Origin of the sequence: Sinorhizobium mexicanum (assembly GCF_013488225.1) — a bacterium.
GTDB classification, from domain to species: domain Bacteria; phylum Pseudomonadota; class Alphaproteobacteria; order Rhizobiales; family Rhizobiaceae; genus Sinorhizobium; species Sinorhizobium mexicanum.
In genome coordinates, this window is the sequence record NZ_CP041238.1 from 1 (window position 1) to 57671 (window position 57671).

The 57671-nt window shown below is 62.4% G+C and carries 51 protein-coding genes; 33 read left to right on the forward strand and 18 right to left on the reverse strand.

Going from position 1 to position 57671, the window contains the following annotated elements; genetic code table 11:
- Positions 1-125: 125 nt before the first annotated feature.
- The 6 genes from FKV68_RS00005 (at position 126) to dnaQ (ending at position 4103) form a co-directional block, all read left to right on the forward strand.
- Positions 126-266: a hypothetical protein gene (locus FKV68_RS00005; protein ID WP_180939531.1), complete on the forward strand. Its 141-nt coding sequence runs from the start codon at positions 126-128 to the stop codon at positions 264-266.
- Positions 267-405: 139 nt separating this feature from the next.
- Complete coding sequence (locus FKV68_RS00010) at positions 406-1227, forward strand: pyruvate, water dikinase regulatory protein (RefSeq protein ID WP_180939532.1); 822 nt, start codon at positions 406-408, stop codon at positions 1225-1227.
- Between the two features lie 28 nt (positions 1228-1255).
- On the forward strand, positions 1256-1855 hold the full coding sequence (locus tag FKV68_RS00015) for a Maf-like protein (RefSeq protein WP_180939533.1): 600 nt from the start codon (positions 1256-1258) through the stop codon (positions 1853-1855).
- Entirely contained in the window at positions 1848-2708 is an 861-nt protein-coding gene (locus FKV68_RS00020) for a shikimate dehydrogenase (protein ID WP_180939534.1), read from the forward strand. Before FKV68_RS00015 ends, FKV68_RS00020 begins: the two co-directional genes overlap by 8 nt.
- Entirely contained in the window at positions 2705-3289 is a 585-nt protein-coding gene (gene coaE / locus FKV68_RS00025) for a dephospho-CoA kinase (RefSeq protein WP_180939535.1), read from the forward strand. Before FKV68_RS00020 ends, coaE begins: the two co-directional genes overlap by 4 nt.
- Positions 3290-3404: 115 nt before the next feature.
- Complete coding sequence (dnaQ, locus tag FKV68_RS00030; protein WP_180939536.1) at positions 3405-4103, forward strand: DNA polymerase III subunit epsilon; 699 nt, start codon at positions 3405-3407, stop codon at positions 4101-4103.
- Between the two features lie 116 nt (positions 4104-4219).
- On the opposite strand, the gene secB is transcribed toward dnaQ, so the two are convergent.
- Positions 4220-4723, reverse strand: a complete 504-nt coding sequence (secB, locus tag FKV68_RS00035; protein WP_180939537.1) for a protein-export chaperone SecB — start codon at positions 4721-4723, stop codon at positions 4220-4222.
- Between the two features lie 206 nt (positions 4724-4929).
- On the reverse strand, positions 4930-5436 hold the full coding sequence (locus FKV68_RS00040) for an FxsA family protein (RefSeq protein ID WP_180939538.1): 507 nt from the start codon (positions 5434-5436) through the stop codon (positions 4930-4932).
- Positions 5437-5570: 134 nt separating this feature from the next.
- On the opposite strand from FKV68_RS00040, the gene FKV68_RS00045 reads away from it, so the two are divergent.
- The 5 genes from FKV68_RS00045 to gyrB all read left to right on the forward strand — a co-directional run bounded on the left by FKV68_RS00045 (position 5571) and on the right by gyrB (position 10888).
- The gene (locus FKV68_RS00045) at positions 5571-6275 is read left to right on the forward strand and encodes a Tim44/TimA family putative adaptor protein (protein ID WP_180939539.1); all 705 of its coding nucleotides are present in this window, start codon (positions 5571-5573) and stop codon (positions 6273-6275) included.
- 7 nt (positions 6276-6282) lie between these two features.
- Positions 6283-7389, forward strand: a complete 1107-nt coding sequence (gene mltA / locus FKV68_RS00050) for a murein transglycosylase A (protein WP_180939540.1) — start codon at positions 6283-6285, stop codon at positions 7387-7389.
- A complete protein-coding gene (locus FKV68_RS00055) occupies positions 7382-7945 on the forward strand; it encodes a Smr/MutS family protein (protein ID WP_180939541.1) in 564 nt (187 codons plus the stop codon). The genes mltA and FKV68_RS00055 overlap by 8 nt, the downstream gene beginning before the upstream one ends.
- Positions 7942-8319 (forward strand): helix-turn-helix domain-containing protein, encoded by a 378-nt coding sequence (locus tag FKV68_RS00060; protein ID WP_180939542.1) that lies wholly within the window; start codon positions 7942-7944, stop codon positions 8317-8319. Before FKV68_RS00055 ends, FKV68_RS00060 begins: the two co-directional genes overlap by 4 nt.
- Positions 8320-8452: 133 nt before the next feature.
- On the forward strand, positions 8453-10888 hold the full coding sequence (gene gyrB, locus FKV68_RS00065) for a DNA topoisomerase (ATP-hydrolyzing) subunit B (RefSeq protein ID WP_180939543.1): 2436 nt from the start codon (positions 8453-8455) through the stop codon (positions 10886-10888).
- Between the two features lie 63 nt (positions 10889-10951).
- Here gyrB and FKV68_RS00070 read toward each other — a convergent pair whose 3' ends face one another.
- Entirely contained in the window at positions 10952-11548 is a 597-nt protein-coding gene (locus FKV68_RS00070) for a nitroreductase family protein (RefSeq protein WP_180939544.1), read from the reverse strand.
- 136 nt (positions 11549-11684) lie between these two features.
- On the opposite strand from FKV68_RS00070, the gene FKV68_RS00075 reads away from it, so the two are divergent.
- From FKV68_RS00075 to FKV68_RS00085, 3 genes are all read left to right on the forward strand, one after another.
- A complete protein-coding gene (locus FKV68_RS00075; protein WP_180939545.1) occupies positions 11685-13091 on the forward strand; it encodes a pyridoxal phosphate-dependent decarboxylase family protein in 1407 nt (468 codons plus the stop codon).
- Between the two features lie 33 nt (positions 13092-13124).
- Positions 13125-14579: an NADP-dependent succinate-semialdehyde dehydrogenase gene (gene gabD, locus FKV68_RS00080; protein WP_180939546.1), complete on the forward strand. Its 1455-nt coding sequence runs from the start codon at positions 13125-13127 to the stop codon at positions 14577-14579.
- A 270-nt stretch (positions 14580-14849) separates the two neighbouring features.
- Positions 14850-15650 carry an aldolase/citrate lyase family protein gene (locus tag FKV68_RS00085; protein WP_180939547.1) on the forward strand — a complete coding sequence of 267 codons (801 nt, stop codon included), beginning with the start codon at positions 14850-14852 and terminating at the stop codon, positions 15648-15650.
- Between the two features lie 33 nt (positions 15651-15683).
- Here FKV68_RS00085 and FKV68_RS00090 read toward each other — a convergent pair whose 3' ends face one another.
- Entirely contained in the window at positions 15684-16562 is an 879-nt protein-coding gene (locus FKV68_RS00090) for a GntR family transcriptional regulator (RefSeq protein ID WP_180939548.1), read from the reverse strand.
- Positions 16563-16919: 357 nt separating this feature from the next.
- Between FKV68_RS00090 and FKV68_RS00095 the strand changes: the two genes are divergently transcribed.
- The 15 genes from FKV68_RS00095 to FKV68_RS00165 all read left to right on the forward strand — a co-directional run bounded on the left by FKV68_RS00095 (position 16920) and on the right by FKV68_RS00165 (position 33949).
- The gene (locus FKV68_RS00095; protein ID WP_180939549.1) at positions 16920-18425 is read left to right on the forward strand and encodes a UxaA family hydrolase; all 1506 of its coding nucleotides are present in this window, start codon (positions 16920-16922) and stop codon (positions 18423-18425) included.
- A 41-nt stretch (positions 18426-18466) separates the two neighbouring features.
- Positions 18467-19486, forward strand: a complete 1020-nt coding sequence (locus FKV68_RS00100; RefSeq protein ID WP_180939550.1) for an aldo/keto reductase — start codon at positions 18467-18469, stop codon at positions 19484-19486.
- A 268-nt stretch (positions 19487-19754) separates the two neighbouring features.
- Positions 19755-20744 carry an ABC transporter substrate-binding protein gene (locus FKV68_RS00105; RefSeq protein ID WP_180939551.1) on the forward strand — a complete coding sequence of 330 codons (990 nt, stop codon included), beginning with the start codon at positions 19755-19757 and terminating at the stop codon, positions 20742-20744.
- 201 nt (positions 20745-20945) lie between these two features.
- The gene (locus tag FKV68_RS00110) at positions 20946-22493 is read left to right on the forward strand and encodes a sugar ABC transporter ATP-binding protein (RefSeq protein WP_180939552.1); all 1548 of its coding nucleotides are present in this window, start codon (positions 20946-20948) and stop codon (positions 22491-22493) included.
- A gap of 40 nt (positions 22494-22533) precedes the next feature.
- Complete coding sequence (locus tag FKV68_RS00115; protein ID WP_180939553.1) at positions 22534-23511, forward strand: ABC transporter permease; 978 nt, start codon at positions 22534-22536, stop codon at positions 23509-23511.
- Between the two features lie 14 nt (positions 23512-23525).
- Positions 23526-24548 carry a zinc-binding alcohol dehydrogenase family protein gene (locus tag FKV68_RS00120; protein WP_180941359.1) on the forward strand — a complete coding sequence of 341 codons (1023 nt, stop codon included), beginning with the start codon at positions 23526-23528 and terminating at the stop codon, positions 24546-24548.
- Positions 24545-25378, forward strand: coding sequence for an amidohydrolase family protein (locus FKV68_RS00125; protein WP_180939554.1), 834 nt, complete (start codon positions 24545-24547; stop codon positions 25376-25378). Before FKV68_RS00120 ends, FKV68_RS00125 begins: the two co-directional genes overlap by 4 nt.
- A gap of 326 nt (positions 25379-25704) precedes the next feature.
- Entirely contained in the window at positions 25705-26979 is a 1275-nt protein-coding gene (gene phaZ, locus FKV68_RS00130) for a polyhydroxyalkanoate depolymerase (RefSeq protein WP_180939555.1), read from the forward strand.
- A 169-nt stretch (positions 26980-27148) separates the two neighbouring features.
- Positions 27149-27571 carry a DUF2852 domain-containing protein gene (locus tag FKV68_RS00135; protein WP_180939556.1) on the forward strand — a complete coding sequence of 141 codons (423 nt, stop codon included), beginning with the start codon at positions 27149-27151 and terminating at the stop codon, positions 27569-27571.
- 193 nt (positions 27572-27764) lie between these two features.
- A complete protein-coding gene (locus tag FKV68_RS00140) occupies positions 27765-28520 on the forward strand; it encodes a M48 family metallopeptidase (protein WP_180939557.1) in 756 nt (251 codons plus the stop codon).
- Positions 28521-28801: 281 nt separating this feature from the next.
- Entirely contained in the window at positions 28802-29476 is a 675-nt protein-coding gene (locus FKV68_RS00145; RefSeq protein WP_180939558.1) for a phosphoribosylanthranilate isomerase, read from the forward strand.
- A complete protein-coding gene (gene trpB / locus FKV68_RS00150; RefSeq protein WP_180939559.1) occupies positions 29473-30693 on the forward strand; it encodes a tryptophan synthase subunit beta in 1221 nt (406 codons plus the stop codon). The genes FKV68_RS00145 and trpB overlap by 4 nt, the downstream gene beginning before the upstream one ends.
- Before the next feature lie 5 nt (positions 30694-30698).
- Positions 30699-31538: a tryptophan synthase subunit alpha gene (gene trpA, locus FKV68_RS00155; protein ID WP_180939560.1), complete on the forward strand. Its 840-nt coding sequence runs from the start codon at positions 30699-30701 to the stop codon at positions 31536-31538.
- 50 nt (positions 31539-31588) lie between these two features.
- Positions 31589-32503: an acetyl-CoA carboxylase, carboxyltransferase subunit beta gene (accD, locus tag FKV68_RS00160; RefSeq protein ID WP_180939561.1), complete on the forward strand. Its 915-nt coding sequence runs from the start codon at positions 31589-31591 to the stop codon at positions 32501-32503.
- Between the two features lie 102 nt (positions 32504-32605).
- Complete coding sequence (locus tag FKV68_RS00165; protein ID WP_180939562.1) at positions 32606-33949, forward strand: bifunctional folylpolyglutamate synthase/dihydrofolate synthase; 1344 nt, start codon at positions 32606-32608, stop codon at positions 33947-33949.
- 90 nt (positions 33950-34039) lie between these two features.
- Here FKV68_RS00165 and trxA read toward each other — a convergent pair whose 3' ends face one another.
- The 12 genes from trxA to chvI form a co-directional block, all read right to left on the reverse strand.
- Positions 34040-34363 (reverse strand): thioredoxin, encoded by a 324-nt coding sequence (gene trxA / locus FKV68_RS00170; protein WP_180939563.1) that lies wholly within the window; start codon positions 34361-34363, stop codon positions 34040-34042.
- A gap of 159 nt (positions 34364-34522) precedes the next feature.
- Positions 34523-38086 (reverse strand): double-strand break repair helicase AddA, encoded by a 3564-nt coding sequence (gene addA, locus FKV68_RS00175; protein ID WP_180939564.1) that lies wholly within the window; start codon positions 38084-38086, stop codon positions 34523-34525.
- A complete protein-coding gene (gene addB / locus FKV68_RS00180; protein WP_180939565.1) occupies positions 38076-41252 on the reverse strand; it encodes a double-strand break repair protein AddB in 3177 nt (1058 codons plus the stop codon). The genes addA and addB overlap by 11 nt, the downstream gene beginning before the upstream one ends.
- Before the next feature lies 1 nt (position 41253).
- Positions 41254-41985 carry a nucleotidyltransferase family protein gene (locus FKV68_RS00185; protein ID WP_180939566.1) on the reverse strand — a complete coding sequence of 244 codons (732 nt, stop codon included), beginning with the start codon at positions 41983-41985 and terminating at the stop codon, positions 41254-41256.
- Between the two features lie 9 nt (positions 41986-41994).
- Positions 41995-43503, reverse strand: coding sequence for a tRNA (adenosine(37)-N6)-threonylcarbamoyltransferase complex ATPase subunit type 1 TsaE (gene tsaE, locus FKV68_RS00190; protein WP_180939567.1), 1509 nt, complete (start codon positions 43501-43503; stop codon positions 41995-41997).
- Positions 43503-45986 carry a sensor histidine kinase gene (locus FKV68_RS00195; RefSeq protein WP_180939568.1) on the reverse strand — a complete coding sequence of 828 codons (2484 nt, stop codon included), beginning with the start codon at positions 45984-45986 and terminating at the stop codon, positions 43503-43505. The genes tsaE and FKV68_RS00195 overlap by 1 nt, the downstream gene beginning before the upstream one ends.
- Positions 45987-46382: 396 nt before the next feature.
- A complete protein-coding gene (gene ahcY / locus FKV68_RS00200; protein WP_180939569.1) occupies positions 46383-47783 on the reverse strand; it encodes an adenosylhomocysteinase in 1401 nt (466 codons plus the stop codon).
- A 210-nt stretch (positions 47784-47993) separates the two neighbouring features.
- On the reverse strand, positions 47994-48287 hold the full coding sequence (locus FKV68_RS00205; protein WP_180939570.1) for an HPr family phosphocarrier protein: 294 nt from the start codon (positions 48285-48287) through the stop codon (positions 47994-47996).
- Entirely contained in the window at positions 48284-48685 is a 402-nt protein-coding gene (locus FKV68_RS00210) for a PTS sugar transporter subunit IIA (protein ID WP_153440569.1), read from the reverse strand. The genes FKV68_RS00205 and FKV68_RS00210 overlap by 4 nt, the downstream gene beginning before the upstream one ends.
- Before the next feature lie 155 nt (positions 48686-48840).
- Positions 48841-49299, reverse strand: a complete 459-nt coding sequence (locus FKV68_RS00215; RefSeq protein ID WP_180939571.1) for an HPr kinase/phosphorylase — start codon at positions 49297-49299, stop codon at positions 48841-48843.
- Entirely contained in the window at positions 49296-51080 is a 1785-nt protein-coding gene (gene chvG, locus FKV68_RS00220) for a two-component system sensor histidine kinase ChvG (protein ID WP_180939572.1), read from the reverse strand. The genes FKV68_RS00215 and chvG overlap by 4 nt, the downstream gene beginning before the upstream one ends.
- A 313-nt stretch (positions 51081-51393) precedes the next feature.
- Positions 51394-52119: a two-component system response regulator ChvI gene (gene chvI / locus FKV68_RS00225; protein ID WP_180939573.1), complete on the reverse strand. Its 726-nt coding sequence runs from the start codon at positions 52117-52119 to the stop codon at positions 51394-51396.
- A 330-nt stretch (positions 52120-52449) separates the two neighbouring features.
- Between chvI and FKV68_RS00230 the strand changes: the two genes are divergently transcribed.
- From FKV68_RS00230 to FKV68_RS00245, 4 genes are all read left to right on the forward strand, one after another.
- Complete coding sequence (locus FKV68_RS00230) at positions 52450-54060, forward strand: phosphoenolpyruvate carboxykinase (protein WP_180939574.1); 1611 nt, start codon at positions 52450-52452, stop codon at positions 54058-54060.
- A 278-nt stretch (positions 54061-54338) separates the two neighbouring features.
- Complete coding sequence (gene arfB / locus FKV68_RS00235) at positions 54339-54773, forward strand: alternative ribosome rescue aminoacyl-tRNA hydrolase ArfB (protein ID WP_180939575.1); 435 nt, start codon at positions 54339-54341, stop codon at positions 54771-54773.
- 140 nt (positions 54774-54913) lie between these two features.
- Complete coding sequence (gene lysM / locus FKV68_RS00240) at positions 54914-55387, forward strand: peptidoglycan-binding protein LysM (RefSeq protein WP_180939576.1); 474 nt, start codon at positions 54914-54916, stop codon at positions 55385-55387.
- A gap of 167 nt (positions 55388-55554) precedes the next feature.
- Positions 55555-56166, forward strand: a complete 612-nt coding sequence (locus tag FKV68_RS00245) for an alpha-ketoglutarate-dependent dioxygenase AlkB (protein ID WP_180941360.1) — start codon at positions 55555-55557, stop codon at positions 56164-56166.
- Between the two features lie 141 nt (positions 56167-56307).
- On the opposite strand, the gene coaA is transcribed toward FKV68_RS00245, so the two are convergent.
- Both coaA and FKV68_RS00255 read right to left on the reverse strand, forming a co-directional pair.
- Complete coding sequence (coaA, locus tag FKV68_RS00250) at positions 56308-57303, reverse strand: type I pantothenate kinase (protein WP_180939577.1); 996 nt, start codon at positions 57301-57303, stop codon at positions 56308-56310.
- Complete coding sequence (locus FKV68_RS00255) at positions 57300-57623, reverse strand: phosphoribosyl-ATP diphosphatase (RefSeq protein WP_180939578.1); 324 nt, start codon at positions 57621-57623, stop codon at positions 57300-57302. The genes coaA and FKV68_RS00255 overlap by 4 nt, the downstream gene beginning before the upstream one ends.
- Between the last annotated feature and the right edge of the window lie 48 nt (positions 57624-57671).

The following is a 57671-nucleotide window of genomic DNA, read 5'->3' on the forward strand; positions in this document are numbered from 1 at the left end:
CCGCGGTTCTCCAATCTATAATAAAACTGAATTTAAAAAGGTTTCTATTTCTTAGAGTCGGTGGCTATCAAGGATTAAAATCAATCCGCAATTCATCCAGTGGTCCTGCTACGGGCGTGTGATGAATGGAGAAGAAAACCGGCTCGGTGAAAAAGACCAGGGAGAAAGCGGAAAACGTCGAAGAATCCGCGCCTTGCGCTATTCGCGAATTTCACGCTTCCTGTGGACAAACTGTCGATGAGCGTGACATTTTGTCGTCGCCATGAGTCTTGTCCACATGACGCGTTCGACGTTCTCCGGCTGGGTCAGGGATGTGAATAAGTCGGCGTTTTTCCACTTGCCTGGATAGCCGCCGCGCCGTTAGCTGTTTCTGTCCCGGCCTATCAACAGCCCCCGGAGAATTGCGTGGAGAACCGAAAAAACTATTTCCACCTGCACCTCGTCTCCGATTCGACGGGCGAGACGCTGATTGCTGCGGGACGCGCGGCCGCGGCGCAGTTCCAGTCGTCCCATGCGCTGGAGCATGTTTATCCGCTGATCCGGAACCGGAAGCAGCTCATGCAGGTGCTGGACGCGATCGACGGTGCGCCGGGCATCGTTCTTTATACGATCGTCGACCGCGAGCTTGCCGACGTCATCGATCAGCGTTGCCGCGAGATCGGTGTGCCCTGCGTCTCCGTGCTCGATCCGATCATCGATCTGTTTCAATCCTATCTCGGCTCGCCGTCCCGCCGCCGGTCGGGCGCGCAACATGTAATGGATGCGGAATATTTTGCCCGGATCGAGGCGCTGAACTTCACCATGGACCATGACGACGGCCAGATGCCGGCGGATTTCGACGAGGCCGACGTCGTTCTCGTCGGCGTAAGTCGCACATCGAAGACGCCGACGAGCATCTATCTTGCCAATCGCGGTATAAAGACGGCAAACATCCCGATCGTGCCCGGGGTACCGCTACCGGACGGCCTGCTCAGCGCGACGAAACCGCTGGTCGTCGGGCTCATCGCGACAGCCGACAGGATCTCGCAAGTGCGCCAGCACCGGCTGCTCGGATCGACCCAGACCTTCCACGGCCAGGAATATACAGACCGGGCGTCGATCGCCGAGGAGTTGAAATATGCCCGCTCGCTCTGCGCGCGTAACAATTGGCCAATGATCGACGTGACGCGCCGCTCGATCGAGGAAACCGCCGCGGCGATCGTTGCCCTGCGTCCGCGGCTCAGATAGAGCGAAACGACGTATCCGGGATGGAAGAATGACGACTACCCTTGTATTGGCTTCCGCCAGTCCATTTCGCCGCGCCCTCCTGCAAAACGCAGGACTTGCGTTTCAGGCGAGGGCCGCCGAAGTAGACGAGCGGGCATTGGAGCAGCCGCTCGAGGCAGCGGGTGCTTCCCCTGTCGATGTCGCGCTGGCCCTGGCCGAGGCCAAGGCAAAGGATGTCGCGCGGCATTTCGACAGTGCGCTCGTCATCGGCTCCGACCAGACGATGTCGCTCGGGTCGCGTGTCTATCACAAGCCCAAGGATATGGCGGAGGCCGCCGACCACCTCCTGTCGCTGTCCGCCAAGACGCACAGCCTGAACAGCGCGGTCGTTCTTGTCCGTGACGGCGAAGTCGTCTGGCGCCACGTTTCCTCGGCCCACATGACTGTCCGCCCGCTCAGTCGCGGTTTTATCGAACGGCACCTTGCAAGGGTTGGCGAGAAGGCGCTTGCCAGCGTCGGCGCCTATCAGCTTGAAGGCGAGGGCATCCAGCTCTTCGAAAAGATCGAAGGCGATTATTTTACGATCCTCGGCTTGCCGATGCTGCCGCTGCTTTCCAAACTCCGTGACCTGGGCTCGATCGATGCGTGATTCACGTGAAACATTTGTTAACCATGCCTTCGTCACCGGGTTCCCGGTGAAGCATTCGCGCTCGCCGCTGATCCACGGCTATTGGCTGAAACAGCTGGGAATCGCTGGCAGCTACCGGGCCCATGAAGTCTCGCCGGAAGATTTCCCGGATTTCATGCGTCGATTGAAAAGCGGTGCTGCCGGTTTCTGCGGCGGCAACGTCACCATTCCGCACAAGGAGGCAGCTTTCCGTCTTTCCGATCGCCCGGACAAACTGAGTGCCGAGCTCGGCGCTGCCAACACCTTGTGGGTTGAAGGCGGAGAGATTTGTGCAACGAACACCGACGGGCAAGGCTTCGTCGCCAACCTCGACGAGCGCGCGAAAGGGTGGGACCGCATTTCGACCGCCGTTGTTCTCGGCGCCGGCGGTGCCAGCCGTGCCGTCATCCAAGCGGTTCGTGACCGCGGCATCAAGGCAATTCACGTCGTAAACCGGACGCCGGCCAGGGCACAGGAACTGGCGGATCGTTTTGGCGCGGCTGTTCACGCGCACCCGCTCGGGGCGTTGTCCGAGGTGATGGCCGGTGCGGGGCTCTTCATCAACACAACCTCGCTTGGCATGGATGGCGAACCGGCGCCGGATATCGACTTCTCGATGATGGCGAAGGAAGCGGTCGTCACGGACATTGTCTATGTGCCGCTGAAGACGCCGTTGCTGCGCCAGGCCGAAGAGCAGGGCTTTGCGATTGTCGATGGGCTTGGCATGCTGTTGCATCAGGCCGTGCCCGGATTCGAAAAGTGGTTCGGCCGTCGGCCAGTCGTCGATGACACGCTTCGGCAGATCATCATTCGCGATATGGATAGTCACAAATGATCATTGTCGGCCTCACGGGATCGATCGGAATGGGCAAGTCGACCGCGGCGCAGATGTTCCGTGAGCTCGGCGTTCCCGTGAACGATGCCGACGAGGTCGTCCATGAGCTCTATCGTGGCGAGGCCGTGGCGCCGGTCGAGGCGGCGTTTCCCGGGGTGGTGAAGGATGGCGTCATCGACCGGGCCGAACTCTCGCGGCAGCTTCTCGCCGCGCCGGAGCGCCTTTCCGAACTGGAGCAGATCGTCCATCCGCTCGTTCGCGCCAGAGAGAGGGAATTTATTGCCTCCCACCGGGCTGCCGGTGCCCCCTTTGTCGTCCTCGATATACCGTTGCTCTTCGAGACGAAAGCGGAAGGACGCGTCGATCAGGTCGTGGTCGTGACCTGCGCGCCCGAAATACAGCGCGAACGGGTGATGAAGCGGCCGGGAATGACGGCGGAAAAATTCGCGATGATCCTCGCGCGCCAAGTGCCCGACAGCGAAAAGCGCGCACGGGCGGATCACATCATCGACACGAGCGACAGTTTTGATGTCACGCGCGGGCAGATCCGGTCGGTCGTCGACCGATTGCGCTCGAGCTAGGGCGTGGATGGGCGGCCTCAACCCTGGTTTTTCGCCCACACAATGGTCCAAGTTGCTAGTATTCACTCGCGTGGGATTGATTCGCTCCGATCCAGCGTGACCCGGGAGAGACTGCATGCGTGAAATCATTTTCGACACGGAAACGACCGGCCTCGACAGCCGCGACGATCGCGTGATCGAAATCGGCGGCGTCGAGCTCGAGAACCAGTTTCCGACAGGGCGCACCCTGCATCTCTACATCAATCCGGGCGACCGCAAGGTTCATCCGGATGCCTTGGCCGTTCACGGGATCACCGACGAGTTCCTCAAGGACAAGCCGAGCTTTGCCGATGTCGCCGACCAGATCCTCGACTTCTTCGGCGGCGCGCGCTGGGTAGCACACAACGCGACGTTCGATATCAGCTTCATCAATGCTGAATTTGGCCGTTTGGGTCTTCCGTCAGTGGCCGGCGAACACGTGACGGACACGCTTGCGCTTGCCAGGCGAAAACATCCGATGGGCCCGAATTCGCTCGATGCTCTCTGCCGCCGGTATGGCATCGACAATTCCCACCGCGCCAAGCACGGCGCGCTGCTCGACTCGGAACTGCTCGCGGAAGTCTACATCGAGATGATCGGCGGCCGACAGGCGGCGCTCGGCCTTGTGACGAGCGTGGCCGGGGGCCAGACGCTTGAAGCGGAGGACGGGCCGATCATCGTCCTTGAGAGACCGAGACCCTTGCCCGCCCGGTTGACCGAGGTCGAGATCGCGGCGCATGCCGCGCTCATCGCCAAGATCGGCACCAAGGCAATCTGGTCGAAATACGAGCGCTGAAAATAAAAAAGACCCGGCGAAAACCGGGCCTTTTCTAAAGCGGTGAAGCAATTCCAGGAAAAGTGTGTAGCCGTTTTCCGTCCGGAATTGCGTCGTCCAAAGAGTTCGATGGCCGATCAGTTGGCCGTGTCGTTGCTGTTGGCGACCTGAGTGCGGACCTTTTCTTCAGCCATGCGCTGCGCGAACATCTGGGCGAAATCGATTGGGTCGATCATCAGCGGCGGGAAGCCGCCGTTGCGGGTCGCGTCGGCGACGATCTGGCGCGCAAACGGGAAGAGCAGCCGCGGGCACTCGATGAAGAGCAGCGGCAGCATGTGTTCCTGCGGGAAGCCGGAAACGCGGAACACGCCGCCATAGGCGAGTTCGACGTTGAACAGAACCTTGTCGCCGTCCTTTGCTTCCGCGTTCAGCGAAAGAACGACGTCAAAATCGTTCTCGGCGAGCGGATTGGCGTTGACGTTGACATTGATGTTGATCGACGGTGCTCGCTCGCGAGCCTGCAGAGAACGCGGCGCACCGGGATTCTCGAAGGAAAGATCCTTGACATACTGGGCCAGGATATTGAGGGCAGGGCTTTGCTGGGCGCCGCCGTTGCCATTGGATGCGGTATCAGTCGTCATAAGAGTTTCCTCGGACTTCAAATCGGTGAGGCCATCTAACATTTCGGACTTGGGCTTACAACCCTTGCCAGCCGGGCCCTTTTTGGGGGAGCGGGCACGCGATTTTCGCGCTTTCCCGTAGCTCTGCGGCACGCATTATAACCCTGTTGCCGCGGAAATGGGCCAAAAGCGCGAAGCAGCCTCCCGCCTGCTATCGTTCTTGATTTCTACCGGGAAATCCGATTCGTGGGCGAGGACCCGTCGTCATCCTTCTTCTCGCGGGAGAATTCGTCCTCGTCCAGGTCGATGACGCGCGGTCCGGTGCGCCCTTCGCGCCCGCCAGGACCCGAGCGGTAGAAACCGGTTCCGGCCGTCACTATAGTCATTCTTGTCTGCAGGAATGTGGCGACGGCACGCCTTACCGGCGGCAGGAACAGGATGAGGCCGATGATGTCGCTGATGAAGCCCGGCACGATCAGGAGGATCGCTGCGACGAAGACCAGCGCGCCCTCGAGCACCTCGCGGCCCGGGTCACGTCCGGCGCGAGCGGACTCCTGCACACGGCGAAACACCTCGAAACCCTGGATTCGCAATAGCGCAATACCGACCGCGCCGCTCAGGAATACAAGGAGCAGCGTCATCAACAACCCGACTTCGCGACCGACGATGACGAAGCCGGCGATTTCCGCGAGCGGCAGCCCGAGGATGACGAGTGGCAGGATCAGGGAACGCATCGATGACGCTCGCCAGAAGATTCGTGCAATTGGTTGGCCTCCGGTTTAAGGGTGCGACATCGCCATTTGAATGGTTTATCCTTGCGGACTATATGGGATAGTAAGAGAAATTCTAACAGCGGTTCCGGGTGGAAATGGGCTCTTTCGACTTCATCACGTTTTTTTTCCTGATCGCTGCCGTGGTCATCTTTCTGCAGTTGCGCAGCGTTCTGGGGCGCCGTACCGGCAATGAACGCCAGCCTTTCGATCCATATTCGCCGCGCGAGGTGAGCAAGGGGCCGGAAAGCGCCGACAACGGCAAGGTCGTGCAGCTTCCCCGCCGCGAAAGTGCCGCCGAAGACGAGTCCCGCTACGCAGCCATCGATACCTTCGCCAAGGTCGGCACGCCCTTGAACGGCCAGCTCAGGGCCTTGAGCGACGCCGACCGCAGCTTCAGTCCGGAGGATTTCGTCAACGGCGCCAAGATGGCCTACGAGATGATCGTGATGGCTTTCGCCGATGGCGACCGCAAGACGCTGAAGGGACTTCTGTCGCGCGAAGTCTATGAGGGCTTCGATTCTGCCATTGCCGAACGGGAGGCCAAGGGCGAGGTCGTCAAGTCGACCTTTGTCGGCATCGAGAAGGCCGACATCACCCATGCCGAGATCAAGGACAACGAGGAAAACATCACCGTCCGGATCATCAGCCAGTTGATCTCCGCCACCTACGACAAGCAGGGCAAACTGATCGACGGCGATGCCGACTCCGTTGCCGAAGTGAATGACCTCTGGACTTTCTCGCGCGATATCCGATCGCGCGATCCGAACTGGAAACTGATCGCTACAGAATCGGAAAACTGAGGCGATCATGGCCTTTCAGCTCGAGCCGGTCGCCTTTTCCGAATTGCCCGGCTGGCAGTCGGACGATCCGACACCCGTTATCGCCGCTCTTCGCCGCTGCCATCACCACGTCACCACGACGAAACCCTACAAGACAGGCTCGCTCGGCATTTCCGTGGCCGACCTGTTGCCCGCTTTCGAGGCCGCCCGCGCGCAGGTTTCCGATGCGACGGCGGCGCGCGCCTTCTTCGAGGAGCGGTTTCTTCCGTTCAGGGTTCGAACCGGCGAGGGCGGTACGGGGTTCGTTACCGCTTTTTACGAACCGGAAATCGAGGTCCGTGCCGAACCGGACGAGATTTTTCGCTTCCCTTTCTACCGTCGGCCCGCCGATTTGATCGACATCGACGACGGCAACCGGCCGGAAGCCATGGATCCGTATTTCGCCTTTGGGCGCCTTCGCGGCGACAGGATCGAGGAGTATCCGGATCGCGAGGCGATCGAGCGGGGCCTGCTCGCGGGGCACGGGCTTGAGATTGCCTATGCCCGGTCGAAGGTCGACGTCTTTTTTGTTCATGTCCAGGGTGCGGCCCGGCTCGTCTATCCGGACGGATCGCGTCGCCGCATCACCTATGCGGCAAAGACCGGGCATCGCTTTTCCGCAATCGGAAAGCTGCTGATCGATCGCGGCGAGATCGAAGCCGCGACTGTGTCGATGGCCAGCATCCGCGCCTGGCTTGCGGCGCATCCCGAAAAGGTGGACGAGATCCTGTGGCACAATCGCTCCTTCATCTTTTTCCGCGAGGCGACGGTAGACGATGACGACCTCGGCCCGGTTGCTGCGGCCAAGGTGCCGCTGGAGCCCGGTCGATCGCTCGCGGTCGATCGGCTGATCCATACGTTCGGCGTCCCCTTCTATGTCGCCAGCGAGACCCTTACCCATCTCGATGGCGGACGCTCGTTCGCGCGTCTGATGCTCGCGCTGGACACCGGCTCGGCGATCGTCGGCCCCGCCCGCGGAGACATCTTCACCGGTTCCGGCGTTGAGGCGGGCAATCTGGCGGGATCGGTCCGCAATGCCGCGGACTTCTTCATCTTCGTTCCCCGAACGGCGGCGGCCAGATACCACCATGGCTAGGGAAAAGAAGCTTTCGCCCGAGGATCGCATTCTTTGGGGGAAGGTCGCACGGACGACCCGGCCGATGCCCGGCCGTATCGATGATCTCGCGGATCTGCTTGCCGAGGATCAGGAGGTTGCGCCTGCCGCGCCGGATTCGCCGAAGGTTGCGGCAGCCCCTCCTGAAAAAGCCGAACCGGGCTTTGCGCTGAGCAGTGGCAAGGCCGAGCGCCGTCACCATCCGCTTGAAAGACCGGTGAAGCGCAAGCTCGCAAAGGGCCGGCTGGCGCTGGAAGCGCGGATCGACCTGCACGGCATGATCCAGAGCGAAGCGCATGGCCTGCTTTTGCAGTTTCTGCTGAAGGCGCACGAGCGCGGCCTTCGCCACGTCCTGGTCATCACCGGCAAGGGCACGTCGCTCGGAAGCGACGGTGCGTTGAAGCGGGCGGTGCCGCTCTGGTTTTCGCTTCCGGAGTTTCGTTCGCTGATCTCGTCCTACGAGCCGGCGTCGCGGAACCATGGGGGCGAGGGCGCGCTCTATGTCCGCCTGGCGCGCGCCAAGGGAAGCGCGATATGACGCCCTTTGGCGAGGCCATGCGCGAACTGCGACGCAGAAAGGGTGTGTCGCAAAAGCAGATGGCGGCGGCGATCGGCGTTTCCGCGGCCTACCTTTCGGCGCTCGAGCATGGCAAACGCGGTGCGCCGAGCTTCGACTTTCTTCAGCGGGTCGCCGGCTATTTCAATGTGATCTGGGATGAGGCGGACGAGCTCTTTCGGATCGCCGATATTTCCGATCCGAAGGTGGTGCTGGACACGTCCGGCCTGCCGCCCGGCCACACCGCATTTGCCAACCGGCTGAGCGGGCGGATACGCGGTTTGTCGCAAGAGACGATCAGGGCGCTGGAAGATATTTTGGAAAAAGCCACAATTCCTGATAATGACAGGGGATGAAAGCCTGTTCCCGACCGCCAGGCGCGGTCCGGGATTTGGAAGCCGTGGACAAATTTCCTATAGTCCGTAAGGCCTCCGCGCTGTGATTCGCACCGAATCACGACGTCCGCAACCTGGAAAGACCTGAAGCCGAATGACCGATTTTCCTGAGACCGAAGCCGGCGCCATCGCCGAATATGGTGCCGATTCCATCAAGGTGCTGAAAGGGCTCGATGCCGTCCGCAAGCGGCCGGGCATGTATATCGGCGATACCGACGATGGCTCCGGTCTGCACCATATGGTCTATGAGGTCGTCGACAATGCCATCGACGAAGCGCTGGCCGGTCATGCCGATATCGTTACGGTGACCCTCAATCCCGAGGGTTCGGTAACGGTCACCGACAACGGCCGCGGCATTCCGACCGATATTCACAGGGAGGAAGGCGTGTCCGCCGCCGAGGTCATCATGACCCAGCTTCACGCCGGCGGAAAATTCGACCAGAATTCCTACAAGGTCTCGGGCGGCCTGCATGGTGTTGGCGTTTCGGTCGTCAATGCGCTCTCGACGTCCCTGAAGCTCAAGATCCGCCGCGGCGGCAAGATCCACGAGATGAGCTTCACCCACGGGGTTGCCGACGGTCCGCTCCAAGTGACGGGCGATGCCGGCACCGACACCGGCACGGAGGTCACCTTCCTGCCCAGCGAGCAGACCTTCTCGAACGTCGAGTTCGAATACACGACGCTCGAGCATCGCCTGCGCGAACTCGCCTTCCTGAATTCCGGCGTGCGTATCGTACTCACCGACAAGCGGCATTCAGACATCCGCCGCGATGAGATGATGTATGAAGGCGGGCTGGAGGCGTTCGTCGCCTATCTCGACCGCGCCAAGAAGCCGCTTGTGCACAGCCCGGTCTCGATCCGCGGCGAGAAGGACGGCATCACGGTTGAAGTGGCGATGTGGTGGAACGACAGCTACCACGAAAACGTGCTCTGCTTCACCAACAACATCCCGCAGCGTGACGGCGGCACCCATATGGCCGGCTTCCGCGGCGCGCTGACGCGCCAGGTGACGTCCTACGCGGAGTCGTCCGGGATAACCAAGAAGGAAAAGGTCACGCTTCAGGGCGAAGATTGCCGCGAGGGACTGACAGCCGTGCTGTCCGTCAAGGTGCCCGATCCGAAGTTCTCGTCGCAGACCAAGGACAAGCTCGTATCGTCCGAAGTCCGGCCCGTGGTCGAGAGCCTGGTCAACGAAGCGTTGAATTCCTGGTTCGAGGAGCATCCGAGCGAAGCCAAGGTTCTCGTCGGCAAGGTCGTCGAGGCGGCGGCGGCCCGCGAAGCGGCGCGCAAGGCGCGCGAGCTCACCCGCCGCAAGGGCGCGCTCGACATTTCATCGCTGCCCGGCAAGCTCGCCGACTGTTCCGAACGCGATCCGGCCAAGTCGGAACTGTTCCTGGTCGAGGGCGACTCGGCAGGCGGTTCGGCCAAGCAGGGCCGTTCGCGGGAAAGCCAGGCGATCTTGCCGCTGCGCGGCAAGATCCTCAACGTCGAGCGCGCGCGCTTCGACAAGATGCTGTCGAGTCAGGAAATCGGCACGCTGATCACGGCGCTCGGCACCTCGATCGGCAAGGACGAGTTCAATGCCGACAAGCTGCGCTACCACAAGATCATCATCATGACGGATGCCGACGTCGACGGCGCCCACATCCGCACGCTGCTGCTCACCTTCTTCTTCCGGCAGATGCCGGAACTGATCGAGCGGGGGCACCTCTATATCGCCCAGCCGCCGCTCTATAAGGTGACGCGCGGCAAGTCCACGCAGTACCTGAAGGACGAGAAGGCGCTCGAAGATTACCTGATCAGCATGGGTCTCGAGGAAGCCTCGCTCGCGCTCGCGACCGGCGAGGTGAGAGCCGGGCAGGACCTGCGCGAAGTCATCAACGACGCGCTGCGCGTGCGTTCGCTGATGGACGGGCTGCATTCCCGCTACAACCGGGCGATCGTCGAGCAGGCCGCCATCGCCGGTGCTCTGAATGTCGAACTGAATGGTCGCCGCGATGAATACCAGGACGTGGCGGCGGAAGTAGCGCGACGCCTCGACGTCATCGCCGAGGAGACCGAGCGCGGCTGGGTCGGGACGGTCACCGCGGAAGGCGGCTTGAGGCTCGAGCGCATGGTTCGCGGCGTCAAGGAAGTCGCGGTGCTCGACATGGCGCTGATCGGCTCCTCCGATGCCCGCCACATCGATCAGCTGACGGCCAAGCTGAAGGAAGTCTATGCCGAGCCACCGGTGCTGCGCCGCCGTGACGGCACCCAGGACATCAGCGGACCGCGTGCTCTGCTCGACGCGATCTTCGCGGCGGGTCGCAAGGGCCTCTCGATGCAGCGCTACAAGGGTCTCGGCGAGATGAACGCCGAGCAGCTCTGGGAAACGACGCTCGATCCGAACGTCCGTTCGCTGCTCCAGGTGAAGGTTTCCGATGCGACAGACGCCGACGGTCTGTTCTCGCGGCTGATGGGCGACGAGGTGGAGCCGCGACGCGATTTCATCCAGGAAAACGCGCTGAGCGTCGCCAATCTGGATATCTGATAAGCTTGATTGCGGGATCGCAAAATCGCCGGCGCCGAAAGGCGCCGGTTTTCTTTTGTGTGATCAGTCGGCTTTGAACCGGCCTTCGAAAACGAAGTCGGCAAGCGGTTTGCGCTGGCTCGGCTTTTCCCGCTCGCGCAGATCGTCCGGCAGCGTCGACGGGTCGGCAAGTCTGCCGATCGCGACGGCAGCTTCTACCCGATAATGCTCCGGCACGCCGAGCACGCGCATGGCCTTGTCCCGATCGATCCCCGCCATCCCATGCGCGTACAGACCGGCAAGTCGCGTCTGCAGCGCGAGCGCGAACCATGCGGCACCGGTGTCAAAGGCGTGGGTGTAGGCGGGGCGCATCTCGCCGTTCGACGTAAGCCTGTGGGTCTTTGAAAGAATGATCACGATCGCCGAGGCATTTTTCGCCCAGCGCTGATTGCTTTCGTCGAGGATGTCGAGCAACGACGCAAAGTGCTCGGTGCCGCGCCGGGCATAGACGAAGCGCCAAGGCTGGACGTTGGCCGCCGAAGGCGCCCAGCGGGCCGCCTCAAAAAGGCCAAGCAGATCCTTTTCGCTGATTTCCTCGCCGGTAAAGGCGCGCGGCGACCAGCGCTCCAGGAAGATCGAGTGGATCGGGTGGTCGGCTCTTCTATGGTTGATTTCTGTCACGAACGAACATCCTTATTGCGCGTGAATCCTCTTGGGGTATCCCGACGTTCCAATGGTGGCCGGGAGGGCGGATTCGGCGTCACGCTACAAAAGTTCCAGCATTGATGGAACTGCAACATGAGTATGGGAGGGAACGATGGACGAAGCGACCTTCAGGCATTGGTCGGCCAAGGCGGCGGAATGGGGTGTGGAGTACCGGCAATCGCTTCGGGATCACCCCGTCCGGGCGCAGACGACTGCCGGCGAGATAGCCGGCCAAATCGCGCAATCTCCTCCCGAAGTCGGTGAGGCCATGGAGCGGATCTTCGAGGATTTCGAGACGATCATCATGCCCGGCATGACTCATTGGCAGCACCCGCGTTTCTTTGCCTATTTCCCTGCCAATGCCGCGCCCGTTTCCGTCGTCGCTGAATATCTTGTCACCGCGGTTGCGGCGCAATGCATGCTCTGGCAGACCTCGCCGGCGGCGACCGAGCTCGAGACGAAGATGCTCGATTGGCTGCGGCAGGCGATCGGCCTTCCGGCGGCCTTTTCCGGCGTCATCCAGGATTCGGCCTCCTCCGCCACACTCTCTGCCGTCCTTGTGATGCGGGAAAGGGCTCTCGCCTGGAACGGCAATCGCACAGGGCTCGCCGCCAATCCCAGGATCCGCATCTATTCCTCCGATCAGGTCCACACCTCGATCGATCGTGCCATCTGGGTGAGCGGCATAGGCGAAGAGAACCTCGTCCGCATACCGACCGCCGGTGAGCTTCGGGGAATGGATTGTACTGCCCTTGCAGCGGCAATCGAGGCGGATCGCAACGCGGGCTATATTCCGGCGGGCATCATCGCCTGCACCGGCGGCACCAGCACAGGCGCCTGCGATGAGATTGCCGAAGTCGTCCGCGTCGCGAGAGAACACGGGCTCTACGTCCATGTGGATGCTGCCTGGGCGGGCTCGGCGATGATCTGCGAGGAATTCCGCGAGCTCTGGGAGGGTGTCGAGGGCGCCGATTCGGTCGTCTTCAACCCGCACAAGTGGCTCGGTGCCCAGTTCGACTGTTCCGCCCATTTCGTCCGCAGCCCGGACGATCTGGTCCGCACGCTGGCAATCCAGCCGGAATATCTGAAGACGCACGGGCAGGACGGGATTATCAACTATTCCGAATGGTCCGTGCCGCTCGGGCGGCGCTTCCGGGCGCTGAAGCTGTGGTTCCTGCTGCGCTTCCACGGGCTGTCCGGACTGAGGCAGATGATCCGCAACCATGTACGCTGGTCGGAGGCGCTCGCCGAGCGTTTGCGGAACGAACCGGGCTTCGAAATCGTTACTGAACCGGTCCTGTCTCTCTTTTCGTTTCGACATGCCGGCGGCTCCGATGCCGACGCCCATAACCTCGCCCTGGTGAAGGCGATCAACGATGACGGCCGCATCTACCTGACGCAGACGCGTGTCGACGGGCGCATCGCCATCCGGTTTCAGGCGGGACAATTCAGCATGGCCGAGGAGGATGCAGAAACGGCGTTCAGGACCATTGTCGAGCTGGCGAAAAAAGTTGTATAAGTTCTGTAGACTTTTTCCGAGGAAGGACGCGCCATGAACTTGAAAGATCCGTCGCTGTTTCGCCAGGCCGCTCTCGTGGGTGAAAACTGGATCGAAGCCGACCCAAAAAACGCGATCGAGGTGAACAACCCGGCGACCGGCGAGATCATCGGCCGTGTCCCGAAACTCGGCGCCGCCGAGACGCGGGCTGCGATCGAGACCGCCGCACGGGCGCAAAAGGAATGGGCGGCGAAGACCGCCAAGGAGCGCGCGGACGTCCTGCGCCGCTGGTTCGAGTTGATGATCGAAAACAAGGACGATCTCGGCCGGATCCTGACACTCGAGCAGGGCAAGCCGCTCGCGGAAGCGACCGGCGAGATCGTCTATGGCGCAAGCTTCATCGAGTGGTTCGCCGAAGAGGCGCGTCGCGTCTATGGCGACCTTGTGCCCGGCCACCAGAAGGACAAGCGCATCCTGGTGATGAAGCAGCCAATCGGCGTCGTCGCCGCGATCACGCCATGGAACTTCCCGAACGCGATGATCACCCGCAAGGCTGGTCCCGCCTTTGCGGCCGGTTGCGCCATGGTGCTGAAGCCGGCCGGGCAGACGCCCTTCTCCGCGATCGCCATCGCGGTGCTCGCAGAGCGCGCCGGCATGCCGAAGGGCCTCTTTTCCGTCATCACCGGCTCGGCACGCGACATCGGCGCCGAAATGACCTCCAACCCGACAGTCCGCAAGCTGACCTTCACCGGTTCCACGGAGGTCGGCGCCGAGCTCTACCGCCAGAGCGCCGGCACGATCAAGAAGCTCGGCCTGGAACTCGGCGGCAATGCGCCCTTCATCGTTTTTGATGACGCCGATCTCGATGCAGCCGTCGAGGGCGCGCTGATCGCGAAGTTCCGCAACAACGGCCAGACGTGCGTCTGCGCCAACCGAATCTATGTTCAGGACGGCGTCTACGAGGCCTTCTCCGAGAAGCTTGCCGCTGCGGTTGGCAAGCTGAAGACCGGCAACGGCATGGAGGAGGGCGTCATTCTTGGTCCGCTGATCGACCAGCCGGCGCTCGCCAAGGTCGAGGAGCATGTGGCCGATGCGCTTGCCAAGGGCGCTCGCGTCGTCCAGGGCGGCCGACGCCACGCTCTCGGAGGCACGTTCTTCGAGGCGACGGTGCTCGCCGATGTCACGCAGGGCATGGCGGTCGCGCGGGAAGAGACTTTTGGGCCGGTCGCGCCGCTCTTCCGCTTCAAGCACGAGGCAGACGTCATCCACCAGGCGAATGACACCGAATTCGGCCTCGCCTCCTATTTCTACGCCAAGGACCTGGCTCGCGTCTTCCGCGTCGCGGAAGCGCTGGAATACGGCATGGTCGGCGTCAACACCGGCCTGATCTCGACCACCGAGGCGCCCTTTGGCGGCGTCAAGCTTTCCGGCCTTGGCCGTGAGGGCTCGAAATACGGCATCGAAGAGTTCATGGAGATCAAATACGTCTGCCTCGGCGGCATCGCCTGAGGTAACGGCTCTCCCGTGCTCCAATCCGACCGGCCGGAAAGTTCTGGCCGGTTTTTTCTTTTGCCGGTAAGACGTTACCGACTCGATACTAATGAGAAGAATGCGAACTGCCCCTCACCCCCAGCCCTCTCCCCGTTCGCGGGGGAGAGGGTGTCTTGTGGCGAAGGCGTGCCGCGTGTCCCTTCTCCCCGCCTGCGGGGAGAAGGTGGCGGCAGCCGGATGAGGGGCAGATTGCGGCCAGCCGATCCGGAAAAGACAGGAGAGCGATCAATGCCCGCCCCGAAAAACCCCTTTAAAGCGGCGATCCGCGAAAATCGTTTCCAGCTCGGCCTGTGGGTGGCGCTGGCGAGCCCCTACGCCGCCGAAGTCGTGGCTGACAGTGGCTACGATTGGCTGCTGATCGACGGCGAACACGCGCCGAACGATCTGCCGCTTCTTTCGGCGCAGTTCCGCGCGATCTCCGGGCGCGGCAGCCATCCGATCGTTCGTCTTCCCGTCGGCGATACGGCGCTTATCAAGCAGGCGCTCGACACTGGCGTTCAGACGCTGCTCATCCCGATGGTCGATAGCGTCGAGCAGGCGCAGCAATTGGTCCGCGCCGTCCGTTATCCGCCGCACGGCATTCGCGGCGTCGGCGCCGCGCTTGGCCGTGCCTCGAATTTCGGGCGGATTGGCGACTATCTGAAGACCGCCAACGAGGAGATCTGCCTCATCCTGCAGATCGAGAGCCGCAAGGGATTGGACGCAATCGATGAGATCGCTGCGCTCGATGGGGTCGACGGCCTCTTCATCGGTCCGGCCGACCTCGCCGCCGACATGGGCCACCTCGGCAACTCGGGTCATCCGGAAGTCCGGGCCGCCATCGTCGATGCTTTTGCGCGCATCAAGCGTGCCGGCAAGGCGCGCGGCATCATGACCCTCGATCTCGTCCAGGCACGTGATTATCGCGATCTCGGCGCCGATTTCATGGCCATCGGCACCGATGTCACGCTCCTCGTCAGCGCGACTGAGCGCCTGCGCGAGGAATTTTCAGGCGAGCAACAGACCTCGAGACCACCATCCGGCTACTGAGCGGCCCGCCGAGTTCTGCAAGCCTTTAGTCGGCTACGGAATTGATTGCAGCAACGTCTCCCGCGCCGATTTCAAATGCCGACGGCAAGCCTGGTCCACCTGCTTCGGGTCGCGCGACTGGAGTGCGGCGATATAGGCGAGATGCTCTTCGAGTGCGCGCGCATTGCGCTCCCGCGAGTTGGCCTTGTTCCACTGATAGTGATAGTGGAAGACGATCGCGATGATGTCGTAGAAATCGATGATGAAACGGTTGCTGGATGATTTATGCACCAGCAGGTGAAAGCGCTCGTCGAGCTCGGAGAATTCCTTGTAGCGTTTGTCGATATCGGCAAGGATCGCGCGGTGCACGGCCTCGATCGTCTTCAGCTCTTCCCAGGCCGGGTGGTCCTCCGGCAGGTCGACGAAACTCGCCGCGGACCTGAGCTCGAACATTTCCCGCACTTCCGTCAGTTCGAGCGCGAACTCGCGGGTAAAGCCCTTCAGCACCCAGTGGCTGTTCGGTCGCTTCTCGATCAGGCCGAAGCGGCTGAAGCGGATCAGGAACTCGCGCACGCTCGTCGTGCCGGTGCCGATTTCGCGCGCGAGTTCGAGCTCGTTGATCTGCATACCGGGTTCGGCGCCGCCGGCCAGAATCCGGCGCATGAAACTGCGTTCGATGATTTCCGCAAGCGAATTGGTCTCTTCCGTCGGAAAATAGTCGGAGGGTTCGGGACGGCGCAGCACGATTTTCCGGCGCTTGTCCCAGATGATCAGCTTGAGTTCCTCGCAGCGGGCGAGAATGGCGCGGACGGTGGTGCGGCTTACCCCGAGCACCTGCCCGAGTTCGGGCTCGGACGGCAGCGTGGAGGTCTCCGCCAAGAGCTTCAGGCAGCGATTGAAGGCATCCTTGAAAACGGTGTTCTGCTTCGCCATGGACGGTCCGGCCGGTTCCCTATTGCTGCGGGCATAGCCCGAAACTTGTTACTGATCTATCGCGCGGCGCGTCTTGCCGGATGTGGGGAACGGTTGCTTCGGCACTGTGAATTGCTGTGTCATCGGAAACCGTCCGAAGGAATCACGCTGTAGCCCGGGAGCGCGCATTTGTCTTGGCGGCTATGGGCATATTTCAACATCTGATGGCTCCCGTCTCCGCACGCCCGCTTCGGCCGACGACGCCCGTCGGCCCAGTTTTCGATCATAATACCTGTTGACGTATTTCTGTCTATTGTGGATAAAAGACAAATTGATTGTGCGACCGTTGCACATGAACGAAATCCAGGAGTGCCGCTTTTGTCCGCCCCGTCTTCAATCCTTCTTTCGCCGGAGGACAATGTCGCCGTAGCGACCTTTCCGATCGAGGCAGGGCAGCCGCTTCCGGGCGGCGCCAGGGCCAAGGTGCGGATCGAGCCCGGGCACAAGGTGGCGGTGCGGGCGATCGGAAGCGGCGAGCCGGTGATCAAGTACGCCCAGGCGATCGGTCGTGCGACCAGCGACATCGGCGCGGGAGATCACGTGCATTCGCACAACCTCGCCTTCGACCAGGACCGTCTTGCGATCGGCGCCGCCGTTGCGCCCGAATCCGCAAGCGCCGCCGACAAGGCGCGGACGTTCCTCGGTTACCGCAGGGACGACGGACGGGCCGCCACACGCAACTATATCGGCATCGTCGCCAGCGTGAACTGTTCCACCACGGTCTGTCGCGCCATCGCCGACGAGGCCAACCGGCGCATTCTGCCGCGATATGAGGGCATCGATGGCTTCGTGCCGATCGTGCATGATCAGGGCTGCGGCATGTCGTCCACCGGCGACGGAATGAAGAACCTGCACCGGACGCTTGCCGGCTATGCCCGCCACGTCAATTTCGGCGGCGTGCTGATGGTCGGACTCGGTTGCGAGGTCAACCAGCTGACGCTCTACGGCCAAAGCGGCTCCGGCGCCGAAAAGCGCCACTTCAACATCCAGGAGGCCGGCGGATCCCGCCGCTCTGTCGAGCGCGCGCTCGGCGTGCTTGATGAAATCGCCCAGGAAGTCGCGACAGCGCGGCGGGTGCCGATACCGGTCAGCGAGATCATTGTCGGCCTGCAATGCGGCGGCTCCGACGGTCTTTCGGGCGTCACGGCCAACCCCGCACTCGGCGCGGCGGTCGATATTCTCGCCGGTGCCGGCGGCACCGCGATCCTCTCGGAAACCTCGGAGATCTACGGCGCCGAACATCTCTTGCGCAGCCGCGCGGTCAATGAAGACGTGGGAGTGAAGCTCGACAGCTTGATTTCCTGGTGGGAAAACTACGTTGCGTTGCACGGGGCATCGCTCGACAACAATCCTTCGCCGGGCAACAAGCGCGGCGGCCTCACCACCATCCTGGAAAAGTCGCTCGGCGCGGTTGCGAAGGGCGGACGCTCGCCGTTGACGGCTGTCTACAATTACGCCGAACGCGTAACCGAGCACGGGCTGGTATTCATGGATACACCGGGCTACGATCCGGTTTCGGCAACCGGCCAGGTCGCCGGCGGTGCCAACGTCATTGCCTTTACCACTGGACGCGGCAGCTGTTTCGGCTGTCGCCCCGCGCCATCGATCAAGCTCACAAGCAACACGCCGCTTTATCGCGCCATGGAGGAAGACATGGACATCGATTGCGGTGTGATCGCTTCGGGGGAGGCGACCATCGCCGGGCTTGGCCGCGAAATCTTCGAACTGATCATCGATACCGCTTCCGGCCGCAAGACCAAGAGCGAACTGTTCGGCTACGGTGACAATGAATTCGTTCCCTGGCATCTGGGGGCGACACTCTGACGATGTGAGAAATGCACATCCTTGGAGGGAGGAGACAGGGAATGCAGACGAGAAAAATCGGCCGAACGGATCTCTCCGTGACCGAATACAGCTTCGGCGCGGCCGGGCTTGGCGGCCTCTATCGCGAATGCACGCGCGAAGCCGCAATGGCGACGCTCGATGCCGCCTGGGCCGCCGGCATACGCTATTTTGATGTAGCGCCTTATTACGGCTTGGGATTGGCCGAGCGGCGCGTCGGCGATTTCCTGCAGGACAAGCCGCGCGACAGCTTCGTGCTCTCGACAAAGGTTGGCCGCCTGCTTCGTCCGGTGCCGGAAGCCGACGTTCCCGACTATTCTTACGTCAAACCGCTGAATTTCGACGTCACCTTCGACTACAGCTATGACGCGATCATGCGGTCCGTCGAATTCAGCTATGCGCGCCTCGGTCTCAATCGCATCGACATCCTGTATGTCCATGACATCGGCGTCTACACCCACGGTGCCGCAAAGAATGCCGTGTTCTTGCGGCAACTGATGGATTCTGGCCTGAAGGCTCTGGAAGAGTTGAAATCGAACGGTGTCATCTCGGCCTATGGCTTGGGCGTCAACGAGGTGCCCGTCTGCCTTGAGGTCATGCGGCGGGCCGATATCGACTGCATCCTCCTGGCCGGGCGGTACACGCTTCTCGACCGCTCGGCGGTCGCCGAGTTGCTCCCTCTCTGCGAAAAGAAGGGGACGTCGCTCGTCGTTGGCGGCGTGTTCAATTCCGGCATTCTCGCCACCGGTCCGGTGGACGGCGCGCATTTCGACTACATGCCGGCGAGCGAAGATGTGCGAACGCGGGTTGCGGCGATGGAAAAAATCGCACGCGACCGCGACATGCCGCTTGCGGCACCCGCGCTCCAGTTTCCACTTTCCAATTCGCAGGTTGCGTCGGTTCTGCTCGGTACCGCGAAGCCTTCAAGCCTCGAGCGCAATATGGAACTCACCCGCCGCAAGATCGCTGCGGAAGAGTTCGCCGCCTTCGAACCTCACACGCTCGTCGCACCCGAACTCGGGCTCGAGGCGGTACGGGCCTGATACATGACGCTGCGCTCGCTTGATGCCGGCGCGGCGGCCAGAAAGGGGATGCCGGTACGCCGCTGGCCTGTCCGGAAACTGAAATGCCTATGAAAACAGGTTGTTGCGTCTGGGAGGAGCGCAATGAAATGGAACCGGCGGGACGCTTGCCATTTCAAAGTCACTGCGCTAGCGTACCAATCTGTTTTTTATAGATAAAAGATCGATCCGTATGCACCTTGCGGATCGCATTCGATAACGGAACAGGTGTAGTTGAGAGGAGAACCCGATGAGCATCACAAAGCACATTCTATCCCGCCGTGCCTTCACGGCACTTGCCGGTGCCGCCTTCCTTGCGACGATGGCGCCGGTCGCGTCATTCGCCCAGGACGTCACGATCCCGATCATCGTGAAGGACACCACTTCCTTCTATTGGCAGATCGTTCTTGCGGGTGCGCGCGCCGCCGGTAAGGACCTCGGCGTGAACGTGCCGGAGCTTGGCGCCCAGTCTGAATCGGACATCAACGGCCAGATCAGCATTCTCGAAAACGCCGTCGCCGGCTCGCCGGCCGCGGTCGTGATCTCGCCGACCGAGTTCAAGGCGCTCGGCAAGCCGATCGACGAGGCAGCAAAATCGGTTCCGATCATCGGCATCGACTCGGCGGCTGATTCGAAGGCCTTCACCTCGTTCCTGACGACCGACAACGTCCAGGGCGGTCGCATCGCCGCGGATGGGCTCGCCGCGGCAATCAAGGAGGCGACAGGCAAAGAGGAAGGCGAAATCGCCATCATCACCAGCCTGCCGGGTGTCGGGTCTCTCGACCAGCGCCGCGACGGCTTCCTCGACCAGGTCAAGACCAAGTATCCGGGCTTCAAGGTCGTTGCCGACAAATATGCGGATGGCCAGGCCACGACCGGTCTCAACATGATGACCGACCTGATCACCGCCAACCCGAACCTCGTCGGCGTTTTCGCCTCCAACCTGATCATGGCGCAGGGCGTTGGCCAGGCGATCGCCGAGAACAAGCTCGGCGACAAGATCAAGGTGATCGGCTTCGACAGCGACGAAAAAACCGTCGGCTTCCTCAAGGAAGGCGTGCTCGCGGGTCTCGTCGTGCAGGATCCTTATCGCATGGGTTATGATGGCGTGAAGACGGCGCTTGCGGTTTCGAAGGGCGAGAAGGTCGAAGCGAACGTCGATACCGGCGCGAACCTCGTCACCAAGGCCAACATGGCCGAGCCGAAAATCGACGCGCTTTTGAACCCGAAGGTAAACTAGACCTGGAGGCGTAAAGGCTACAGCGCCCTTTGCGCGTCTGATCAGACGCGCGGCGCTGTGGGCGGCGGTGGGTACGAGGGGCGCCGTCGCCATCCGGGTTGGCGCATAACCCCGGGGAGCAATTTTCGGGGTTATGCGCGGATAGGCGTTGCAGCGGCGCGTCGGCTTTGACGCGCATGCGCTGTTGAGGAGGAGGCATTCATGATTGGACTTCAAGAGGTCGGCCATCGACACGCGCTCACAACCCCCGCCGGCCACCCCGTTCCCAAGGGTGAGCCAATCCTCGAATTGCACAGCCTGCGCAAGAACTACGGCGCCGTCGAAGCGCTGAAGCCGGCAACCATGACATTCCTCTCCGGCGAGGTGCACGCTATCGTCGGCGAAAACGGCGCCGGCAAGTCGACGCTGATCAAACTGCTGACAGGCGTGATAACCCGAACCTCGGGCGAAATCCTCTGGTGTGGCGAACCGGTCCAACTCGCGAACCCCAACGAGGCGATTTCGCGTGGCATCAACGCCGTCCACCAGGAAGTCGTGCTCTGCCCCCACCTGAGCGTCGCGGCCAACATGTTCCTCGGTGACGAGATGAACAGGCGCGGCCTGATGCGCAAGCGCGCAATGACCGACGCGGCCCAAGGGGTGCTCGATGATCTCGGTTTCAACCTGCCCGCAGGCGCTGTCCTGGGCAGCCTGACGATCGGCCAGCAGCAACTGGTCGCGACAGCGCGGGCAGCGATGCGCGGCACTCAGTTCCTGATCTTCGACGAGCCGACGGCCTATCTTACGCGCCAGGAATCCGAGCAGCTGTTCCGCCTCATTCGCCGGTTGCAGAGCGAAGGTGTCACGATCGTCTATATCAGCCACCGCCTGGAGGAGGTGTTCGAGCTTGCCGACCGGGTCTCCGTCCTGCGCGACGGCACCCATGTCGGCACCCGGGCGATCGGCGAGACGAACGAGGCCGAGCTGATCGCGCTGATGATCAATCGCACGATTGAACAGATTTATCACAAGGAACATTTTCCCGCCGGCGAGACGCTCGTTGAAACGCGCGGGCTCTCCGGTCCGGGCTTTGCCGACGTGTCTCTGACGGTAAAGGCCGGCGAGATCGTCGGCCTCTACGGCCTGATCGGTGCCGGCCGCAGCGAATTTGCACTCGGCCTCTATGGCCGCCACCGGCTGAGTGCCGGAGAGGTCTTCTGGCAGGGAAGCAAGGTTGACATCGACAGCGAGCGAAAGGCGATGGAGCTCGGGATTGCGCTCGCGCCGGAGAGCCGCCGTGACCAGGGGCTCTGCCTCAACCTGCCGATCGGCCTCAACATCAACCTGCCGGTTTTCCGCAAGCTGACGCGCGGACTGACGATCAACCGCGCCGAGGAGGCCGCGAACGCCGACCGCCAGATCAGGGATCTGAAGATCAAGACGCCGTCGCGCCGGGTTCTGGCATCGGCCATGTCCGGCGGCAACCAACAGAAGATCGTCATCGGAAAGTGGCTGAGCCACGGGGCGAAGCTGTTCATCTTCGACGAACCGACCGTCGGCGTCGATGTCGGCACCAAGGCCGAAATCTATCGGCTTTTCGCGCGGCTCCTGGAGAAAGGTGCGGGCATTATCCTGATCTCGTCCTACCTGCCGGAGGTCTACGAACTGTCGGACCGGCTGCATGTCTTCCGGCAGGGGCGGATTGTGGGAAGCCACGGCTACCGCACGGCCAGCCACGAAGAAGTGCTGGCGCAGGCGATCGGCGCGTGATTGCGCGAACAGGGCACAAGGGACTGCAGGGAGGAACGACATGAGTGTGGAAACGGTTGAAACCAGCGCAGGGCCGACGCCGAGGAAGGGAATCAGCATCCTGTTCGGCCTGACGCTGGTCGGGCTGCTGCTCTTCCTCTGGCTGCTCCTTGGCTTCGCGACCAACAGCTTCTGGACGCCGAACAATATCAGCAACCTCCTGCGCCAGGGCGCAATGACGGCGATCCTCGCCGTCGGCCAGACCTTCGTGATCATCACAGCCGGCATCGACCTTTCGGTCGGGGCGGTCGTCGGCTTCACCAGCGTCATCGTCGCATGGCTGCTGGCCGCCGGCGTTCCCCTGTGGCTTGCCCTCCTCGCCACCTTGGCGATCGGCGTCCTGATCGGCGCCTTCCACGCCTTCGGCATCGTCCGCATGGGTCTGCCGGCCTTCATCATCACGCTGGCAACGCTGACCTCTCTGCGGGGCATCGGGCTGCTCATCACCAACGGCTCGACGATATCGATCACCAACGAGGCCTTCACCAATTTCTCGCGGGCCGATTTCCTCGGTGTGCCGAGCCTGTTCTGGATGGTGATCGTTGTCGCCGTGCCGGCCTATATCTTCCTGCATTTGAGCCGTTTCGGCCGTTATCTCTTTGCCGTCGGCTCGAACAGCGAGGCGGCCCGCCTTTCCGGCGTCAACGTCAACCGCACGACCTATCTCGCCTATATCCTGTCATCAACCTGCGCCGCCTTTGTCGGCCTGCTGCTTGCCTCGCGCATCGGCATCGGCAACGCCACGCAGGCGGAGGGCTGGGAACTGCAGGCGATCGCCTCATCGGTGATCGGCGGCACAAGCCTGTTCGGCGCCGTCGGTTCAGTCCACGGCCCACTGCTCGGCGCTTTCATTCTTGCGACGATCAACAACGGCGCCAATCTGTTGAACGTCAATTCCTTCTGGCAGCGCATCATCACCGGGCTGCTGATCATCGTCATCGTCTACTTCGACCAGCTCCGCCGGCGGGGCGAGCGATGACCGGGGTTGCCGGTATGAAGGCCGTCCTCTGTCCGGAGCCGGGCCGCCTCGAGATCGTCGACCGCAGTCGGCCCGCGGCGCCGGCCGCCGGCTGGGTGCGCCTCGCCGTCAGCCATGTCGGGATTTGCGGTACCGACTACCACATCTTCGAAGGCAAGCATCCCTTCCTGCAATATCCCCGCGTGATGGGGCACGAAATCTCGGCAAAGGTGATCGAAGCCGGACCTGAAACGTCGCTCGCGCCCGGAACGCTGGTGGTGGTCAATCCCTATCTCTCCTGCGGAAGCTGTGTGGCCTGCAGAAGCGGAAAGCCGAATTGCTGTACGGCGATCCGTGTACTCGGCGTGCACACCGACGGTGCCTTCTGCGAGGAGATCGTCATGCCGGAAGGAAATCTCTATCCGGCTCATGATCTGGCGCCGGAAGCCGCCGCTACGGTCGAGTTCCTGGCAATCGGCGCCCATGCCGTGCGCCGGTCGAAGGCAGCGCCCCCTGCCCGTTCGCTGGTCATCGGCGCTGGCCCGATCGGCCTCGGGACGGCGATCTTCTCGCGCATCGCCGGACACGACGTGACGCTTCTCGACACGAGCGTGGAACGGCTGGCCTTCGCCGCCGACAGGCTCGGCTTCTCGCAGCGCATCGTTGCCGACGGCGACACGGAACGTGCGGTCGCGCGGGCGACGGATGGCGATGGCTTTGATGTCGTCTTCGATGCGACAGGCAACACGACGTCGATGGAACGGTCGTTCGCCCACGTCGCCCATGGCGGAACGCTGGTCTTCGTCAGCGTGGTCAAGGACGAGATCCGCTTCTCCGATCCGGAATTCCATAAGCGCGAGATGACCTTGGTCGCCAGCCGCAATGCCACACGAGTGGATTTCGATCATGTCGTCGCGTCGATCCGTGACGGGCTGGTGCCGGTCGACACGCTGATCACCCATCGCACGACACTCGCTGAGGCGGTGAACGATCTGCCGCGCTGGGCGCAAGACAAGGCCGGCCTGGTCAAGGCCGTCATCAAGGTGGATACCGCATGACCTTGATCGATGCGCACCAGCATTATTGGACGCTCGGCCTTGGCCATAACGACTGGCCTGAGCCGGATCTCGCGCCGATCTATCGCGATTTCGGGCCGGAGGACCTCAAGCCTAACCTGGCCGCCGCAGGAATTTCGCGGACCGTTCTCGTCCAGGCTGCACCGAACGTGACGGAGACCGAGTTCCTGCTTTCCGTCGCCGAACAAGAGGAGAGTGTGGCGGCCGTAGTCGGTTGGGTCAATATTCTGGCCGCCGATGCCGCTTCAGAAATCAGGCGCCTAAAGGCTAACCCGAAGTTCAAGGCCATCCGCCCGATGCTGCAATCCATTTTGGAGACCGCCTGGATCCTGCAGCCGCAGGCAATCGCCACGCTGCAGGCGCTGCCGGGACTGGATATGCGGTTTGACGCTCTGATCCAGCCGCGGCATTTGCCGGTCATTGCGGCCCTTGCCGCTGAGGTGCCCGAGCTTGCGATCGTCGTCGACCATGGCGCCAAACCCTTTATCGCCGCCGGAAAGATGGAGCCGTGGCAGTCGGACATGGCGGCGCTGGCCCGTCGCCCCAACGTCTACGTCAAGCTCTCGGGGCTGGTGACCGAGGCTGGCGGCGGCTGGTCGGTCGAGAGGCTCAAACCCTACGCCGCGCATCTACTCGATGTCTTTGGAGCGGATCGCGTGATGTTCGGCAGCGACTGGCCGGTGGTGCTGCTCGACGCCGACTATGGCGCATGGTTTGCCGCGGCTCAGGAGCTGACGGCGCACCTCACGTCCTCAGAGCGGGAGGATGTCTTTTCACGCACGGCGGCTCGCTTTTACGGAATTTCCGGCTAAGCAATTGCCTTGCCCGGCTTTCCTACAGCGGCGCGCGTCCGATCGGACACGCAAAGCTCGCTGTAGCACTTTGATTTGATACATGATTTTGTCCCTGAATCAGCAGCAGAACGGAAACAGCCTCGCGCAAGGGAGCGGGGGCAGCGTCGGAAATCCAGTAACATTTTACTGATAGATCTTGTTCCGGAGCGGGAAGGGCATATTGTTGCACCGCACAAGAAACGTGGTAGTCTGCCAGCGATTGCGGACACCAAGACAAACAATCGCAAGCTTGCGTCCGACTGGGAGCGGCGTTGTCATTGATTGAAACAAGGGGTACGCGTCCCATGTTCTACCAGCTCTACGAATTGAACCACGCCATGATGGCGCCGTGGCGCACGGCCGCGGACGCCCTGCGCCTCGCCTTCAACAATCCCATGAATCCGGTCTCGCACACCTATTTCGGTCGTGCGACGGCTGCGGGACTGGAGGTTTTCGAGCGCGCCACACGGCGTTACGGCAAGCCGGAATTCGGCCTTCCCGAAACGATCATCGACGGGCAACCGGTGCCGGTGCACGAAAAGATCGTCTGGCGCGCGCCTTTCTGCAATCTCATCCACTTCGAGCGTTCTCTTCCTAAAGGGAGAGCGTCGGATCACAAGGTCCTGATGGTCGCGCCGATGTCCGGCCATTACGCCACGCTGCTGCGCGGCACCGTCGAAGCGCTGCTGCCACATGCCGATATCTACATCACCGACTGGATCGACGCCCGGATGGTGCCGCTCGCCGAAGGCACGTTCGATCTCGACGACTATATCGACTACGTCATGCAGATGCTGCGCTTCCTCGGGCCCGATACCCATGTGATCGGCGTCTGCCAGCCGGCGGTGCCGGTTCTGGCCGCAGCCGCGCTGATGGAAGCGGCGGAAGATCCGCTCGCACCCGCGTCGATGACGCTGATGGGCGGGCCGATCGACACCCGCATCAATCCGACGGCCGTCAATCAGCTGGCGAAAGAGCGGTCGATCGAATGGTTCCGCGACAATGTCATCATGCCTGTGCCATGGCCGCAGCCGGGTTTCATGCGCATGGTCTATCCGGGCTTCCTGCAACTCTCCGGCTTCATGTCGATGAACCTCGACCGGCACCTGATCGCCCACAAGGAATTCTTCGCGCATCTCGTCAAGAACGACGGTGACGCCGCCGACAAACATCGCGACTTCTATGACGAATATCTGGCGGTCATGGACCTGACGGCGGAATTCTACCTCCAGACCGTCCAGGTCGTGTTCATGCAGCATGCCTTGCCGAAGGGCGAGATGATGCACCGTGGACGGCCCGTCGACCCGTCGGCGATCCGCAAGGTTGCGCTTCTGACCGTCGAGGGTGAAAACGACGACATTTCCGGCGTCGGCCAGACGAAGGCCGCGCAGACGATCTGCACCAACATCCCGGAACATATGCGTCAGCACTACATGCAGCCGGATGTAGGCCATTACGGCGTTTTCAACGGATCGCGCTTCCGCCGCGAGATCGCGCCGCGCATTGTCGCTTTCCAGCGCGAGCATTCGCGGCGCGCAGCGCCGGTCAAGCAGCTCATCAAGGGCGGAAAGTCGGCCTGACAGGAACGGCCTCCGCTTTCGGCAATTGAAGGCGGTCGTTTTGCCCGTGCAGAGTCAAGATCTTGTCCGATTCCGACAGGGAAAGTCTTGCAGTGACGGCGGGCCTTTCCCACATCGTTTTCATCGGGTCGCGATTGTCGCGGCCCGCTGATTGCGAGGAATCGTGAAGATGAACCAATCTGCATTGATCCGTCCGGACTGGACGCCCGCGACCATTGCATTGATGGTGCTCGGCTTCGTTGTGTTCTGGCCGCTTGGCCTGGCAATGCTCGCTTATATCCTCTTCGGCGAAAAGCTGAGGGCGTTCAAGAAGGACGCCAACGGCAGTGTGGATCGCATGTGCGCCGGTTTCCGGCGCAACCACCGTCAGCACTGGGCGCATCATCGCACCGGCAACGTCGCTTTTGACGACTGGCGCGAAGCGGAGCTTGTCCGCCTCGACGAAGAGCGCCGCAAACTGGACGAAATGCGCGAGGAATTCGACGCCTACGTGCGCGAACTTCGCCGCGCCAAGGACCAGGAGGAGTTCGACCGCTTCATGCGCGAACGCAAGAACGGCGGCCCTTCGCCGTCCTCCGGTGAAACGAACTGACCCGAAAGCAGTGATCCGGCGTTTCATGTGAAACGCCGGATTCCTACTGCATGTTTCCTTAAATCGTAGCCGATTTAAGGGATAATGAAATGCAGCAGTTCAAAGTGTTACAGCGTCCTTTGCGCGTCCGATAAGACGCGCGGCGCTGTAGGCCCGTACTGCGAATGATGCGCGAATCGGATAGAAAGGCGCCATGTTTTCTTCTCTCAAGCGGCGCCGCCACAATGGAACCCCTGCCGATGTCACGCGCGACATCGAGGTCGCCGGCAAGCTCCTGTCGCTGACCATCCGCCAGAATGCCCGCGCCACGCGCATGACGCTTCGTATCGAACCGGGCGGCCGGGCACTGAAGCTGACCGTTCCCGAAGGCCTGCCGGAGCGCGAGGTTCAATCCTTCCTCAACCGTCATCAGGGCTGGCTGATGACCAAGCTTGCGCGGTTTTCCGGCGAAAGCGAAATCGAGGAAGGAGGTTCCATCCTGATCCGCGGCGTGGCTCACCGCATCGAGAGAACGGGCCGGATCCGCGGCTTGACCGAGGCCATAGTACTCGGCGAGGAAAGTGTCTTGCGGGTGAGCGGCGGAGAAGAGCATTTGCGCCGACGCATTGCCGATTTCCTGAAGAAGGAAGCGCGCAATGATCTCGAGCGTCTCGTCGCCGTCTACACCGGCAGGATCGGGCGCCGGGCGCGGTCCTTGAGTTTGAAAGATACCCGCAGCCGGTGGGGATCCTGCTCCGTCGACGGCGACCTGAGTTTTTCCTGGCGCATCGCAATGGCGCCGCCAAAGGTCATAGCGTACCTCGCGGCCCATGAGGTTGCCCATCTTGAGGAGATGAACCACGGACCGGACTTCTGGGCCCTTTGCGAGAAACTGTGTCCCGACACCCGCGATGCCAAGCACTGGCTGAAGCGCAACGGCACGATGCTGCACGCGGTCGATTTCGGTTAGAACAGTCCTTTTTGTCGGCCGCTGGTTTATTGCCCGTCTAAAAAGACGCGTGGGCGCCGTAGCGCAGAATCGATCAGCAGACGTATGGTTTCTTCGCCTTTGTGGTACAATGCATCTGGTGAGAAGCTGGCCGCCGCAACGTTGCGCCGGCCTACTTGCAGCGTCGCGCATCTCGTCAGATCCGACGTGCAAAGGACGCTGGAGCACCTTGCTGCACGGTGCAGCAGGGGACGCAACGTTTTGGCTCGACTCGGGCGACATTTCGTGCAAGGTCGCTTCCCATGAAAACTGACGTGAAGATTTGCGGGCTGAAGACCGCGGAGGCTGTGGAGCGTGCTGTGGCGCTTGGCGCATCGCACACCGGCTTCATCTTCTTTCCGAAAAGCCCGCGCAATATCGAGCCGGACGACGCCGGTCGTCTTGCCGCGCGCATCCGCGGGCGGGCGAAGATCGTTGCCGTCACGGTCGATGCTGGCAATGACGATCTCGATGAGATCGTCTCCGCGCTCAACCCGGATATCCTGCAGCTTCACGGTTCGGAGAGCCCGGAACGCGTGCTGACGGTCAAGGCGGTCTACGGCCTTCCTGTAATGAAAGCCTTGTCGATCCGCGAAGCGTCCGACCTCGACCGGATCGGACCCTATGTCGGCATTGCGGATCGGTTCCTCTTCGACGCCAAGCCGCCGGCAGGTTCCGAGTTGCCGGGCGGCAATGGCGTTTCGTTCGACTGGCGGCTGCTCGACGCGCTTGACGGCGGCGTCGATTACATGCTTTCCGGTGGATTGAATGCAAGCAACATCGGTGAAGCCCTTGCGCTGACCGGCGCACGGGCCATCGACACATCCTCCGGCGTCGAGAGCGCGCCGGGCGTCAAGGATTTGGAGCTCATGGAAGCATTTTTCGATGCGGTTCGCCGGGCGGATGACGAGCGCGCACGAGCAGGGAGCAAGACGTGAACGAGGCGCCTAAACTGAACTCCTTCAGAGCCGGACCCGACGAGGAAGGCCGCTTCGGTATCTTTGGCGGCCGTTTCGTTGCCGAAACGCTGATGCCACTGATCCTCGACCTTCAGGACGAGTGGAACAAGGCAAAGTCTGACCCGGCCTTCAAGGCCGACCTGGAAAAGCTTGGAGCGCATTACATCGGTCGCCCGAGCCCGCTCTATTTCGCCGAGCGCCTTACGGCCGAACTCGGCGGCGCGAAGATCTATTTCAAGCGCGAGGAGCTGAACCACACGGGCTCCCACAAGATCAACAACTGCATCGGCCAGATCCTGCTCGCCAAGCGCATGGGCAAGACGCGCATCATCGCCGAAACCGGCGCCGGCCAGCATGGCGTCGCTTCCGCGACCGTGGCTGCCCGCTTCGGCCTACCTTGCGTGGTCTATATGGGCGCGACCGACGTCGAGCGTCAGGCGCCGAACGTGTTTCGCATGAAGCTCCTCGGTGCCGAGGTGAAGCCGGTGACTGCCGGCCACGGCACGCTCAAGGATGCGATGAACGAGGCGTTGCGCGACTGGGTGACGAACGTCGACAGCACCTATTATCTGATCGGCACCGCCGCTGGTCCGCATCCCTATCCGGAAATGGTCCGCGACTTCCAGTCGGTCATCGGCCAGGAGGCCAAGGAGCAGATTCTCGCGGCGGAGGGTCGGCTTCCCGATCTCGTCATCGCGGCGGTCGGCGGCGGCTCCAACGCAATCGGCATCTTCCATCCGTTCCTTGATGACGAAGGCGTCAAGATGGTCGGCGTCGAAGCCGGCGGCAAGGGCCTTGAGGGCGACGAGCATTGCGCCTCGATCACGGCCGGTTCGCCGGGCGTGCTTCACGGCAATCGCACCTATCTGTTGCAGGACGGCGACGGCCAGATCAAGGAAGGGCATTCCATCTCCGCCGGTCTCGACTATCCGGGCATCGGGCCGGAGCACTCCTGGCTGAACGATATCGGCCGCGTCGAATATGTCCCGATCATGGACCATGAGGCGCTCGAAGCCTTCCAGATCCTGACGAAGCTCGAGGGCATCATTCCGGCGCTCGAACCGTCGCATGCGCTGGCTGAGGTCATCAAGCGGGCGCCGAAGATGGGCAAGGACGAGATCATCCTGATGAATCTCTCCGGCCGCGGCGACAAGGACATTTTCACGGTCAGCAAAATTCTGGGTATGGGGCAATAAAGATCATGACCGCACGTATGGAGAAGAGGTTTGCCGACGTAGCGGCGGAGGGTCGGCCAGTCCTCGTCACCTATTTCATGGGCGGCGATCCGGATTTCGATACGTCGCTCGCGATCATGAAGGCGCTGCCCAAGGCGGGCGCCGACGTCATCGAGCTAGGCATGCCTTTTTCCGATCCGATGGCCGATGGGCCGGCGATCCAGCTCGCGGGCCAACGCTCGCTGAAGGGTGGCCAGACGCTCGCAAAGACGCTCGAGCTTGCACGCCTCTTCCGCGGAGAGGACCAGCACACGCCCATCGTGCTGATGGGCTACTACAATCCTATCTACATCTATGGCGTCGATCGTTTCCTGACGGACGCGCTGGAAGCAGGGATCGATGGCCTGATCGTCGTCGACCTGCCGCCGGAGATGGACGACGAGCTCTGCATCCCCGCGCTGAAGAGGGGTATCAATTTCATTCGCCTGGCGACGCCGACGACCGATGACCGTCGCTTGCCGAAGGTGCTCGAAAACACGTCTGGCTTCGTGTATTACGTCTCGATGACCGGCATCACCGGTTCGGCTCTGCCGGATCCCTCGCTGATTGCGGGCGCCGTTCAGCGGATCAAGTCGCACACTGAGCTGCCCGTCTGCGTCGGTTTCGGCGTCAAGACGGCCGAACACGCGCGGGCGATCGGGGCATCGGCCGACGGTGTCGTTGTCGGCACCGCGATCGTCAATCAGATCGCCTCCAGCCTCACGGAAGAGGGACGCGCGACCGAGGCGACGGTGCCGGGTGTCGAAGCGCTGGTCAAGGGCCTCTCGGCTGGTGTGCGGGCGGCAAGGCTCGCTGCAGCCGAATAATCGCCCAGATTAGCGCGCACAACCCGAAGGAAATCTTCAGGAGTTTATAAGTGAACTGGATCACAAACTACGTTCGGCCGAAGATCAATTCGATGCTGGGCCGCAGGGAAGTTCCGGAAAATCTCTGGATCAAGTGCCCTGAAACCGGCGAGATGGTGTTTCATCGCGATCTCGAAGAGAACAAGTGGGTCATTCCGCAGTCCGGATATCATATGAAGATGCCGGCGAAAGCTCGGCTGAAGGATCTCTTCGACGGCGGGATCTACGAGACGCTGCCGCAGCCGAAGGTGGCGCAGGACCCGCTCAAGTTCCGCGATTCGAAGAAGTACACCGATCGCCTGCGCGACAGCCGCGCGAAGACCGAGCTCGAGGATACGATCGTCGCTGGTCTTGGCCTCGTTCAGGGCGTCAAGCTCGTTGCCGTCGTCCACGAGTTCAACTTCATCGGCGGCTCGCTCGGCATGGCGGCAGGCGAAGCGATCGTGAAGGCGTTCGAGAGGGCGATCGCCGAAAAATGCCCGCTGGTGATCTTTCCGGCCTCCGGTGGCGCCCGCATGCAGGAAGGCATCCTTTCACTGATGCAGCTTCCGCGCACGACCGTGGCGGTGAACATGCTCAAGGAAGCCGGGCTTCCCTACATCGTCGTCCTGACGAACCCGACGACCGGTGGCGTGACCGCTTCCTACGCGATGCTCGGCGACATCCACATCGCAGAGCCTGGCGCGGAAATCGGCTTCGCCGGAAAGCGGGTGATCGAGCAGACCCTGCGCGAAAAGTTGCCGGAAGGCTTCCAGACGTCCGAATACCTGCTGGAGCACGGCATGGTCGACATGGTGGTCAAACGGCATGACCTCCCGGCGACCCTTGCACGTGTGCTGAAGATCCTGACGAAGAAACCGGTCGAAGCCGCCAAGCGCGAGAGTGGATCGCAAGCGACTGCCTTGCCGGTTGCGGCGCGGGCCTAGACTTCGCGCGACTCGGTTTCGGTTGACTTGGCATCCCGGCGCGAGCCGCTTCATACTCTTTCGGTGGTGCGTCCCGGCGGACGATTTTTCGAGGCGATTGACATGACGGCGACGCAGGTCAGCGAAGCGGCGCAGGAGATCGAAAAGCTTCTCGCGCTGCATCCTAAAGGGTACGACCTGTCGCTCGACAGAATTACCCGGCTTTTGGCGGCACTCGGCAACCCGCAGGACCGTTTGCCGCCCGTCATCCATGTCGCCGGCACCAATGGAAAAGGGTCTGTCACCGCCTTTTCCCGCGCGATTCTCGAGGCCGCAGGCCTCAGCGTCCACGTCCACACGTCGCCGCATCTCGTGAACTGGCACGAGCGCTATCGGCTGGGCGCCAAGGGCGGCAAGGGTGCGCTGGTTGGCGATCGCGTGCTTGCCGATGCGGTGCGGCGCGTGGCGGAGGCCAATGCCGGCCAACAGATCACGGTCTTCGAAATCCTGACCGCGGTCACCTTCCTGCTCTTTGCCGATCATCCTGCTGACGTCGCGATCATCGAGGTCGGCCTTGGCGGCCGGTTTGACGCGACGAACGTGATTACCCGGCCGGCGGTTTCCGTCATCATGCCGATTTCGCTCGATCACCAGTCCTATCTCGGCGATCGGGTGGAACTGATCGCCGCCGAAAAGGCAGGCATCATGAAGCGCGGCTGTCCGGTGGTGATCGGCCATCAGGAGGAAGAGGGTGTGCGCGACGTGCTCGTCGCCACGGCCGAGCGCCTCGGTTGCCCGATGTCCGTCTACGGTCAGGATTTCATGGCGCATGAGGAGTTTGGCAGGCTCGTCTTCCAGGACGAGCGCGGATTGGCGGACCTGCCGCTGCCGCGATTGCCCGGTCGGCACCAATACGCCAACGCTGCCGCGGCGATCCGCGCCGTCAGGGCGGCCGGTTTCGATGTGCCGGAGGCTGCGATCGAGAAGGGCCTGGCCACCGTCGAATGGCCCGGGCGTCTGCAGCGTCTCGCCGGCGGCAAGCTTTCGCATAACGGTCCGCCGGGCGCCGAGATCTGGGTCGACGGCGGTCACAACCCTGGCGCGGGTCAGGTCATCGCCGAGGCGATGGCGAGTTTCGAGGAGCGCGAGCCACGGCCCCTGTTTCTGATCATCGGTATGATCAACACCAAGGATCCGGTCGGCTATTTCAGGGCCTTCCTTGATCTTGCGGAACAGGTCTTCACTGTGCCGATTCACGGGTCCGATGCTGGCCTGGACCCGGTCGCTCTGGCCGAGGATGCCGGTTTTGTCGGCTTCGAGACCACCGCGACATCGTCTGTTGCGGAAGCGCTCGCGATCATTGCCGAGCTTGTCGATGAGGATCCGGTTCCGCCGCGCATCCTGATCGGCGGATCGCTTTATCTCGTCGGCGACGTGCTCGCCGAAAACGGCACGCCACCGCGGTAGGCGGCCTTTCGGGGCCGCGCGCTTCGCCTCGACGGCAAGAAAAAAGCCCGGCAAGCCGGGCTTTTCGATGTTTCTCGAGATTTGGGCAGTTCAAGCTGCGGCCGTCGAAATCCAGGAAGTCAACGCGGTCTTCGGAGCGGCGCCAACCTTGATGTCCGCCACTTCGCCGGCCTTGAACATGGCAAGCGTCGGGATCGAGCGTACGCCGTATTGAGCGGCGAGCTCCGGGTTTTCGTCGATGTTGAGCTTGGCGACCTTGACCTTGCCGGCGAACTCGGTGGCGATCTCCTCAAGACTCGGCGCGATCATCTTGCACGGGCCGCACCATTCGGCCCAGAAATCGACGACGACCGGCTCGGCCGAGTTCAGGACTTCCTGCTGAAAATTGGAGGTATCGACTTTCACAGTGGCCATCTGCTGCTCCTTGCTTTCGGAAATGGCGACCGTACGATCTTGATCGTGCGGTTCTTCAAAATATTACCGCGCCTTTCGGTTCGTACCGGGGCGGCGCGGCGTGTCCAGATGTTGTGCCTCATGTGAGGCGTCGCCACCGGATTTTCAATATCGTGTATCTCACTTTGTCGCGAGCTCTTCAAGACTCCTGTCCAGCACCGCGTCGGAAAGCACCTGGATTGCCGGTCCCTCGGTGAAGATCAGAGCGCAACGGAACCGTCGCCCGGGATAAAGCGGCTTGAGCAGTTCCCGGTAAATGGCAAGTTGCGTTCTGTAGACAGATGGCACCTGCTCAAGTGACATCGGCACCTGGAGATTCGTCTTGAAGTCCGCAATCGTCACCGTATCGCCGGAAATAGCCAGCCGGTCGATGCGACCCGACACGGCGAACTCGCGCCCGCCGAGGGTGAGCGTTCCCATGACGGAGACTTCCGCCCGGCTGTGCGCGGCAAAGAGCGTCTGCAGTTCGGGGTGGTCCAGCACATCCATCACGGCATCGGCAAGCGCCCGACGCTCCGGCTCGGGCCAGCGCGGGACCGACCGCAGCAGATAGCGGTCCGCCGCAGCCGGGCGTTCCGCTGGATCGATCGACGGGAGAACCTGCAGCAGCCGATGAAGGATCGCGCCGCGCAGCAGCGAGCGATTGGGTGCCGCCTTTTCCGTGAAGAGCGCCGATCCGACGATCGATTCACTGTCCGGATCGTCGATGACAATGCCGGTACCGGACGGGGTGAGCGGCCGCGGCAGCCGACGCGGCGGCGGCAAGGGTGCCGAAAGCGTACCGGGCAGGCCCGGCGCCCTGCGCTCTCCTTCCGCCTGCACACCCTCTGTCATCCGGGCGTCGATATGGGGATGCGTCTCGCGCCACGCGTGGCCGGTCCATTCTTCGCCGCCCGCACGGAACACCATGGGCGTGCCGCGTCCTTTGATATCCTGCGCCAGCGTCCCCTGGACCATGGCATGCCAGGTATCGGTATTCTCCCTCTGCCCGCGATAGCCGCAGATGACGAGCCGGTCTGCGGCGCGTGTCATGCCGACGTAGAGGAGGCGCCGGTATTCCTCCTCAGCCAGCGCCTTCAGGCGAGCGTTGTCGGCGTTGAGCAGGGAGTTCGTGCCGGAGCCGGGCGCCCGCCAGACAGGCACGGTCACGACGGAACCGTCGCCCCGCGGCTTTTCGAAAAGGCGCAGATCTGGAACATGCTGGCTATTGAACGCCTTGCCACCGCCGTCGACGAGGAAGACGACCGGCGCCTCCAGGCCCTTTGCCGCGTGCACGGTCATGACGCGCACTTCGTCGCGCTCCTCCTGCTCGCGCTTGACCGTCGGCGCTTCGATCTCAAGCGTCGAGATGAAGGCCTGCAGTCCGGGCAAGCCGGCTCTTTCGTGATCGAGCGCGAAAGTCAGGAATTCATCGAGAATGTCGCTGACCTCGCTGCCCAGCCGGGCAAGGAAAGCCGCCCTGCCGCCCAGAACACCCAGGATGCGGGCATAAAAATCGTGCGGCAGCATATGGCGGGCGATGTCGGCATAGTGCGAGAGCGTGCGCGCGACCGGGTGGTACCGGCTCGTCTCCTGGACGCCGAAGCTCTGCAGGCGTTGCCAGAGGCTCTCGGTTTCTGGCCTTCCTGCCGCAAGTTCGAAAAGATCGTCCTCACCGAGATTGATGAGCGGGCTTTTCAAGAGCGCGGCGAGAGAAAGGTCGTCATCCGGTAGCAGAGCAAAGCGGCCGAGCGCCATCAGATCCTGAATCGCAATGTGGCTGGTCAGCACGAGGCGGTCGGCACCAGCGACCGGGATGTTGTTTCTGCGCTTCAGTGCCCGTGTCAAAGCATTGACGAAAGCGTCGCGCTTGCGAACGAGGACGATCACGTCGCCGGGCCGCATCGGCCGGCGAATGCCCTTCTCGATGACGGCCTCCTTGCCGATCCAGTCATCGAGAACCGCGGCGATGCGCCGGGCCAGAATGTTTGCCGGCGCGCGCTCGGGAGTCGCATCGAAGGCGGCTGTCCACTCCTCTTCGGCGAGGGTCGGTTCGGGCGCGATCACGTCCCATATGTCGACGGTGCCGGGGTGGCCGATCCGGTTGGAGGCATGAACGATCGCCTCGTCCTGAGCGCTGAGCCCCTTGGCGTTCGCCTTGTTGGCAAAGACCGTGTCGACGGCCGACAGGACGTCGATGGTCGAACGGAAGGAAAGCTGCAGGCGGATCGGGCTGAAGTATTTTCCGCCAGCGCGTACGCGCCGCTCCGTCACGATGCTCTCGCGGGAGAAGCGCTCCGGCCGTGCGCCCTGGAACGAATAGATCGATTGCTTCTCGTCGCCGACGGCGAAGATCGTCCGCTCGTCAGCTCTCGCCGTCTCGCCGGCGAAGAAATCGGCGGCAAGCGACTGGATGATCGTCCATTGCGCGGGGCTCGTGTCCTGTGCCTCGTCGACGAGGATGTGGTCGATGCCCTGGTCGAGCTTGTAGTGAACCCAGGCGCCGACATCGCCGCGGGCAAAAAGCGCTGCCGTGCGATTGATCAGATCCTCGAAGTCGAGCTGGCTGCGCGCCTTCTTGATTTCCTCGTAATCGCGGTTGAGCCTTTCAGCGAGCGTGAGTGCGGCACCTGTCGCTTCGTACATCCTGACGATGCTCAATCGGTCGACGCAGGCGACGACATGATCGCGCGCTTGCTCCACGAGCGGTGCGAGGTCAGGCGCCTCGCGCCGCATCGCGGCGTTCAAAAAGGTGGAGTCAGCCCGCGGCTTGCCGCCGCCGTTGAAGAAAAGTCCGAGCAGCTTCCGGTAGCGCTCCTCGGGATCGGCGAGCCTTGCGACCGCCTTCAGTCCTTCTGCAAACTCGGAAGGCTTGGCGCCGCCCTTGCGTGCTGCGAGATCGAGATATTGGTCAAGAGCCGCGCCGTTCAGACCGGCCAGCGGCCAGACCTTCGCCAGCACGCTTTCTGCAGTCTCGCCCGGCGCGATCGCGAGCGATGCACGCAGATGCGCTTCCAATCCGCCCCGCGTCGCGGCGCGATCGAGGAACGCCTGAATGGGCGTGCGATTGGCGACGATCGTCTCCAGCAGCCTTTCGAGGCCCGTATCGTCGGCGAGATCGAGAACAGTGGCGAAGGCGGCGGCGAGCTCCGGGTCATCCGCCGCAGTGGCCGCCAGCAACGCACGCCGTGCATCCGCGAGCAAGACCGCAGCGGCGCTGTCGTCGAGCACGGAAAAATGGCCGGCGACGTTGGCTTCGAGCGGAAACTGATGCAGGAGCGCTTCGCAGAATGCGTGGATCGTCTGGATCTTCAGGCCGCCGGGCGTCTCTAGCGCGGCGGCGAACAACCGTCGTGCCTCCTGGATTTTCACGATTGAGGGCCGTGCGCCCTCGATCACTTCGATACGCTTCTCAAGCGAAGCATCGTCAAGCGTCGCCCATTCGGCCAGGCGCTCGAACACCCGGTTCGACATTTCTGAAGCGGCGGCCTTCGTATAGGTGAGACACAGGATCGCGGAAGGGCGGCAGCCGGCGAGCAGCAGGCGGATGACGCGCTGGGTCAGGACATGTGTTTTGCCCGATCCGGCATTGGCGGAAACCCAGGCCGAACGCGCCGGGTCGGAGGCGAGCGATTGCCGCTCCGTCGTCCAGTCGAGCCAGGCCCGGGGTGTCGTTTCCCGAGGCCCGAAAGTGTCATCCCTCATCGGCATCATCCTCGCCTTCGGCAGTCGCCCATTCGGCAACCCGCGCCAGATGATCGTATTCGCCGCCGTAGTCGCGCTCCTTCTGCACGATCAGGCGGGAAACGAAGCCGTGGCGGCCGCTCATCAGTGCCGCGAGCAGCTTCCGCAATTCGGTGAGCGATTCTTCCGCCAGCTGGTCCGCGGATTTCGTTTCCTTTTGCCTGCCACCCTCGTTGTTGACGGGATCGACGCTGAAGCGGTTTCCGGGTTTCAGGCGGACATAGAGAAGCGCATTTGGTTCGGCGCATCCCGTCGCGCCGAAGGCTCCGGCCTTGAGCGCGGCGGCCTCGAGCGAAAGCTGCGGGTCGAGCAGACTACGCGCCTCCTTGGGCGAGGGGCTGGAGCCGGTCTTGTAGTCGATGATGTCGATGGTGCCGTCCAGGCGCCGATCGAGGCGGTCGGCAACGCCGGTCAGCCGAATATCCGCAAGGCCGATATCCATGGATGCGGGAACCTCGGTGAAAGACTTCGCGATACTCTTCCGGCGGTCGCGCTCCCAGCCAAGGAATGCCTTCCCGACAGCGGCAAAACGCGGACGCCAGATCGTGTCGATATGCGGCGGAAGCGCCTCCTCGTCGAAGGCTTCGTTGAGCAGTCGCGTCATCACCGTTTCCGCATCGGGCGAGGCCGGATCGAAGCCGCCCTTGACGAAGCGGTCGACTATTCGATGGTAGAGCGTTCCGCGCTCGGCCGCCCCCGGATCACGATTGAACGGCTCGATCGGCTGCAGCCGCAGGATCCGCCGAGCGTAGACGGCGTAGGGATCGCGACGGAGGCGGGTCACTTCGCTGAACGAATATTTGCGCGGCTGCAGCTCGGCCGGCGGCCGCGGTTCCGGCCGCGTCGCAAGCGGCTGGGTTTCGCCTGCATCGAGAATGCGCGCCCAGTGCAAATAGTCCGCGCCGTTGGAGTTGATGAGTTGCGTCAGTCTATCGCCGCCGAGCGCCTGCAGGCGCTGCAGCCACCTCGAAGCGACCGTTGGTGCCGAGCCCTGGCGCATGGAACGCGAGAGGATCAGGCGGCGCGTGCCGCAGGCCATCTGGAAATCGTGGGCGAGCTGGCCGATACGCCGCTCCGGCGGTTCGAGGCCGATTCCGGATTTCATCGTCCGCGACAGGAAGGGGTCGTTTGACGTCTGCCCTGGCCACGTGCCCTCGTTCATACCGCCGAGCACCACGAGATCCATGCTTTGCAGGCGCGATTCCAGCGCCCCGAAGATGAAGACGCGGGGATGCCGCATCGATCGGGGCTTGACCGCCTCGCTCGCCGCGAGCGCCTCGACGATGTCGCACCACTGCGGTCCGTCGGCGTGCATCTGACCTTCCGTCTCGATGATACCTTTGAGAAGCGCTGCCAGTGTTTCGCCGGCTTCCGTTGACCAGAGATCGCCAAGGCTGCCGCGCTCGTCGACGCAAACGGCTTCCAGTGCGCGACCCGTTCGCTCCGCCCAGTCGGCAAGGGTGAGCACCTTGGATCGATGCTGGCCGTCGACGCGAAGCACGGACGCGCTCGCCAGGGGTTCGGAGGCCAACGCAATGCGTGCGGCAAGCCTGCGGGCGGCGGCTATATCCGCCTCATCGAGGCGGCTCTGCCACGGGGGCGGATGACGATCATGCTTTTGCTTTTCGAGCGCCTGCTCGACCACCGGGCCAAGGGCCGAAATGTCGGCGCTGCCGGTGCCGCCGCGCAACGCCAGCAGCTCGAGCGCGTCGGCCGTCCGCCGGACATCGTCGGTTGTCTCACCGAAGCGGGCGAGCGGATGCTTGAGGAGAGCCACCAGCGGCACGGGATCGCCCGGCCGCAATGCGGCCTCCAGCAACAAGCGTACGACGGCGCCGGCGGCTGTGGCCGCGAGCGGCGTGCCGGCGGAATCGTCGGCCTCGATGCCGAAACGGGCAAGTTCCGCCCCGACGCGGCGCGCAAGCCCCCGATCGGGCGTGATCAACGCCGCCTGGCTTTCATCGTCGTCGGCAAGCGCGAGCCTCAGTGCGATGGCGATAGCCGTTGCCTCTTCCCGCTCATTGGCCGTCTCAATCAGCGCGACGTCGGCAAAGGCCGAGAGAAGCCTCGCCGGATCGAAATCCTCACGCGTCCGGGTCCAACTGTCGGTCGCCTTTGCCGGAAGCAGGGCGCGAGAGAGAACCATGCCGCGATAGTCGAGGGCGCCATCGGACGGCTCGAGTGTCAGGACATCACGCCGACCGATGCCCATGCGTTTCAGCAGCCGGTAGAAGCCGTATTGCGGGTGGCTGCGGCTCGCCGGATCCCTTGTGATGCCGGTCGAGCCATCGCCGACGATCAGCTCCCATTCCGTATCGCTCATCGTCTGATCGAGGCCCGGCAGAACGATGGTGCCGTTCGGCAGCCTGCTCACGGCTGCGATCAGCGCGGCTGTCACGGGGATCGAGCCGGTCGAGCCGGCGATGATGATAGGGCCAGTCACCCTGCCGGCGGCTATGCGCTGTGTTTCCGCCTGCAGAATGGCGTTGCGGTGGCGCGAAGGCGAAGATTGCTTGAGCTCGTCCAGCCGCTCCGGCCAATAGGTGCGGGCGATCTTCAGGAAGGCAAGCGTCAACTGCCACCAGAGCGCATGTTCGCCGGCGTCGAGTCCATCGAGGGCCTCCCAGTCGAGCTCCTCGGTTTCGACGGCGTCGATCAGCTCGGCGAGATTGCGCGCGAGCCAAATGGCATCGGCTGGGCTTGCCGGCGCGATCAGCGGACTTTCGCCGTGGATATCGAGAACGGCCTGCGGCAGCTGGTTGCGCCAGGCGAGAATGAGGCGGCCGAGTTCGATCAGGCGTGCGGTGCCGGAAAGAGGCGGGGCGAGATCGAGTATCGCCGGCATCTCGGCATCGAAAAAGCCGCTGTCGTCATCCGTCTCGCCGAGCGCGCGGATCGTCGGCAGGATGGCCGAGCGACCGCCGAGCAGATCGACGAACTCCGAGCGAAGCACGCGCGCCGAGCGTCGTGTGGGAACGAAGATCGTCACGCCGGCAAGCATCAGCGGATCCGCCGGATCGTAGCTGAAATCCGGAACCAGCCCGCCGTCGCAGAGCTTCCGCGCCAACGTCCTCAGGAACGGCAGGCCGGCGGGGATAGTAAAGACGTTCGGGGCGTGGCCGGGCATCTTATCCTCCCGGCTGAAAACGGCACATGGCCGCCTCGGCTTCAGCGATCGCTTCCGGCGTCCCGACCGTCATCCAGTGGCCGTCGAGCATCAGCCCGAAGAGGCGCCCCCGGGCGACGGCGCGGTCGAAATAGATGTTGAGATTGAAGGCGTCGCTTGGCGCGTCGGCAAAAAGACGCGACTCCATGGCGATCGCGCCGGCATAGACGATCGGATTTTCCATGCCTTCCTCGTAGCGCACGAGCCTGCCGTCCTCAGCCAGCGAAAAATCCTTCTTTCCGTTGTGCCCCGTCGTGTCTTCGAGTCGCACACAAAGGAGCGCCATGTCCATGCTCTCAGGATCGAAGAAATCGGCTAGCCTTTGAAGATTGCTCGGCGTTCCGGCCTTTTCGCCGATCCAGAAGAGATCGGCATTCATGACGAGCAACGGCCCGTCGTCCAGCAGCTTCAGCCCCTTGGCAAGCCCGCCACCGGAATTCATCAGGGCGTCGCGCTCGTCCGAAATCAGGATGTGCGGCGATTCGCGGCGACGGAGATGCTCTTCCATCTGGTCGGCAAAGTGATGGACATTCACCGCCGCCTTGGTCACGCCGGCGGCCGCCAGGATGTCCAGCACGTAGTCGATCATCGGCTTGCCGGCGATCCGGACGAGTGGCTTCGGCAGTGTATCGGTGATTGGCCGGAGGCGGGTGCCCAGTCCGGCCGCAAGCACCATGGCATTGGTGATGGACATGATTTCCTGTCAGTTGGCTGATTCGCTAGCCAGGATTCCAGCCTTAATGCACCAATCGCGCAAGGGTGTCAGCACCTCATGGCCGAGCGCCCGGCTCAAATAGGCAAAGGTGCGCGGCATGTGTTTCATGTAACCGGGTTTGCCGTCACGCTGCATCAGCCGCACCCAGATGCCCGCGAGCTTGCAGTTGCGCTGTGCCGACATCAAGTGCCAGTCGCGAAGGAAGGTTGCCTCGTCGAATGGGCCAGCGGCCTTGCGCTCGCCCAGATAGGTGTCGATCAGCCGGTCGGCCAGATCCGGCTCGATGGTCACGCGTGCATCCTGCGTGAGCGACGCGACATCGTAGGCGGTCGGACCGATCATTGCGTCCTGGAAATCGATGATGCCGACGCGGTCGAGCCCTTTACGATCCGGGCGCCAGAGAATGTTCGGCGAGTGAAAATCGCGCAGCAGCAGGCTCTTCTCGGCCGATGCAAGAACGTCGATCAGTTGATCCCAGATGGCGAAGTACTCTTTACGCTCGCTGTCGGAGGCCGCTCCGCCGCGCTTCCATGGCAGGTACCAGTCGATCAGCAGGCTCGTCTCGATCTTCATCGCCGTGCGGTCGAAATCGGGAATGCGATGGACCAACCCGTCGCCAATGGCAATCTCGCGTGCCGTCGGCTCGCCATGAAGGCGGCCGAGCAGCCGCACGCTTTCGAGATAGCGCTCGGCGACCGGTCTTCTCTCCGTATCGAGAATGCCGTCGGAGCCTAGGTCCTCGATCAGTAAGATACCCTTGTCGAGGTCGCGGGCATAAATTTCCGGCGCGGCGAAGCCGCGTCCGCGCAGCAACTCGGAAATCGCGACGAACGGAACGACATCCTCGGCAAGGTGCGCAAGCTGCTGGTAGTATTTTCCGTCCTGGAGAATGGGGCCGGGCTTGTGTCTGGCCGCATCCATCAGGATTTTCGCCGGCTCACCATCCGTCACGATCCGCTCATAGGCCCTGATCGAGGCATCGCCGCTCAAATGCCGGCGCCGGGCGGTCGCATAGCCGTTTTGCGAGAGGAAAATGCGGATTGCCAGCGAGCGCGAGATACGCTCGAACGAAGCGTCGGGCGCGGAAATGGCGAGCTGGCGGCCGTCGCCATCATGGGTGAAGGCGAGCGTGATCCGTTCGGAGGGAAGCGCTTCGTCCCCTTTTTCCGGCCATTCGACAAGACAGATCCCTTCGGAAAGGGCCTCGTCGAAGCCGAGTTCGTCGAGTTCCGAAGCGTCAGCGAGACGATAGAGGTCGAAATGGGCGACAGGGATGCGCAGGTCGTAGTTCTGGACGAGCGTGAAGGTGGGGCTCGGCACTTCGAGCGTCTCGTCGTCGGCGATCGCGCGGAGCAGGGCGCGCGCGAAGGTCGATTTTCCCGCGCCGAGATCGCCTGACAAGGCGACGCAATCGCCGGGCTTCAGCGCCAGCGCCAGATCTTCGCCAAGCTCGATGGTGGCTGCCTCGTCCTTCAGGAACCGTTGCAGATGCTTCATTATTCGGCCGCGATGATCTTCGGCATTTCGGACGACGGAATGCGGCAGGTGACCTCGGTGCCTTCGCCCTCCTTGCTGCGGATCGAAACGGTGCCGTGATGCAGGCTGACGAAGCTCTCGACGATCGACAGTCCGAGACCGGCGCCGCCGTGCTGGCCGTAGCTTTCAAAGCGGTTGAAGACGGTGTTCAACACATCCTGCGGAATGCCGGGGCCGGAATCGCTGACCGAGAAGACGAAATCGCTGCCTTCGCGCCGGCACTTGAGATCGATGGCGCTGCCATCGGGCGCGAAGTTGGCGGCGTTGGTGAGCAGCTTGATGAAGATCTGCTTCAGCCGCTGCTGGTCCGCGATCATGCGGCCAAGGCTGTCGGGCGCATCCACCTGCAAGGTGACGCCACTTTCGACAAGCCTGTCGGCCATTTGATGCGCGACGTCATCGAGAAAATCGACGAGGTTCACCTCGGACATGTCGAGCTCGACGATGCCGGCGTCGACGGTGGCCAGGTCGAGGATGTCGTTGACGATCGTCAAGAGCAGCGACGAGGACGTGGCGATATGGTCGACATATTCCGCCTGGCGCTCGTTGAGCTCGCCGAACGCGGGCGTTTTCAGGAGATCGGCGAAGCCGATGATGTTGGTGAGCGGCGAGCGCAATTCATAGGAGACGTGATGAACGAAGTCGTTCTTCAGCGCATCGGCCTTGCGCAGCGCCTCGTTCTTCTCAGTCAGGGCGCGCTCGACCCTGACGCTGTCGGTAATGTTGACGAAAGTCAGCATCGTCTGGGCGTTCGGCAGCGGAATCACGGCATAGTCGAGGATCAGACCGGTCCGCAATTCCAGAATGCCGCGGCTCGACGGACGCTCGTCGTCGAAGCTGGTGATGATATGGGCAAACCGCTTCCAGCCATCCGGCTGGTCATAGGAGGGCAGGCACGCCTGTTCGACAGCGCGAATGTGGGTACCGGGCTTGGCCTCCGCCTCGCTGATACCCCAGATCGCCCGGAACGCCGGGTTGGAAAGCCGGATGCGGCCATCAGGCCCGAAGACTGCAACGCCTTCGGCGAGATGATCGATCGTTTCGCCCTGGACTTGGACGAGGGTGTTGTAGCGGGTCTCGAGATCGACCTTCTCTGTCAGGTTTTCGAACACCCAGGTTGCGCCGCCCTGCGGCCGGGCGGTGGCAAAGACGCGGAGCGTCTGGCCGTTCGGCAGGTGCCAGAGGTCTGACTGCGTGTCGAGTGCCTGATAGACGGACAGCGCATTAGCCTTCCACTGTTTCCAGTTGAGCTGCTCGGGGAGCTTGCCCCCGGCCCGCAGCCGGTCGAGCACCTCGCCGTTGTCGGGCTTGCGCTCGAGGAAGCCCATGTCGAGGTTCCAGAGCCGCTGGAACGCCTGATTGTAAAACTGCAGGCGCTGATTGCCGTCGAAGATCGCCACGGGCGTTGCCAGATGGTCGAGCGTTTCGGCATGGCTCTTCAAGGTCCGTGCAAGCTCTTCACGCACGGCTTCGGTGCCGGAGACGTCGATGGCGATGCCGGCCGAGCCGGCCGGGCTGCGGGCGTCGACGACATCGAAGAAAGTGCGATTGCCCTTGACGACGGTCGAAACCTTGTCGCTGAAGGGCGTTTCAAGAGTTGATACGGCGCGGATTTTTTCGCGCGCCGCGGTCGAGAGCAATTCGCGCCCTTCGGCGACGGCGAGGTTCGCGCTCTGCGCGTCGACCGCCTCTGCGAAAGCTTCGTTGACCCATTCAAGCTTGCCGTCCGTCGTCCGCTGCCAGACAGGCAGGTCGATCGCATCGAGCAGCGTGCGGAACGTCGACAGCGATGCGTGCAGGCGATCGCGTTCCAGCTTCAACTCGGCAAGTTCGGCTCTGAGATTGTTGAGTGCGATGAAGCGCACGAATGCCCGTCCGCCGGAAACGCGGCCCTGAGCTTCCAGGACCTCGTTGCGCTGCGTTTCGAGCACGAGATCGAAGCTTTGCGCCTGCGCGCGCAGCGTCTCGATCGCCTTTTCGAGCTGGCTGGCAGACGGCGCCTTCAGCCAGCGCCCGAAGGCGAGAAAAGTACGGTCGTCCTGCGGAGCGCCAGTCTCGACGGGGAGCTGTCCGAGGAACTCGGGACGTTCGGCCAGACCATCCCAGATCACGATGCGCCGGTTCTTGTCGGCGATGAGGGCCTGGAAACGGGAAATCCGCTGGTTTGCATCGGAAAGACCGGATCGCAGTTCGCGGTTCTCGGCCTCGATGTTGCCGCGCTGGCGGATGAGCCAGATGGCGGAAATCATGGCCGCGGAAATGACGCCGATCAGGACGGAAAAGGTGACGACTTCCGAGGAGCCGAAAATGGCCTTGGCAACCGGCGTCGACGCCTGGGCGGCCGCGTCGGTTGCCGCGAAGACGACGGTGCCCGCGAGCAGTCGCCGCAACAGGGCGGGCGCCTTGAGGCCTCCACCGAAAAGCGTGGATCGTTCTGTTTCCATGGCGCCGCCGTCCCCGTTTGTCCGGAAATTGCCGCCGACCTTACGCCGCCATGCACCGAAACCCCTGAAAGGGGTTTGCGTCAGTTGCGATTGCATCCCCGGTCTGTCTCCGTCTGTTTGCCGCATGTCCGACAAGACATCCCCACCCGCGACGCTCGAAGCTCCGCACTTGAGCGCCGCGTGTCTCATCAGACGCGCAAAGGACGCCGTAGTACTTTGAATTACCGCATGTTTCCTCAAATCGGTACGATTGCCGAAACATGCAGTAGCGTCACGAATCAATGACTTAAGCATACTTGTTTGACGAATCGCCGGAAAGTGCGCGGCTCAAAAAAGAGGCCGCGATCTCTTGTCAAGATCGCGGCCACAACATGTTGTGGATTGTCCGGCTAAGGATTAGTACCGGTAGTGTTCGGCCTTGAACGGGCCCTGCGGCTTCACGCCGATGTAGGCGGCCTGGTCTTCCGAGAGCTCGGTCAGCTTGGCGCCGAGCTTCGCGAGATGCAGGCGGGCGACCTTCTCGTCGAGCTGCTTCGGCAGCACGTAGACCTCGTTCTTGTAGTTCGCGCCCTTGCTGAAGAGCTCGATCTGCGCCAGCACCTGGTTGGAGAAGGAGGCCGACATCACGAAAGACGGATGTCCGGTGGCGTTGCCGAGATTGAGCAGCCGGCCTTCCGAAAGCAGGATCATGCGGTTGCCCTTCGGAAACTCGATCATGTCGACCTGCGGCTTGATGTTGGTCCATTTCAGGTTGCGCAGAGCCGAGACCTGGATCTCGTTGTCGAAGTGGCCGATGTTGCCGACGATCGCCATGTCCTTCATTTCGCGCATGTGGTCCATGCGGATGACGTCCTTGTTGCCGGTCGTCGTGATAAAGATATCGGCGGTCGAAACGACGTCCTCGAGCTGGACCACTTCGTAGCCGTCCATTGCGGCCTGCAAGGCGCAGATCGGATCGACTTCGGTGACTTTCACGCGCGCGCCTGCGCCCTTCAAGGAAGCGGCCGAGCCTTTACCGACGTCGCCGTAGCCGCAAACGACCGCGACCTTGCCGGCCATCATCACGTCGGTGCCGCGGCGGATGCCGTCGACGAGCGATTCCTTGCAGCCGTACTTGTTGTCGAACTTCGACTTCGTGACGCTGTCGTTGACGTTGATCGCCGGGAAGGGCAGCAGGCCCTTGGCCTGGAGCTGGTAGAGGCGGTTGACGCCGGTGGTCGTTTCTTCGGTGACGCCCTTGATGGCGTCGCGCTGCTTCGTGAACCAGCCGGGCGTTGCGGCGAGACGCTTCTTGATTTGGGCGAAGAGGATTTCCTCCTCTTCCGAACCCGGGTTCGAAAGTACGTTCTCGCCGGCTTCGGCGCGCGCGCCGAGCAGGATGTACATGGTGGCGTCGCCGCCATCGTCGAGAATCATGTTCGACAGGCCGCCGTCTGCCCACTGGAAGATCTTGTCGGTATAGGCCCAGTATTCTTCAAGCGTTTCGCCCTTGACGGCGAAGACAGGAACACCACTTGCCGCGATGGCGGCAGCGGCGTGATCCTGGGTAGAGAAGATGTTGCACGAGGCCCAGCGAACCTCGGCACCGAGCGCAACCAGCGTCTCGATCAGCACGGCCGTCTGGATGGTCATGTGCAGCGAGCCGGTGATGCGTGCGCCCTTCAGCGGCTTCGATGCACCGAATTCCTCGCGGCAGGCCATCAGGCCCGGCATTTCCGTTTCGGCGATGGCAATTTCCTTGCGGCCGAAATCGGCCAGGCCGATATCGGCGACAATATAGTCCTGAGTTGCGGTCATGGAGTTCTCCAGGGCTGATCTTTTCCGGCCGCGCCGGCCCCTCTGGCCTTTTGGCGGCATGACAACGCCTCCCGCGCAGGATCACGGGGAGAGTGGGCACGGTCTATCAGGAATCAGCGGGCAGGGCAACCGCGATATAAAGAAGTCTTTATATGTTTATATCGCGAGAGAGCCGGCAACCGGCCTTCGGTCTGATCGCGGCGGACCGCGTCAAATTTCTTCGCCGAACTTGTCCCGCACCAAAGCGTCGACGGCGTTCAACGCCTCTTCCGCCTGGACGCCGCTGGCAGTCACGAAAACGGTGCAGCCGGTGCTGGCGGCGAGCATCATCAGGCCCATGATCGAGGTGCCGCCGACGGTCATGCCGTCCTTGGAGACGGTGATCTCGGCATCATAGGCTTCAACGGTCTGGACGAATTTCGCCGACGCGCGTGCGTGCAGGCCGCGTTTGTTGATGATCAGGAGCTCCCGAGTCAGCGACATGTCCGGGCGATGGTCCATCATTTTCCACTCAGCACGCGGCTGGCGACATTGATGTATTTGCGCCCCGCCTCGGAGGCCTCGACGAGGGCCTTGTCCATGTCGCTTTCGCCGCGAACGCCGGCAAGCTTGATCAGCATCGGCAGATTGACGCCGGCGATCACCTCGACGCTGCCGCTGCGCATGACCGAGATGGCAAGGTTGGAGGGCGTGCCGCCGAACATGTCCGTCAGGATGATGACGCCATTGCCCTCGTCCGCGCCCGCAACCGCATCGAGGATGTCCTGACGCCGCTGGTCCATGTCGTCCTCGGGCCCGATGCACACGGTCTCGATAGCTTTTTGCGGACCAACCACATGCTCCAACGCATGCCGAAACTCTTCCGCCAGCTTGCCATGGGTGACAAGCACAAGTCCGATCATGGGTATCTTTGCTCCAACTGCATAGCAACTCGTTGATGGTCAGATATCGCAATGCAGCAATTTCGTCCACCTGTTGGGGCGGCCATCTTGGCAAGGAAAAGGGGAAGTGCAAGCCAAAAATGCCGAAAAAGCAGCCTTTGTGCCCTTGGATAAGGCTAAAGTGCTAAATTTTTGGGTAGCAACGCGTGCAGTGCATCGAAAGGGGAAACGGGGTTTTCAACGGGAACGCGCAGCAGCGGCAGACTTCGCCCAATTTCTAGCTGCAACCGTTCGTTCTCGGGCGGCAGACGCGCGTCGCGGGACGGCCGGACCGGCATGATCGCCCAGTCGAGAACGCAGGCCGAAACCGTTTCGACGGCCACGATGCCGCCGCCGCGGATCTCGATCAGGCCGCGAATGGATGGCGGGCACCGGGCGATGATCCGGTCGTTCTCAAGGCTGAGATCGACCCGGTCATCGGCGACGAGTGCCGCGAAACGTCCGCGGCGCCTCGCCTCGGAGATGCAGGAAAGCGCGAGCGCCGACTTGCCCGAGCCGGAAGCGCCGGTAATCAGAAATCCGGTCGTGCCGAGAACGATCGCCGTTGCATGGATATTGCAAACTGGCGCGGTCACTGGTGCGGCTCGGCGGGCAGCGAGAGGGTGAAGCGGGCACCGGTCACGTGCCCGCCCTGGCCGACGATGTTTTCCGCCTTCAGCGTGCCGCCGTGCGCTTCGGCGATCTGGCGGGAAATCGAAAGGCCGAGGCCGGAATTCTGGCCGAAGTCCTCGCCCTCGGGCCGGTCGGTGTAGAATCGCTCGAAAATCCGGTCGATGTCCTCGGCCTGGATGCCTGGTCCGTTGTCCTCGATGTAGACGAGGCAGCGGGACCGCGACCGGGTCAGGCGCACGACGATGCGGCCATTCTGCTCGGGAACGAAGGAGCGGGCGTTTTCGATGAGGTTCGTGACGATCTGGCCGATGCGCAACTCGTAGCCATTGACGACAAAGCTCGCCCGCGGATTGTCCTTGCGGTCGATGACGAAGTCGAGGAGGACTGGCTTCTTCTTGCTGCGGATCTGTCGGGAAATCTCGATGAGATCACCAAGCAGCTTCTCCAGATCGATTTTCTTGGCGTCGCTGCGCGCCAGTTCGGCATCGAGGCGCGAGGCGTCGGAAATATCGCTGATCAGCCGGTCGAGGCGGCGCACATCGTGCTGGATGACGTCGAGCAGCCGTTTTTTCGAGTCCTCGTTGCGCGCAAGCGGCAGGGTCTCGACGGCGCTGCGCAGCGACGTGAGCGGGTTCTTGAGCTCGTGGCTGACGTCGGCGGCAAAATTTTCGATCGCCGCGATGCGGTCATAGAGCGCCGTCGTCATTTCCCGGAGCGCCACGGAGAGGTTGCCGATTTCGTCCTGGCGCGAGGAAAAGTCCGGGATTTCCTCCCGTTCCTTCGCGCCGCCGCGGCGCACGCGAATGGCGGCGGCCGACAGCCTTCTCAGCGGATTGGCGATCGTCGACGACAGAAGCAGCGACAGGATGACGTTGACGAGGGCCGCAACGCCGAAGACGCGGATGATGGCGAGGCGCTCTGCGTGGACGATCTTGTCGATATCGCCCGCCTGCGTCGAAAGCAGGAGCACGCCAAGCACGGCGCGGAAACGCTGCACAGGCACCGCGACCGAAACGATGAGCTCGCCCTTCTCCGTTACCCGCACGACCGCTCCGCGCACACCGGTCAGTGCATTCATGACCTCCGGGTAGATCGAACCGTTGCCGCCCGGCGGCTCCTTGTAGAGCGGCAGGTCGCCCGGCTGCAGCAGCCGGTTGAGCCACACGCTGAGCTTGTCGGCGATGCCGGTCGTTTCCGGATCGACCGGCGGCAGATCGAAGCGCAGCACCTGGCCGCCGCTATAGAGGTGGCGGGAGTCGAGCAGGAGATCGGCATCGGCGTCGAAGAGGCGGGCGCGCGTCCGCGTCGGCGAAATCAGGCGTCTCAGGACTGGCGCTACACGCTCCTGGATGATCGGAAACTCGAGGTCCTCGTCGCTCGGCAGCGGAGTGATGCTTTCGCCGGCCTGGAGTTCGAGCAGCTTTTCCGGATCGATGGTGATCGAGTTGGTATCGACCGAGGCGGAGGCGGAAATTGCCCCGGCGATGATCTCGCCCTGTGTGAGGAGGCTTTCCACCCTGGCGTCGATCAGACCCTCGCGGAACTGGTTGAGATACATGATGCCGCCGACGAGCACCACGAGCGCGACGAGGTTGAAGAAGACGATGCGGCGGGTGAGGCTCGAAAAGACGGCATTGCCGAACAGGCGTCGGATCAGGGTGAAGGGATGCGCCCACCGGCGCTGGCTGCGCGCCGATGCCCGCCCTTCGATATCCTCGAGATCGCCCTGCAAGACTTCTACCAAGTCTCCTGCTCCCACGACGAAATTTCGTCGCCTTCCTTTCCTTGCAGCGCCGCGCGTCTTATCCGGCGCGCAAAGGACGCTGCAGCATTTTGAATTGCTGCATGTTTTATCCTTAAATCGGCTAGGATCTAAGGATACATGCAGTAGCGCCGGCACATCGCATCGATCTATCTGATCCCGGCTCGTGCGCGCCGGCCCGGCTCTTGTCCCATGGATGCGACATGCCCGACGCGGGCTGCCGCTCCCGCATCGCCGTTACGCCATTTCTGCATGATCCACAATCGCCGCCGTGGCAAGCGTGGAGCGCCGGTCGTCAGGCCGTCTCGCGAAAACGATAGCCGACGCCGTAGAGCGTTTCGATCATGTCGAAGTCGTTGTCGACCATCTTGAACTTCTTGCGAAGCCGCTTGATGTGGCTGTCGATCGTGCGGTCATCCACATAGACCTGCTCATCATAGGCGGCATCCATCAATGCGTCACGACTCTTCACCACGCCCGGACGCTGCGCCAGCGAGTGCAGGATGAGAAATTCGGTGACCGTCAGCGTGACCGACTCGTTCTTCCAGGTGCAGGTGTGGCGCTCCTGATCCATCACGAGCTGGCCACGTTCCAGCGAACGGGACGGCGCGTCGGAAGGCTTTGCCGTGCCGATGGCGCCGACCGCGGCAAGGTCTCGGTTCGGGGCGCGACGCAGGATCGCCTTGACGCGCTCGACCAGCAGGCGCTGGGAGAAAGGCTTGGTGATGAAGTCGTCGGCACCCATCTTGAGGCCGAAGAGCTCATCGATCTCCTCGTCCTTGGAGGTCAGAAAAATCACCGGCAGATCGGACTTCTGCCTGAGCCGGCGCAACAGTTCCATGCCGTCCATACGCGGCATCTTGATGTCGAAGATCGCGAGCTGTGGCGGACGCGCGAGCAGGCCTTCGAGTGCCGATGCACCGTCGGTGTAGGTTTCGACCTTGTAGCCCTCGGCTTCCAGCGCGATGGACACGGACGTCAGGATATTGCGGTCGTCATCGACAAGCGCGATGGTCTGCATCGTATTCAACTCCGTCTCTTGAGGTCCGTTGGCCAGACCCGCTCCAAGAATCGCGGCAACCGCGAGTCACCGGCGTTACTTGAGTATAAAGGTGGAACAAATTGTGGCGAAGCGCAAAAGCGCCGCCTGCCAATCGTCTCGGGATTGGCCGACAAATGTGTCTCGCAGAAGCATAATTCAACCGATTAAAAAATACACATTTTTCTTTAAATCGATTAATATACTGATATCATTATTGTTTTAGGAGTCGATGTCTTGTCTTCGATCAACCTTGTCGGTATGTTCCGACGACATTCCCCACCAATGGCCAATGACAAAGGAAGCTTGACCATGGAGCAACTCGGCACCCGCAATCCCTCGAACGGACTGGAAACAATCGGTTTTTCGGACCTGGCTTTCGTCCGCTACAATCTCGAGGCAGCGGAGCTTTACGAGGACGCCATTCGCCGGGGCGAGGCTCAAGTGACGGCGCACGGCGCCCTTTGCGCCCGCACCGGGCAGCACACCGGCCGCTCCCCCAAGGACAAGTTCGTCGTCCGCGACGCGGCGACCGCTGACCAGATCTGGTGGGACAACAACAATGCGATCTCGCCCGAAAACTTCGAACGCCTGCGCCAGGACATGGTTGCTCACGCCAAGGGCAAGTCGCTTTACGTGCAGGATCTCATCGGTGGCGCCGATCCGGCCCATGCTTTGCCGACGCGCGTCGTCACGGAACTCGCATGGCATTCGCTGTTCATCCGCAATCTCTTGATTCGTCCGGCACGCGAGGCGCTTGCAGCCTTCGAGCCGAAGCTGACGATCATCGACTTGCCGAGCTTCAGGGCGGATCCGGAGCGTCATGGTTGCCGTAGCGAAGCGGTGATCGCTTGCGACCTGACGAACGGCCTCGTCCTGATCGGCGGCACCTCCTATGCCGGCGAAATGAAGAAGTCGGTCTTCACGGTGCTCAACTATCTCCTGCCGAAAAAGGCCGTCATGCCGATGCATTGCTCGGCCAATGTCGGCCCCGCTGGCGATACGGCGATCTTCTTCGGTCTGTCCGGTACCGGCAAGACGACGCTTTCGGCCGATTCCACCCGCACGCTCATCGGCGACGACGAGCACGGATGGGGCGAGGACGGCGTCTTCAATTTCGAGGGCGGCTGCTACGCCAAGGCGATCAAGCTTTCGGCCGCCGCCGAGCCGGAGATCTACGCCACCACCCGGCGCTTCGGCACCGTCATGGAGAACGTCGTGCTCGATCAGCGCCGCGTGCCTGACTTCGACGACGGTTCGCTGACGGAAAACACCCGTATCGCCTATCCGCTGGACTTCATTCCAAATGCCAGCGAAACGGGGACCGCGCCGCAGCCGCGCACCGTCATCATGCTGACGGCGGACGCCTTCGGCGTCATGCCGCCAATCGCCAGGCTGACACCGGAACAGGCGATGTATCACTTCCTGTCCGGCTACACGGCCAAGGTCGCCGGAACGGAAAAGGGCGTGACCGAACCCGAGGCGACCTTCTCGACCTGCTTCGGCGCTCCGTTCATGCCTCGCCATCCGTCGGAATACGGCAATCTGCTCAAGGACCTCATTGCCAAGAACGGCGTTACCTGCTGGCTGGTCAATACCGGCTGGACCAGCGGCGCTTACGGCACGGGGCACCGCATGCCGATCAAGGTGACGCGTGCGTTGCTTTCGGCGGCACTCGACGGCTCGCTCAACGATGCGACGTTCCGCACCGACGTGAACTTCGGCTTTGCCGTGCCGGTGTCGGTACCGGGCGTTAACGACGGCATTCTCGACCCGCGGTCGACGTGGGCGGACGGCGTTGCCTATGACGCGCAGGCGCGCCGCCTGATCGACATGTTCATCGCCAACTTTGCCAAGTTCGAAAGCCATGTCGACGGCAGCGTGCGCGACGCGGCTCCGGGAGCGAAGGTCGCTGCCGAATAAAGATCGCTGGCTATGATTCACGTGAAACCCGGTCCGTTTGGGCCGGGTTTTCGCGTTTTAACCCTGATTGTTTTCAAATGCTTCGCGATAGCTGCTTTTCGGTACGCAATTCCCAGCGGAAAACCGCTGCACACTTTTCCTGGAACTGCTGACCACGGTGATTTCCGGATTGATTCGATCCAAAATCATGAACGTGATCGATTCTGATGAGTTAGACAGGGGAACGGGCAACCGCCTGCGCCGGCCCACGGCAGCAGGACGATCGAAACGGAGCAAACATGGCCAGCGATCCGCTTTACATCAACGACCGCATCGTCATTGCCGGCTGGGAATTGACGGAGCAGTTCGTGCTGGCCGGCGGACCGGGCGGACAAAACGTCAACAAGGTGTCGACGGCGGTCCAGCTCTTCTTCGACATCCAGACGTCGCCGTCGCTGCCGGACCGCGTCAAGGCGAATGCGTTGAGACTTGCCGGCCGCCGTGTTTCCAAGGACGGCGTGTTGATGATCGAGGCCAATCGGTTTCGCAGCCAGGAGCGCAATCGCGAGGATGCCCGCGAGCGGCTGAAGGAACTGATCCTGAAGGCGGCCGAGCCGCCGCCACCACCGCGCAAGAAAACGAAGCCGACCCGCGGTTCGATCGAGCGGCGACTGAAGGAGAAATCCGGCCGCGCCGAAATCAAGAAACTCCGCGGCCGGCCCGGTGGCGAGTGAGGGAATCCGGACTGCGTGCGTGCGCCGGAAACCGCGCCCGCGTCTCTCCGCACGGCCGAACGAATCTTTCGGCCGCTCCCTTGAACTTTCGCCGGTGCCGCCCTCTTTTATCCGGGGGCATCTGCGAAGAGGAGGCAACCATGGGTTTGTTCAGCTTTATCAAGAATGCCGGCAAGAAGCTCGGGATCGGTGGTGACGACACACCGCCGGATGCCGACAGTGTCCAGAAGGAGCTTGCCTCGCATGACCTCGGCACCAAGGACGTAGAGGTCGAAGTCGTGGACGACAAGGTTGTCCTCAAGGGCGTCGTGAAGGATCAGTCGACGTTCGAAAAGGCCGTCGTCGCCGTCGGCAACACGCTCGGCGTGTCGGCCGTCGAAGCGTCCGATCTCAAGGTCGCGGATGCAGGCGCTGCGCCCGCACCGGCCAAGGCGCCCGTCTTCTACACGGTGAAGAAGGGCGACAATCTCTGGAAAATCGCCGAGGCGCAGTACGGCAAGGGCAAAGGCGCCAAACACACACTGATCTTCGAAGCGAACAAGCCGATGCTGAAAGATCCCGACAAGATCTACCCGGGACAGGTGCTGCGCATTCCGGATCTTAATGCCGGCTGAACGACGGTATTTCGGGTGGCGACCGGGTCGCGCGAAGACTATACCGCCTGACTTCGGGTTTGATGACCTACGGCGCCACGCGTCTTGTCATACGTGCAAAGGACGCTGTAGCATTGTGAATGCAACAGGGCCCGTCGATCGTCGCAGCGGATGACGGGACACACGCGATGCAGGTGCTGCCAAAGGGAATAAGACACATTCCGGGATTCCTCGACCGCTCCCACCAGGAGGAACTGGTCGAGGCCATCCGTCTCGTCGTTGCGGAGGCGCCGCTCTTCGTGCCGGAAATGCCGAAGACCGGAAAGCCGATGTCGGTGCGCATGACCAATTGCGGTCCGCTCGGCTGGGTCACCGATCGCGAACGGGGCTATCGCTATCAGGCGGAGCATCCGCTGACGGGCAAGCCCTGGCCGGCAATGCCCGCGGCGCTCACCGATATCTGGCACGCGGTTTCGGCGAGCGACAAGGAGCCGGAGGCCTGCCTCGTCAACTTCTATTCCGCGGACGCGCGCATGGGTCTGCATCAGGACAGGGACGAACGGGACCTCGAGACGGCTGTCGTTTCGATCTCGCTCGGCGATACCTGCCTCTTCCGTGTCGGCGGCCGGGAGCGCAGCGGGCAGACGATCTCATTCAAGCTTGCGAGCGGCGATGTCGTCGTGCTCGGCGGCGAAGGCAGGCTCGCCTTCCACGGCGTCGATCGCATCTATCCGAACACCTCGACGCTGCTGAAGAACGGCGGCCGCGTCAATCTCACCTTGCGCCGGGTCAATCCTTAGCGCATCGGCCCGAAAATCGGAATCGATTTTCGGAAAACACGATGCGTAGATTCGAAGACTTACAGCGTCCTTTGAGCGTCCTGAAGGACGCACGGCGCTGTAGAAATGAGGGCAGGGGAGCGCGCGCGAGCGGTGCCCGCTTCAAAGCTTCCTGAGCGCGACCGTCTCCGTCAGGTGGTTCGGGCCCTTCTGCAGGATCAGGTCGGCGCGCGGCCGCGTCGGCAGGATGTTCTGGTGCAGGTTTTTCAGGTTGATATTGTGCCAGAGCCCCTCGGCGATGGCGCGCGCCGCGTCTTCGCTGATCGTCGCATAGCGATGGAAGAAGGACTGCGGGCTCTTGAAGGCCGTTTCGCGCAGCCGCATGAAGCGGCTCACGTACCAGCTGTGAATGAGACTTTCCTCGGCATCGATATAGATCGAGAAATCGAAGAAATCCGACACCATCGGCACGATCTTGCCGTCGGCCGGCAGGTTGCGCGATTGCAGCACATTGATTCCTTCGAAGATCAGGATGTCCGGCCGGTCGATGGTCTGGAACCGGTCCGGGACGACGTCATAGGTCAGGTGCGAATAGGTGGGCGCCTTGACGTTCGGCTGCCCCGCCTTGATCGCCGAGAGGAAGCGCAAGAGCGCGCCAATGTCGTAGCTCTCCGGAAAACCCTTGCGATCCATCATGTTTTCCCGCTGCAGGATCGCGTTCGGGTAGAGGAAGCCGTCGGTCGTGATCAGGTCGACCTTCGGGCTAGAGGGCCAGCGCGCCAGGAGCTCGGCGAGGATGCGCGCCGTCGTAGATTTGCCGACGGCGACCGAACCGGCGATGCCGATGACGAACGGCGTCTTCGTTTCATCGGACATGCTGAGGAAGCGCTTGCGCTGCTGGAACAGGATCTGTGAGGCCTCGACATGGGCGGAGAGCAGCCGCGACAGCGACAGGTAGATCCGGCGGACCTCGCCAAGGTCGACCGGGTCGTTGAGCGAGCGCAGGCGCTGCACCTCGTCGGCTGTCAGGGTCAACGGCGTGTCGGCGCGAAAGCGCGACCATTCCTCGGCCGAGAACACGTGGTAGGGCGAGTACTCTCCGCCCTGGAGGTTGCCCGGAATATCCCCGGCGTCGATGTCTTTCGCGGCGATAGTCATGGGTTTTGCCGGTTTGCCTTCTCCTGCAGGCCGGACTGGCTGGTCCGCCTGGCAAGCTCGTCCATCACATCCTGCAACGGGACGGCTGCAATGTTCAATACGACCATAAGATGATAGAGAAGGTCGGCACTCTCATCGACCAGATTCTTGCGGTCGTCGCTGATCGCCGCGATGACTGTTTCGACCGCCTCCTCGCCAAGCTTCTTGGCCGCCTTGCGCTGGCCGGCCGCGACGAGCTTGGCGGTCCAGGATTCCTCCGGCGCCGCCTTTGCCCGCACGGCCACGATGTTTTCGAGATCGGAAAGAGTGAAACCGGTCATGCTGAAATCCTTCTAGATCACGATGATTTAGGTCGGACCGATCCAAAA

What these genes read in the sequence shown, in the direction of transcription:
- mltA (WP_180939540.1), top strand. Translation starts at nt 6,283, where the DNA reads ATGGCCTTTCAGCTCGAGCCGGTCGCCTTTTCCGAATTGCCCGGCTGG.
- FKV68_RS00210 (WP_153440569.1), bottom strand. Translation starts at nt 48,685, where the DNA reads ATGATCGGACTTGTGCTTGTCACCCATGGCAAGCTGGCGGAAGAGTTT.
- FKV68_RS00145 (WP_180939558.1), top strand. Translation starts at nt 28,802, where the DNA reads ATGAAAACTGACGTGAAGATTTGCGGGCTGAAGACCGCGGAGGCTGTG.
- FKV68_RS00245 (WP_180941360.1), top strand. Translation starts at nt 55,555, where the DNA reads ATGCAGGTGCTGCCAAAGGGAATAAGACACATTCCGGGATTCCTCGAC.
- gabD (WP_180939546.1), top strand. Translation starts at nt 13,125, where the DNA reads ATGAACTTGAAAGATCCGTCGCTGTTTCGCCAGGCCGCTCTCGTGGGT.
- tsaE (WP_180939567.1), bottom strand. Translation starts at nt 43,503, where the DNA reads ATGAAGCATCTGCAACGGTTCCTGAAGGACGAGGCAGCCACCATCGAG.
- FKV68_RS00055 (WP_180939541.1), top strand. Translation starts at nt 7,382, where the DNA reads ATGGCTAGGGAAAAGAAGCTTTCGCCCGAGGATCGCATTCTTTGGGGG.
- FKV68_RS00140 (WP_180939557.1), top strand. Translation starts at nt 27,765, where the DNA reads ATGTTTTCTTCTCTCAAGCGGCGCCGCCACAATGGAACCCCTGCCGAT.
- chvI (WP_180939573.1), bottom strand. Translation starts at nt 52,119, where the DNA reads ATGCAGACCATCGCGCTTGTCGATGACGACCGCAATATCCTGACGTCC.
- FKV68_RS00040 (WP_180939538.1), bottom strand. Translation starts at nt 5,436, where the DNA reads ATGCGTTCCCTGATCCTGCCACTCGTCATCCTCGGGCTGCCGCTCGCG.
- FKV68_RS00045 (WP_180939539.1), top strand. Translation starts at nt 5,571, where the DNA reads ATGGGCTCTTTCGACTTCATCACGTTTTTTTTCCTGATCGCTGCCGTG.
- FKV68_RS00020 (WP_180939534.1), top strand. Translation starts at nt 1,848, where the DNA reads ATGCGTGATTCACGTGAAACATTTGTTAACCATGCCTTCGTCACCGGG.
- addA (WP_180939564.1), bottom strand. Translation starts at nt 38,086, where the DNA reads ATGAGGGATGACACTTTCGGGCCTCGGGAAACGACACCCCGGGCCTGG.
- lysM (WP_180939576.1), top strand. Translation starts at nt 54,914, where the DNA reads ATGGGTTTGTTCAGCTTTATCAAGAATGCCGGCAAGAAGCTCGGGATC.
- trxA (WP_180939563.1), bottom strand. Translation starts at nt 34,363, where the DNA reads ATGGCCACTGTGAAAGTCGATACCTCCAATTTTCAGCAGGAAGTCCTG.
- arfB (WP_180939575.1), top strand. Translation starts at nt 54,339, where the DNA reads ATGGCCAGCGATCCGCTTTACATCAACGACCGCATCGTCATTGCCGGC.
- FKV68_RS00005 (WP_180939531.1), top strand. Translation starts at nt 126, where the DNA reads ATGGAGAAGAAAACCGGCTCGGTGAAAAAGACCAGGGAGAAAGCGGAA.
- FKV68_RS00165 (WP_180939562.1), top strand. Translation starts at nt 32,606, where the DNA reads ATGACGGCGACGCAGGTCAGCGAAGCGGCGCAGGAGATCGAAAAGCTT.
- FKV68_RS00195 (WP_180939568.1), bottom strand. Translation starts at nt 45,986, where the DNA reads ATGGAAACAGAACGATCCACGCTTTTCGGTGGAGGCCTCAAGGCGCCC.
- addB (WP_180939565.1), bottom strand. Translation starts at nt 41,252, where the DNA reads ATGCCCGGCCACGCCCCGAACGTCTTTACTATCCCCGCCGGCCTGCCG.
- FKV68_RS00100 (WP_180939550.1), top strand. Translation starts at nt 18,467, where the DNA reads ATGCAGACGAGAAAAATCGGCCGAACGGATCTCTCCGTGACCGAATAC.
- ahcY (WP_180939569.1), bottom strand. Translation starts at nt 47,783, where the DNA reads ATGACCGCAACTCAGGACTATATTGTCGCCGATATCGGCCTGGCCGAT.
- FKV68_RS00120 (WP_180941359.1), top strand. Translation starts at nt 23,526, where the DNA reads ATGAAGGCCGTCCTCTGTCCGGAGCCGGGCCGCCTCGAGATCGTCGAC.
- FKV68_RS00015 (WP_180939533.1), top strand. Translation starts at nt 1,256, where the DNA reads ATGACGACTACCCTTGTATTGGCTTCCGCCAGTCCATTTCGCCGCGCC.
- FKV68_RS00060 (WP_180939542.1), top strand. Translation starts at nt 7,942, where the DNA reads ATGACGCCCTTTGGCGAGGCCATGCGCGAACTGCGACGCAGAAAGGGT.
- trpA (WP_180939560.1), top strand. Translation starts at nt 30,699, where the DNA reads ATGACCGCACGTATGGAGAAGAGGTTTGCCGACGTAGCGGCGGAGGGT.
- phaZ (WP_180939555.1), top strand. Translation starts at nt 25,705, where the DNA reads ATGTTCTACCAGCTCTACGAATTGAACCACGCCATGATGGCGCCGTGG.
- gyrB (WP_180939543.1), top strand. Translation starts at nt 8,453, where the DNA reads ATGACCGATTTTCCTGAGACCGAAGCCGGCGCCATCGCCGAATATGGT.
- FKV68_RS00135 (WP_180939556.1), top strand. Translation starts at nt 27,149, where the DNA reads ATGAACCAATCTGCATTGATCCGTCCGGACTGGACGCCCGCGACCATT.
- FKV68_RS00230 (WP_180939574.1), top strand. Translation starts at nt 52,450, where the DNA reads ATGGAGCAACTCGGCACCCGCAATCCCTCGAACGGACTGGAAACAATC.
- FKV68_RS00255 (WP_180939578.1), bottom strand. Translation starts at nt 57,623, where the DNA reads ATGACCGGTTTCACTCTTTCCGATCTCGAAAACATCGTGGCCGTGCGG.
- secB (WP_180939537.1), bottom strand. Translation starts at nt 4,723, where the DNA reads ATGACGACTGATACCGCATCCAATGGCAACGGCGGCGCCCAGCAAAGC.
- coaA (WP_180939577.1), bottom strand. Translation starts at nt 57,303, where the DNA reads ATGACTATCGCCGCGAAAGACATCGACGCCGGGGATATTCCGGGCAAC.
- FKV68_RS00205 (WP_180939570.1), bottom strand. Translation starts at nt 48,287, where the DNA reads ATGATGGACCATCGCCCGGACATGTCGCTGACTCGGGAGCTCCTGATC.
- FKV68_RS00185 (WP_180939566.1), bottom strand. Translation starts at nt 41,985, where the DNA reads ATGTCCATCACCAATGCCATGGTGCTTGCGGCCGGACTGGGCACCCGC.
- FKV68_RS00085 (WP_180939547.1), top strand. Translation starts at nt 14,850, where the DNA reads ATGCCCGCCCCGAAAAACCCCTTTAAAGCGGCGATCCGCGAAAATCGT.
- coaE (WP_180939535.1), top strand. Translation starts at nt 2,705, where the DNA reads ATGATCATTGTCGGCCTCACGGGATCGATCGGAATGGGCAAGTCGACC.
- FKV68_RS00110 (WP_180939552.1), top strand. Translation starts at nt 20,946, where the DNA reads ATGATTGGACTTCAAGAGGTCGGCCATCGACACGCGCTCACAACCCCC.
- FKV68_RS00075 (WP_180939545.1), top strand. Translation starts at nt 11,685, where the DNA reads ATGGACGAAGCGACCTTCAGGCATTGGTCGGCCAAGGCGGCGGAATGG.
- FKV68_RS00105 (WP_180939551.1), top strand. Translation starts at nt 19,755, where the DNA reads ATGAGCATCACAAAGCACATTCTATCCCGCCGTGCCTTCACGGCACTT.
- FKV68_RS00125 (WP_180939554.1), top strand. Translation starts at nt 24,545, where the DNA reads ATGACCTTGATCGATGCGCACCAGCATTATTGGACGCTCGGCCTTGGC.
- FKV68_RS00090 (WP_180939548.1), bottom strand. Translation starts at nt 16,562, where the DNA reads ATGGCGAAGCAGAACACCGTTTTCAAGGATGCCTTCAATCGCTGCCTG.
- FKV68_RS00115 (WP_180939553.1), top strand. Translation starts at nt 22,534, where the DNA reads ATGAGTGTGGAAACGGTTGAAACCAGCGCAGGGCCGACGCCGAGGAAG.
- dnaQ (WP_180939536.1), top strand. Translation starts at nt 3,405, where the DNA reads ATGCGTGAAATCATTTTCGACACGGAAACGACCGGCCTCGACAGCCGC.